General features: G+C 70.4%; 59 protein-coding genes (2 of these 59 cut by a window edge). 29 read left to right on the top strand and 30 right to left on the bottom strand.

Annotated elements, in window-relative coordinates; all coding sequences use genetic code 11:
• Positions 1–86, top strand: partial view of a VpsF family polysaccharide biosynthesis protein gene (locus tag LGR69_RS07570; RefSeq protein WP_230365656.1) — the 3' portion only. Its footprint begins 1,210 nt before the window's first position; 86 of the gene's 1,296 nt are visible here — the last part of the coding sequence; the start codon falls outside the window, past its left edge; the stop codon is at positions 84–86.
• 190 nt (positions 87–276) lie between these two features.
• On the opposite strand, the gene LGR69_RS07565 is transcribed toward LGR69_RS07570, so the two are convergent.
• The gene (locus LGR69_RS07565; protein WP_230365655.1) at positions 277–1,521 is read right to left on the bottom strand and encodes a glycoside hydrolase family 5 protein; all 1,245 of its coding nucleotides are present in this window, start codon (positions 1,519–1,521) and stop codon (positions 277–279) included.
• The gene (locus LGR69_RS07560) at positions 1,518–2,705 is read right to left on the bottom strand and encodes a DUF1972 domain-containing protein (protein WP_230365654.1); all 1,188 of its coding nucleotides are present in this window, start codon (positions 2,703–2,705) and stop codon (positions 1,518–1,520) included. Before LGR69_RS07560 ends, LGR69_RS07565 begins: the two co-directional genes overlap by 4 nt.
• Before the next feature lie 159 nt (positions 2,706–2,864).
• Here LGR69_RS07560 and LGR69_RS07555 point away from each other — a divergent pair, with 159 nt between their 5' ends.
• From LGR69_RS07555 to LGR69_RS07545, 3 genes are all read left to right on the top strand, one after another.
• Complete coding sequence (locus tag LGR69_RS07555) at positions 2,865–4,166, top strand: glycosyltransferase family 4 protein (RefSeq protein WP_230365653.1); 1,302 nt, start codon at positions 2,865–2,867, stop codon at positions 4,164–4,166.
• Positions 4,167–4,432: 266 nt separating this feature from the next.
• Positions 4,433–5,422, top strand: coding sequence for a sterol desaturase family protein (locus tag LGR69_RS07550; protein ID WP_007561969.1), 990 nt, complete (start codon positions 4,433–4,435; stop codon positions 5,420–5,422).
• A gap of 2 nt (positions 5,423–5,424) precedes the next feature.
• The gene (locus tag LGR69_RS07545; protein ID WP_230365652.1) at positions 5,425–6,549 is read left to right on the top strand and encodes a GNAT family N-acetyltransferase; all 1,125 of its coding nucleotides are present in this window, start codon (positions 5,425–5,427) and stop codon (positions 6,547–6,549) included.
• A 77-nt stretch (positions 6,550–6,626) separates the two neighbouring features.
• Here the strand turns inward: LGR69_RS07545 and LGR69_RS07540 are convergent, their stop codons facing one another.
• Positions 6,627–7,928, bottom strand: coding sequence for a polysaccharide biosynthesis protein (locus LGR69_RS07540; protein WP_230365651.1), 1,302 nt, complete (start codon positions 7,926–7,928; stop codon positions 6,627–6,629).
• 150 nt (positions 7,929–8,078) lie between these two features.
• A complete protein-coding gene (locus tag LGR69_RS07535) occupies positions 8,079–9,233 on the bottom strand; it encodes an aminotransferase class V-fold PLP-dependent enzyme (protein ID WP_230365650.1) in 1,155 nt (384 codons plus the stop codon).
• 146 nt (positions 9,234–9,379) lie between these two features.
• Between LGR69_RS07535 and LGR69_RS07530 the strand changes: the two genes are divergently transcribed.
• The 4 genes from LGR69_RS07530 (at position 9,380) to LGR69_RS07515 (ending at position 12,363) form a co-directional block, all read left to right on the top strand.
• Positions 9,380–10,621, top strand: a complete 1,242-nt coding sequence (locus LGR69_RS07530; RefSeq protein ID WP_230365649.1) for a molybdopterin molybdotransferase MoeA — start codon at positions 9,380–9,382, stop codon at positions 10,619–10,621.
• 76 nt (positions 10,622–10,697) lie between these two features.
• Positions 10,698–10,925 (top strand): antitoxin, encoded by a 228-nt coding sequence (locus LGR69_RS07525; RefSeq protein WP_007561964.1) that lies wholly within the window; start codon positions 10,698–10,700, stop codon positions 10,923–10,925.
• On the top strand, positions 10,922–11,362 hold the full coding sequence (locus LGR69_RS07520; protein WP_230365648.1) for a type II toxin-antitoxin system VapC family toxin: 441 nt from the start codon (positions 10,922–10,924) through the stop codon (positions 11,360–11,362). The genes LGR69_RS07525 and LGR69_RS07520 overlap by 4 nt, the downstream gene beginning before the upstream one ends.
• Positions 11,363–11,487: 125 nt before the next feature.
• Positions 11,488–12,363, top strand: a complete 876-nt coding sequence (locus LGR69_RS07515; RefSeq protein WP_230365647.1) for a 4-(cytidine 5'-diphospho)-2-C-methyl-D-erythritol kinase — start codon at positions 11,488–11,490, stop codon at positions 12,361–12,363.
• A 17-nt stretch (positions 12,364–12,380) separates the two neighbouring features.
• On the opposite strand, the gene LGR69_RS07510 is transcribed toward LGR69_RS07515, so the two are convergent.
• Entirely contained in the window at positions 12,381–14,195 is a 1,815-nt protein-coding gene (locus LGR69_RS07510; protein WP_230365646.1) for a chloride channel protein, read from the bottom strand.
• 151 nt (positions 14,196–14,346) lie between these two features.
• Between LGR69_RS07510 and LGR69_RS07505 the strand changes: the two genes are divergently transcribed.
• Both LGR69_RS07505 and LGR69_RS07500 read left to right on the top strand, forming a co-directional pair.
• Positions 14,347–14,775, top strand: a complete 429-nt coding sequence (locus tag LGR69_RS07505) for a MarR family winged helix-turn-helix transcriptional regulator (RefSeq protein WP_230365645.1) — start codon at positions 14,347–14,349, stop codon at positions 14,773–14,775.
• Between the two features lie 43 nt (positions 14,776–14,818).
• The gene (locus LGR69_RS07500; protein ID WP_230365644.1) at positions 14,819–15,697 is read left to right on the top strand and encodes a protein-L-isoaspartate O-methyltransferase family protein; all 879 of its coding nucleotides are present in this window, start codon (positions 14,819–14,821) and stop codon (positions 15,695–15,697) included.
• A gap of 12 nt (positions 15,698–15,709) precedes the next feature.
• On the opposite strand, the gene LGR69_RS07495 is transcribed toward LGR69_RS07500, so the two are convergent.
• A complete protein-coding gene (locus tag LGR69_RS07495) occupies positions 15,710–16,324 on the bottom strand; it encodes a glutathione S-transferase family protein (RefSeq protein ID WP_091863053.1) in 615 nt (204 codons plus the stop codon).
• 104 nt (positions 16,325–16,428) lie between these two features.
• On the opposite strand from LGR69_RS07495, the gene ftrA reads away from it, so the two are divergent.
• Positions 16,429–17,415 (top strand): transcriptional regulator FtrA, encoded by a 987-nt coding sequence (gene ftrA / locus LGR69_RS07490; protein WP_230365643.1) that lies wholly within the window; start codon positions 16,429–16,431, stop codon positions 17,413–17,415.
• Between the two features lie 9 nt (positions 17,416–17,424).
• Here the strand turns inward: ftrA and LGR69_RS07485 are convergent, their stop codons facing one another.
• Entirely contained in the window at positions 17,425–18,444 is a 1,020-nt protein-coding gene (locus LGR69_RS07485; RefSeq protein ID WP_007561947.1) for a polyprenyl synthetase family protein, read from the bottom strand.
• 168 nt (positions 18,445–18,612) lie between these two features.
• Here LGR69_RS07485 and LGR69_RS07480 point away from each other — a divergent pair, with 168 nt between their 5' ends.
• Complete coding sequence (locus LGR69_RS07480; RefSeq protein WP_091863063.1) at positions 18,613–18,837, top strand: putative signal transducing protein; 225 nt, start codon at positions 18,613–18,615, stop codon at positions 18,835–18,837.
• Positions 18,834–19,583, top strand: a complete 750-nt coding sequence (locus tag LGR69_RS07475) for a tRNA1(Val) (adenine(37)-N6)-methyltransferase (RefSeq protein WP_230365642.1) — start codon at positions 18,834–18,836, stop codon at positions 19,581–19,583. Before LGR69_RS07480 ends, LGR69_RS07475 begins: the two co-directional genes overlap by 4 nt.
• Here the strand turns inward: LGR69_RS07475 and LGR69_RS07470 are convergent, their stop codons facing one another.
• Together LGR69_RS07470 and LGR69_RS07465 are read right to left on the bottom strand one after the other, a co-directional pair.
• Positions 19,584–19,895 carry a hypothetical protein gene (locus LGR69_RS07470; RefSeq protein WP_007561941.1) on the bottom strand — a complete coding sequence of 104 codons (312 nt, stop codon included), beginning with the start codon at positions 19,893–19,895 and terminating at the stop codon, positions 19,584–19,586.
• Positions 19,896–19,930: 35 nt separating this feature from the next.
• On the bottom strand, positions 19,931–20,617 hold the full coding sequence (locus tag LGR69_RS07465; protein WP_230365641.1) for a trna delta -isopentenylpyrophosphate transferase: 687 nt from the start codon (positions 20,615–20,617) through the stop codon (positions 19,931–19,933).
• A gap of 932 nt (positions 20,618–21,549) precedes the next feature.
• Here LGR69_RS07465 and LGR69_RS07460 point away from each other — a divergent pair.
• Together LGR69_RS07460 and LGR69_RS07455 are read left to right on the top strand one after the other, a co-directional pair.
• Complete coding sequence (locus tag LGR69_RS07460; protein ID WP_230365640.1) at positions 21,550–22,722, top strand: zinc-dependent alcohol dehydrogenase; 1,173 nt, start codon at positions 21,550–21,552, stop codon at positions 22,720–22,722.
• 71 nt (positions 22,723–22,793) lie between these two features.
• Positions 22,794–23,399, top strand: a complete 606-nt coding sequence (locus tag LGR69_RS07455; RefSeq protein WP_230365639.1) for a cyclase dehydrase — start codon at positions 22,794–22,796, stop codon at positions 23,397–23,399.
• A gap of 219 nt (positions 23,400–23,618) precedes the next feature.
• On the opposite strand, the gene LGR69_RS07450 is transcribed toward LGR69_RS07455, so the two are convergent.
• Entirely contained in the window at positions 23,619–24,011 is a 393-nt protein-coding gene (locus LGR69_RS07450; protein WP_230365638.1) for a winged helix-turn-helix transcriptional regulator, read from the bottom strand.
• Positions 24,012–24,093: 82 nt separating this feature from the next.
• On the opposite strand from LGR69_RS07450, the gene LGR69_RS07445 reads away from it, so the two are divergent.
• A complete protein-coding gene (locus tag LGR69_RS07445; protein ID WP_007561929.1) occupies positions 24,094–24,825 on the top strand; it encodes an SDR family NAD(P)-dependent oxidoreductase in 732 nt (243 codons plus the stop codon).
• Between the two features lie 221 nt (positions 24,826–25,046).
• On the opposite strand, the gene LGR69_RS07440 is transcribed toward LGR69_RS07445, so the two are convergent.
• The 4 genes from LGR69_RS07440 to LGR69_RS07425 form a co-directional block, all read right to left on the bottom strand.
• Positions 25,047–25,859, bottom strand: a complete 813-nt coding sequence (locus tag LGR69_RS07440; RefSeq protein WP_230365637.1) for an alpha/beta hydrolase — start codon at positions 25,857–25,859, stop codon at positions 25,047–25,049.
• A gap of 534 nt (positions 25,860–26,393) precedes the next feature.
• The gene (locus LGR69_RS07435; RefSeq protein ID WP_230365636.1) at positions 26,394–26,882 is read right to left on the bottom strand and encodes a hypothetical protein; all 489 of its coding nucleotides are present in this window, start codon (positions 26,880–26,882) and stop codon (positions 26,394–26,396) included.
• 508 nt (positions 26,883–27,390) lie between these two features.
• Positions 27,391–27,915 (bottom strand): hypothetical protein, encoded by a 525-nt coding sequence (locus tag LGR69_RS07430; RefSeq protein ID WP_230365635.1) that lies wholly within the window; start codon positions 27,913–27,915, stop codon positions 27,391–27,393.
• 321 nt (positions 27,916–28,236) lie between these two features.
• Positions 28,237–29,229, bottom strand: a complete 993-nt coding sequence (locus LGR69_RS07425) for an SDR family NAD(P)-dependent oxidoreductase (protein ID WP_230365634.1) — start codon at positions 29,227–29,229, stop codon at positions 28,237–28,239.
• 117 nt (positions 29,230–29,346) lie between these two features.
• Between LGR69_RS07425 and LGR69_RS07420 the strand changes: the two genes are divergently transcribed.
• From LGR69_RS07420 to LGR69_RS07405, 4 genes are all read left to right on the top strand, one after another.
• Positions 29,347–30,276: an AraC family transcriptional regulator gene (locus LGR69_RS07420; RefSeq protein ID WP_230365633.1), complete on the top strand. Its 930-nt coding sequence runs from the start codon at positions 29,347–29,349 to the stop codon at positions 30,274–30,276.
• Positions 30,277–30,367: 91 nt separating this feature from the next.
• Positions 30,368–31,165, top strand: coding sequence for a heme ABC transporter permease (locus LGR69_RS07415; protein WP_007561919.1), 798 nt, complete (start codon positions 30,368–30,370; stop codon positions 31,163–31,165).
• A 10-nt stretch (positions 31,166–31,175) separates the two neighbouring features.
• Positions 31,176–31,319 carry a heme exporter protein CcmD gene (gene ccmD, locus LGR69_RS07410; RefSeq protein ID WP_230365632.1) on the top strand — a complete coding sequence of 48 codons (144 nt, stop codon included), beginning with the start codon at positions 31,176–31,178 and terminating at the stop codon, positions 31,317–31,319.
• Positions 31,316–31,924, top strand: a complete 609-nt coding sequence (locus LGR69_RS07405) for a DsbE family thiol:disulfide interchange protein (protein WP_007561916.1) — start codon at positions 31,316–31,318, stop codon at positions 31,922–31,924. Before ccmD ends, LGR69_RS07405 begins: the two co-directional genes overlap by 4 nt.
• Positions 31,925–31,927: 3 nt before the next feature.
• Here the strand turns inward: LGR69_RS07405 and LGR69_RS07400 are convergent, their stop codons facing one another.
• Complete coding sequence (locus LGR69_RS07400; RefSeq protein ID WP_050733290.1) at positions 31,928–32,542, bottom strand: septation protein A; 615 nt, start codon at positions 32,540–32,542, stop codon at positions 31,928–31,930.
• Between the two features lie 87 nt (positions 32,543–32,629).
• On the opposite strand from LGR69_RS07400, the gene LGR69_RS07395 reads away from it, so the two are divergent.
• Together LGR69_RS07395 and LGR69_RS07390 are read left to right on the top strand one after the other, a co-directional pair.
• The gene (locus tag LGR69_RS07395; protein WP_230365631.1) at positions 32,630–32,890 is read left to right on the top strand and encodes a type II toxin-antitoxin system VapB family antitoxin; all 261 of its coding nucleotides are present in this window, start codon (positions 32,630–32,632) and stop codon (positions 32,888–32,890) included.
• Positions 32,887–33,276: a type II toxin-antitoxin system VapC family toxin gene (locus LGR69_RS07390; RefSeq protein ID WP_230365630.1), complete on the top strand. Its 390-nt coding sequence runs from the start codon at positions 32,887–32,889 to the stop codon at positions 33,274–33,276. Before LGR69_RS07395 ends, LGR69_RS07390 begins: the two co-directional genes overlap by 4 nt.
• A 48-nt stretch (positions 33,277–33,324) precedes the next feature.
• On the opposite strand, the gene ftsY is transcribed toward LGR69_RS07390, so the two are convergent.
• On the bottom strand, positions 33,325–34,680 hold the full coding sequence (gene ftsY / locus LGR69_RS07385; RefSeq protein ID WP_230365629.1) for a signal recognition particle-docking protein FtsY: 1,356 nt from the start codon (positions 34,678–34,680) through the stop codon (positions 33,325–33,327).
• A gap of 159 nt (positions 34,681–34,839) precedes the next feature.
• Between ftsY and LGR69_RS07380 the strand changes: the two genes are divergently transcribed.
• Positions 34,840–35,514, top strand: coding sequence for an RluA family pseudouridine synthase (locus LGR69_RS07380; protein WP_230365628.1), 675 nt, complete (start codon positions 34,840–34,842; stop codon positions 35,512–35,514).
• Positions 35,515–35,678: 164 nt separating this feature from the next.
• Here the strand turns inward: LGR69_RS07380 and mtaB are convergent, their stop codons facing one another.
• Together mtaB and dapF are read right to left on the bottom strand one after the other, a co-directional pair.
• Complete coding sequence (gene mtaB / locus LGR69_RS07375; protein ID WP_230365627.1) at positions 35,679–36,905, bottom strand: tRNA (N(6)-L-threonylcarbamoyladenosine(37)-C(2))-methylthiotransferase MtaB; 1,227 nt, start codon at positions 36,903–36,905, stop codon at positions 35,679–35,681.
• Complete coding sequence (gene dapF, locus LGR69_RS07370) at positions 36,905–37,792, bottom strand: diaminopimelate epimerase (RefSeq protein WP_230365626.1); 888 nt, start codon at positions 37,790–37,792, stop codon at positions 36,905–36,907. The genes mtaB and dapF overlap by 1 nt, the downstream gene beginning before the upstream one ends.
• Before the next feature lie 198 nt (positions 37,793–37,990).
• Here dapF and LGR69_RS07365 point away from each other — a divergent pair, with 198 nt between their 5' ends.
• The 5 genes from LGR69_RS07365 to tam all read left to right on the top strand — a co-directional run bounded on the left by LGR69_RS07365 (position 37,991) and on the right by tam (position 42,489).
• Positions 37,991–38,734, top strand: coding sequence for a GyrI-like domain-containing protein (locus tag LGR69_RS07365; protein WP_230365625.1), 744 nt, complete (start codon positions 37,991–37,993; stop codon positions 38,732–38,734).
• A 313-nt stretch (positions 38,735–39,047) separates the two neighbouring features.
• Positions 39,048–39,809, top strand: a complete 762-nt coding sequence (locus LGR69_RS07360; RefSeq protein ID WP_230365624.1) for an endonuclease III domain-containing protein — start codon at positions 39,048–39,050, stop codon at positions 39,807–39,809.
• A 93-nt stretch (positions 39,810–39,902) separates the two neighbouring features.
• Positions 39,903–40,967, top strand: coding sequence for a tryptophan--tRNA ligase (gene trpS / locus LGR69_RS07355; protein WP_091863097.1), 1,065 nt, complete (start codon positions 39,903–39,905; stop codon positions 40,965–40,967).
• A complete protein-coding gene (locus LGR69_RS07350; RefSeq protein ID WP_007561894.1) occupies positions 40,964–41,683 on the top strand; it encodes a haloacid dehalogenase type II in 720 nt (239 codons plus the stop codon). The genes trpS and LGR69_RS07350 overlap by 4 nt, the downstream gene beginning before the upstream one ends.
• A gap of 23 nt (positions 41,684–41,706) precedes the next feature.
• The gene (tam, locus tag LGR69_RS07345; protein WP_007561892.1) at positions 41,707–42,489 is read left to right on the top strand and encodes a trans-aconitate 2-methyltransferase; all 783 of its coding nucleotides are present in this window, start codon (positions 41,707–41,709) and stop codon (positions 42,487–42,489) included.
• Positions 42,490–42,598: 109 nt separating this feature from the next.
• On the opposite strand, the gene LGR69_RS07340 is transcribed toward tam, so the two are convergent.
• The 12 genes from LGR69_RS07340 to aroQ form a co-directional block, all read right to left on the bottom strand.
• Positions 42,599–43,252 carry a pyridoxamine 5'-phosphate oxidase family protein gene (locus LGR69_RS07340; protein WP_007561889.1) on the bottom strand — a complete coding sequence of 218 codons (654 nt, stop codon included), beginning with the start codon at positions 43,250–43,252 and terminating at the stop codon, positions 42,599–42,601.
• A gap of 171 nt (positions 43,253–43,423) precedes the next feature.
• Positions 43,424–44,443, bottom strand: coding sequence for a ketol-acid reductoisomerase (ilvC, locus tag LGR69_RS07335; protein ID WP_147854888.1), 1,020 nt, complete (start codon positions 44,441–44,443; stop codon positions 43,424–43,426).
• 35 nt (positions 44,444–44,478) lie between these two features.
• Positions 44,479–45,144: a TetR/AcrR family transcriptional regulator C-terminal domain-containing protein gene (locus LGR69_RS07330; RefSeq protein ID WP_050733278.1), complete on the bottom strand. Its 666-nt coding sequence runs from the start codon at positions 45,142–45,144 to the stop codon at positions 44,479–44,481.
• Positions 45,145–45,222: 78 nt separating this feature from the next.
• Complete coding sequence (locus LGR69_RS07325; RefSeq protein ID WP_230365623.1) at positions 45,223–45,867, bottom strand: glutathione S-transferase family protein; 645 nt, start codon at positions 45,865–45,867, stop codon at positions 45,223–45,225.
• Positions 45,864–46,268 carry a type II toxin-antitoxin system PemK/MazF family toxin gene (locus LGR69_RS07320; protein ID WP_230365622.1) on the bottom strand — a complete coding sequence of 135 codons (405 nt, stop codon included), beginning with the start codon at positions 46,266–46,268 and terminating at the stop codon, positions 45,864–45,866. The genes LGR69_RS07325 and LGR69_RS07320 overlap by 4 nt, the downstream gene beginning before the upstream one ends.
• A complete protein-coding gene (locus LGR69_RS07315) occupies positions 46,246–46,542 on the bottom strand; it encodes an AbrB/MazE/SpoVT family DNA-binding domain-containing protein (RefSeq protein ID WP_230365621.1) in 297 nt (98 codons plus the stop codon). The genes LGR69_RS07320 and LGR69_RS07315 overlap by 23 nt, the downstream gene beginning before the upstream one ends.
• A gap of 53 nt (positions 46,543–46,595) precedes the next feature.
• The gene (gene ilvN, locus LGR69_RS07310; RefSeq protein ID WP_007561879.1) at positions 46,596–47,138 is read right to left on the bottom strand and encodes an acetolactate synthase small subunit; all 543 of its coding nucleotides are present in this window, start codon (positions 47,136–47,138) and stop codon (positions 46,596–46,598) included.
• A gap of 96 nt (positions 47,139–47,234) precedes the next feature.
• The gene (locus LGR69_RS07305; protein WP_230365620.1) at positions 47,235–49,010 is read right to left on the bottom strand and encodes an acetolactate synthase 3 large subunit; all 1,776 of its coding nucleotides are present in this window, start codon (positions 49,008–49,010) and stop codon (positions 47,235–47,237) included.
• 422 nt (positions 49,011–49,432) lie between these two features.
• Positions 49,433–50,878: an amidase gene (locus LGR69_RS07300; protein ID WP_230365619.1), complete on the bottom strand. Its 1,446-nt coding sequence runs from the start codon at positions 50,876–50,878 to the stop codon at positions 49,433–49,435.
• Positions 50,879–51,140: 262 nt separating this feature from the next.
• Positions 51,141–52,223, bottom strand: a complete 1,083-nt coding sequence (pyrC, locus tag LGR69_RS07295; RefSeq protein WP_230365618.1) for a dihydroorotase — start codon at positions 52,221–52,223, stop codon at positions 51,141–51,143.
• 13 nt (positions 52,224–52,236) lie between these two features.
• Positions 52,237–52,938 carry an orotate phosphoribosyltransferase gene (locus tag LGR69_RS07290; protein WP_007561866.1) on the bottom strand — a complete coding sequence of 234 codons (702 nt, stop codon included), beginning with the start codon at positions 52,936–52,938 and terminating at the stop codon, positions 52,237–52,239.
• Between the two features lie 133 nt (positions 52,939–53,071).
• Positions 53,072–53,524 (bottom strand): type II 3-dehydroquinate dehydratase, encoded by a 453-nt coding sequence (gene aroQ, locus LGR69_RS07285; protein ID WP_091863105.1) that lies wholly within the window; start codon positions 53,522–53,524, stop codon positions 53,072–53,074.
• 379 nt (positions 53,525–53,903) lie between these two features.
• On the opposite strand from aroQ, the gene LGR69_RS07280 reads away from it, so the two are divergent.
• A protein-coding gene (locus LGR69_RS07280) for a beta-keto acid cleavage family enzyme (RefSeq protein WP_122161313.1) crosses the window boundary here: on the top strand, positions 53,904–54,242 show its 5' portion. The gene runs 504 nt beyond the window's last position; 339 of the gene's 843 nt are visible here — the first part of the coding sequence; it begins with the start codon at positions 53,904–53,906; the stop codon falls past the right edge of the window.

Below are 54,242 nucleotides of genomic sequence, written 5' to 3'. Positions count from 1 at the left end.
TGGCGGGAAAAACGACCATGCTGGCGAAGTTCGCGATGATGCTGATCGTGCTGTTTCCGCCGGGCGCCCCTCGGGAGCGGGGCTGACATCTCGGTTGGCCCTATCCCCGGCTCCTCCTACTCTCCCCCTCATCCTGAGGCGCGAGCGCAGCGAGCCTCGAAGGAGCCCTCCAGGCATCGCGCGGCAGGCTGGAAGGCTCCTTCGAGGCCTCCGCTGCGCTCCGGCACCTCAGGATGAGGGGGGAGAGTAGGAGGAAACACTTCTGAGCGAACCCGCTTACCGGCGTCTGCCAAGCCCGAGCGCGGCCACCAGGGCCGGATCGATGGCGTGGCCATCGTCCATCAGGCCGAGCCCGTCGAACAGGTTCCAGAACGACCAGGCGAAGCCCGCCCGCTCGGCCGCGCGCCGCACATCGCCGAGATAGGCCGCGCGATCCGCGAGCCTGGATGCCGTGTAGCGGGAATCGGTGCGCAGCGCCCCGAACTCCCCCATCAGCACATGCCGGGCCGGAATCCCGTAGAGGTCGGCCCAGGTCGAGACCGGAGCCATCGCCTGCGCCAGATAGGCCGGGCCCGGATCGGCCGCGCCGTATTCGCGCAGCTTCGCCTCGATCACCGCGAAATCCCGGGCCTTCTCGGCCTGCGGGACGGCATGGTCCGCCGCCATGCGGGCCCGGATTGCCGCGAGCGTCTCGGGCAATCGTGCCGCCGCGCCCGGCCAGGGCACGGCCTTCAGCCACCGGTAGAACGGCTCCTCGGTGAGCCAGGTCGCACCCTGGTGGGAGAACAGATACGGCTCGTAGAAGTGGAAGGTGTAGAGCAGCGGCGCGAACCGGCCGAGCGTCGCGGGGTCGAGGGCCGTCAGCCCGGAAACGAGGCTGCCGCAGGCGCCGGTCGCCACCAGGGTCAGGTCCGGCGCGGCGTCGCGCGCGGCGGTGAGGAGCCCGGCCTGAACCCGGTTCCAGGCGCCCGCTCCGCAGGCCTGCGGCGGCTCGTTCACCGGCTCCAGCGCCACCCGGTCGGGGCCCTTCCGGGCGCAGAGCCGGGCCAGTTCGGCGATCAGGCCGCGATAGGCCGGATAGAGCGGCGCTTGCTCGGAGCCGTAGAAGGCGCCCGGCGTGTAATGGTGGGTGGCGGCGTTCGCCTGGACGTTGAGCAGGACGCGCATCCCGGTCGCCAGCACCGCGTCGATCGCATCCGACAGGGTGCCGAGAAGCTCGGCCCGTCGCGCGCCGGTGAACGCCACGAACGGCCCCGGATCGAGCGGAAGCCGGGCGAAGTCGAAGCCGAGCTCTGCCAGCCGGCGCAGGTCGTCCCGGCTCGGCACGGGGCGGTCGGCCTGGAACGGCGGCCAGGCATAATCGGTCCGCGGCGCCGGAAACTCGGTGGTGAGCGAGAACCACGGCCATAGGGCGATGCCGCGGCGGAGCTGAAGCGGCTCCGGGGCGGCCACGACCGGGAGCGCGCCCGTGCCGGCGACGGCGAGCCCACCGGCCAGCACGGACCGCCGGCTCGCCCTCATCCCTCCGTCCCGGCCGTGGCGCGCTGCGGGCTTGCATGGGCCCTGAGACGGGGATCCGGGGTCGGCAGCCGCGGGTAGCCGCCGACCCGGCGCAGCTCGTCCTCATAGGCGGCCAGGACGTCGTCCCAGCGGAACCGTTCGGCCTGGGCGCGCGCCGCGGCCCGGGCGGCCGCGACCGCCCCATCGTCGGTGAGGACCCGCTCGATGGCGGCGGCGCAGCTGTCGCCGTCGGTGAAGTAGAACTGGCCGTCGCCCGCGGTGCCGCGGTTGAACGGGTTGTCGTGCGCGATCACTGCGTTGCCGGCCCACAGGGCTTCCACCAGCGACGGGTTCGTGCCGCCGACCGTATGGCCGTGGAGATAGGCGCGCGCGTGGACGCGCAGGCTCTGGACCATCTCCGGCTCGTAGATCGCCCCCGGCATCAGCACCTCGAGCCCGGCGGCGTCCTCGACGGCGCGGTGATAGGCGTTGCCGACCTTCAGGGTGCCGAGCACCACCAGCCGCATGCCCCTGGGCTTGCGTGAGAACGCCTCGACCAGAGTCAGGATGTTGTTGTCGGGTTCGATGCGGGCGATCGACACCAGGTAGCGCCCCGGCTCGAGCCCCAGGGGCGGCGGCCGCAGATCCGCCGGCGGCGGATCGCCCCCGTAGGGAATCGTCGCGATGGCGCGACGCGGGCGGCGGCGGGCCAGATGGTCGGCGATGGCTGGATGGTCGGCCACGAGCCGCTGCGACGACCAGGCCGCGATCCATTCGCTCCCGTAGAAGAACGCCCGCACCGGCAGCGGCCATTTCGGGCGGCGCCACTCGATTCCATCCATGTTTGTCAGGATCCGGCCGCCGCGCGCCCGCAGGTAGGGCAGGAACGCCGCGCCGTTATAGCCGAGGACGAGGCAGACGCCGCCCCGCGTCGCCGCGTCCTTCACGCAGAACGCATCGAAGGCCAGCGTCGCGGCCGGACCGCGCAGGGCCACCTCCACGGTGATCAGCGTGATGCCGTTCCAGGTCCGGGTCGAGACCCGGTCCCGCACCCGCTCGACCTCCGCCTGACAATAGACGCCGACCCGCCAGCCGCGACTGGCGAGATGCAGCGCGAGCCTTTCCGCGAAAGTCTCGAAGCCGCCATGGGCGGCCGGAATCCCGCGCGTCCCAAGAATAAGTAGTGTGGGCGCATCGACGGGCACGGCTCTTCCTTTCCTGTTATCGGTTCATATTGTACAGCGGCAGGAATAACGGTCGCCTAAATAGGCGATACAACCCTCGGTTGTTATAGATCGATAAGTTTTCATCTTATGGTAGATAGTTCGATACTGGCTTCATCTTCTAGCCCAGTTGGCGGCGGCGTGGCACCGCGTCCCTCGGCTTTGCGGCCGGATGCGCCCCCCGCCCTGCGGCGCGACACCGCCACCGATTCGGGAGCGCCCGGGACGACCGGCACGTTCGCGTTCGGGCGCCAAGCCGGAAGCGCGCCGGTCACGCGCATCACCTGCGTGCATCAGGGCTTCGAGCTCTACGGATCGGATCGCTGCTTCATCGAGACGGTGCGGACCATCCGGGCCGCCCATCCCACTGCACGGATCGAAATCGTCCTGCCCCGGCGCGGCCCGATCGTGGCGGCGCTCGAGCCCTATGCCGACGCGATCGTGATCGAGCCGCTGTGGATCCTGCGGCGCAAGAACCTCGCCCGCCTCGCCACTTTGGGAATGATGGCCCTGCCCTTCGCGGTGGCCCGGGCGCTCCGGCGGATCCGCGACAGCGATCTCGTCTACATCAACACCACGGTTGTGGCCGATTACCTGCTCGCCGCCCGCCTGCTGCCGGGGCGCAGCATCGTGCACGTGCACGAGATCCCGGAAGGCGCCGTGCTGAAGGTCCTGCGCGGGCTGATCCGCTGGAGCGGCGCCAACGTCGTGTTCAATTCGCGCGCCACCGAGCGCGCCTACGCCCTGCCCGCGGAGGCCACGGCGCGCGTGGTCTATAACGGCATCGCCGGACCGGCGGAGCCGAACGGGCGGGATTACGACGGCACGCGGCCCCTGCGAGTGCTGATGCTCGGCCGAATCAGCCGGATCAAGGGCCAGGACGTGCTGGTCGAGGCGCTGGCCTCCCTGCCGGAGGCCGTCCGCAGCCGGATCGAGTTGAAGATCGTCGGCAGCGCCTTCGAGGACGCCGCGCGCGAGGAAGCGCTGGCCGCGCGGATCGCAGAGACCGGCCTGTCGCAGCAGGTCACCCTCCAGCCCTTCGTGGACGATCCGTCCGCGCTCTACCGCTGGGCCGACGTGGTGACGATGCCCTCGCAGCGTCCGGAATCGCTCGGCCGGGTGGCGATCGAGGCAATGTCCTACGGCGTGCCGCCGCTGGTCACGGATATCGGCGGCCTTCCCGAGGTGGTGGCCGACGGCAAGACCGGCTGGATCGTGCCGCCCGGCGGCCCGGAGCCGATCGCCACGGTGCTCGCCCGCATCGCCACCGACCCCACCAGCTGGCGCGGCTTCGGCCGGGCGGCCCGGGAACGCTACGAGACCCTGTTCTCGGAGGCCTCGGCCGCCGAGGGGATCGACGCCACGGTGCGCGCGACCCTGCGGCGCGCCCGGAGCCCCGAGACGGCGGTGGCCGCGGAACGGACCGCGCGCCCGGCGGCCTGACCAACATGTCTTCGGTCCGCGCCTATACAGGACGGGGACCGGCCTTTGTCCGCGCTCGATCTTCGGTGGACAATCACCGGCACTGTCAAATTCGGTAAGCACCGCGCGACGATAATAGCCGTCGCGCAAGTCGCCGACGATGCCGAGACGCGCGCAGCGCCGCGCCGTCCTGGCGCGACCTGCGCTCCGGCGCGTTGAGCGTCTCAAGCGGATCCGGCGGTTTCCGTCGGCGTGCAGGCCGGGCTGGCGGAGGGAAACGACTCGTCATGGATGTCGTCCAGTTCATCACGCGGATCATCGACAGGGTCTCGGCCGAGAACCTGGTCGCCGCCGGCCTGCTGTTCGCGACGGCGTTCGGCTGCGCGCTGATCGCGTATCTGCGGACCGCGGAACGCTACTCGTTTGCCGAGTTCTTCGAGTTCGCGCTGCCGCACGAGGTGATGACCCACCCCTCCGCCCGGGCGGATTTGCTGTTCTACGTCACCCGCAAGGCGATCATGCCGTTCCTGCTGATCCCGGCGGGCGTGACCTTCGTGGTGGCGGTCGGCTACGCGACCAACCGGGTGCTGGGCACCCTGTTCGGCATCGACCAGCCGATCTTCGGCGAGCCCGGGCCGGTGACCGTGGTGCTGTTCACCCTCACCATGCTGCTCGCCTACGACCTGTCCTATTACCTCTACCACACGGCCCAGCACCGCTACCCGTTCCTCTGGGAGCTCCATAAGGTCCACCACTCGGCCGAGGTGATGGTGGGCATCACCAAGGACCGGGTCCACCCCCTCGACGAGCTGATGAACCGGGCCTGGGACGGGGTGATCCCCGGGATCTGCTTCGGGATCTGGAGCCTGCTGGCCCTGAACCCGGTCGAGCTGACGGTGTTCGGGATAAACGTCTACATCATGCGCAACATCCTGATGATGGACTTCGTGCGCCACACCCATTTCAAGATCTCGTTCGGCCGGCTCAACGCGGTGATCCTCTGCCCGCACTGGCACCAGCTCCACCACTCGACGGCGCCCCAGCATTACGACAAGAATTTCGGGCTGCTGTTCTCGTTCTGGGACCGCCTATTCGGCACCCTCCACGTCCCGGAGCCGAACGAGGATTTCACCTTCGGCTTGGTCGATCGCGATGTCGCCGATTATCAATCCCTCTCGGGTCTCTACGTGCTTCCTCTCAAGAAGATGGGCCGGCGGATCGCCCGGCAGGTCCGCCGCCTGCGCGGGATCCCCGCCCAGCCTCGCTCCGGCGCCTGACCATGTCCCCTGAACGTTTCGAGATCGTCCGCACCGCGGAGCGGCTGGCCGCCGTCGGGCCGGCCTGGACCGCGCTGTGGCGCCGCAGCGGCGCCCTGGTGTTCCAGAGCCATCCCTGGATCTCGGCCTGGTGGGCCAGCGCCCCCGACCGCGAGCGGCGGGCGCTCGCGATCGTGCTCGCCTGGCGCGGCGACACCCTGGTCGGCGTGCTGCCCCTGGCCACCGTGCGGCGGAAGGGCTTCCGCGTGCTCGAATGGGCCGCCAAGGATTGCTCCGATTTCGGCGACGCTTTGCTGGCGGACCGCACGAATGCCGGGCTCGTCCGGCGGATGTGGCAGCAGGCCAGCCGGGCCGGCGGCTTCGACCTCGCCTATCTCAACCGGCTCCTGCCCGACGCCGCCGCGCGGGCGCTGCTCACCCCCATCTCGGGCAGCACGAGGCTGCGCCTCAACCACCGCGACGAGGCGAACTGGCGGGTGCGCGGCCCCTGGCCGACCGGGCAGGCCTGGTTCGACGCGCAGTCCAAGAAGACCCGCCAGAATTACCGGCGCGGCCTGAAATCCCTGGGCGAGCATGGCCCGCTGACCTTCCGGCTGCTCGGCCCGGAGGAACCGCTCGGGCCTGTTCTGGACAAGCTCACCCACTTCAAGCGCGCGTGGCTCGCGACCCACAACCTGCCCTCGACGGCCTTCTACGACGAGGGCTCGCAGGCGCTGCCCGCCATGGTTGAGGTGCTGGCCGGGACCGGGCTCCTGCACGCCTTCGTGCTCGAATGCGGCGGCGCGCTGGTGGCCGTCTCGATCAACTTCGTCCAGGCCGGCACGATGATGGCCTTCGTCACCACCTACGACCCCGCCTTCGAGCGCGGATCGCCCGGCATGGTGCTGATGATGGACTACATCATGTGGTCGATCGACCAGGGCTTGCACACGGTCGACTTCCTGTGCGGCGACGAGGGCTTCAAGGGCCGCTTCGGCACCGAGAGCCTGACCCTCGCCTCGATGATGGGCGGGCGCACCCCGCAGGGCGCGGCGGCCCATCTGGTCGACCGCACCGGGCACGTCCTGAAGCAGCGCTTCGGCAAGGCGGACGACGCGGCGAGTCACGCGGCCGAAGCGGCGGCGTGACTCGCGGGACCGGTGCTGGTTGAGAGGAAAGCGTCCCGTCGGGGCGCTGAGCATCCCGACGATTCTAGGCGGCCGCGCTAGGGCGATCCCGCCGCCGAAACGCCCGCGCCGCGCCCGCCCCGCGACGACGCCCGAAACGCCCCCACCGACCAGATCAGCGTCGCGATCTCGGAGGCGAGAAGCCCGAGAAGGGCCGAGTCCGGCGGCATCAGCAGCAGGAGCGGCACCATGAGGGCGAAGCCCAACGCCGCGCTCGCCACGGCCCCGGCCGTGATCGTCCGGAACGCCGCGGAGGCTTCGAGATAGGCGCGCGGGATGGCGTAGAGCAGCGACGTCGTCACGACGGCCCAGACGCCGAGCCCGATCCAACCCATGGGCTCGGCGGCGAACCGCCCCTTGAACAGCACCTGCTCGATCAGCGGCAGGGTCGCGGCCATGACCAACCCGTAGACCAGGCAGGCACAGCCGATCAGCAGGACGTGGCGCATCACCAGCCGGCGGGCGGCCTGGACCTGCCCGGCGGCCAGCAGGCCGCTGATCTCCGGCAGGACCATGTTCATCAAGGCGCTCGTGGGGATGCGCAACGGCGCGTAGAGCACCAGCGTCGCGGCGATCGGCGCGTAGGCCGCCGGTCCGGCCAAAAGGGCGAACAGGAGCGTCAGGCCCTGGCCCTGCACGGTGAGGCTGGTGACGCCGGCGAGCGACCAGGCCAGGGTCCGCCAGATCGCCCGGTAGCGCGCCCGCGCCCGGGCGTGGAGCGAGATCCGCAGGCGTTGCCGCAGGGCGCCGTAGGCCACCGCGATGGCGATGGCATGGGCCAGCGCGATCGCGAGGAACGCCCGGTCGAGCAGGGCCGCGCCCTCCCCGCTCACCCCGCGCCACACGAAGGCGGCACCGCAGACGGCGTAGACGAGATCGCTCAGACCCGCGATCCGCGGCCGCCCGCGCGCCAGCAGCACGATCCGGAGATAGCTGCGGAAGCCGTACAGGCCCACGAACGCCCCGGCCGCCAGCGCGCCGAGGCCGATCACCGGGATCAGCGCCACGGAGGTGGCGACCGCCATCAGCACGGAGACCAGGGCTGCGCCGGAGCCGAACATCACGTCGTAGCCCAGCGCCGCCGGGCGGCCGAGGCTGCGGGCGAGGTGGAGCGTCGCCGGCACCGCCACGAGGGCCCGGATATAGGTGATGCCGACCGCGCCGACCGTGAACACGATCGCGAACAGCCCGTAATCGTGCGCCCCGAGTTCGCGCACCAGCAGGATGTTCAGCGCGAAGTGGAACAGGCTCTGGATCAGCTCGCCGGAGAGGATCACGGCGAACCGTCCGGAAAGGCCGGCGCGCGCCATCGCGATCAGGTTCAGGCGGCGGGCCGGCATGGAAAGGGTCTCACCGGGTCGCGGCATCGGTCTCGGCATGATGGTGTGGGGCGGCCTTCTTCCGGTGACGACGGCCGCGCTTCGATCCGGTCATCTAGGGGCGGTGTCCGGGACGGCATCCGCATTCGCCCGGGCGCGGCCCGGAAACTCTCAACCCTGCGCGTCCGTTCGGCCTCCGGCGCCGCGGCCGAGCACGCGTGCGAGTGCGCCGACGCAGCGGGCGACATCCTCCGCGTCGGCCCAGACATGCGGGCTCAGACGCAGTGCCCCCGACCGCTCGCTCACGAAAACGTTTGCCTCCTGCAGACGATCCACCAGGTTTCCGGGCAGGCCGCCGGGCAGCCGTGCGCCGAGGACGTGGCCCGCGCGCAAGGGCTCCGGCGCGACGGCCAGGCCCAGCCCCGCGACGCCTTCGGCCAGGCGGTCGGTGAGGTCGCGCAGCCTGGCCGCGACGGCCGGCACGCCCCAAACGGCGATCAGGTCCAGGCCCGCCGCCGCCATGGAGAGCGCCACGGGGTCGTTCAGTTCGCCGCGATCGTAGCGTCGGGCTCCGGCCACCGGCGACCGGTTCCCGGTATGCTCCTCGATCGGCACCCCGTCCTGCCGGCCGGGCGCGGCGTACAGGAAGGCGACGCCGTAGGGGCCGAGCGCCCATTTGTAGGTCGGAAAGGCCAGGAAGTCGGGCCGCCAGCGGGCGACGTCCACCGGCATCGCCCCGACGGCCTGGGTGGCGTCGACCACCAGGGCGGCGCCGGTGTCGCGCACCGCCGGAGCGAGCCGGTCGAGATCGATCAGGCCGCCATCGGTCCAGTGCAGGGGCGTCAGGGTGGCGACGGCGAGGGGCTTCGCCGCCGGGCGCCGGATGGCCTCCAGCAGAGCCGCCGTCCAGTCGCCGTCCGCCGGCCGGGCGACCTCCTCCACGACGAGATCATGGGCTTCCGCCAGCCGGTCGAAGGCGTAGCGCAGGGAGGGGAACTCATCGGCCACCCGCAGCAGCCGGCCGCCCGGCGCGGGGGCGAGGTTGCGCGCGGCCGTGGCCATGGCGTGGCTCACGGACCCGACGATCGCGACGTCGTCGATGCCCGCACCGATCAGCCGCGCCGCCGCCATGCGGGTCCGCTCGGCGAGAGCCGGGATCGCCGTCCGGGGAAAGGTCCAGGGCTGGCTCTTCACCAGGATCCCGGCCTCCCCCGCCGCCCGCACGGCCCGCGGCAGCGGTGACCACGCGGCCGCATCCAGGTAGGCGACATCCGCGGGCACCTCGAAGAGGTGGCGCTGGCTGGGAATCGGTTCGACGCGCGGCATGATGGCCGGGACCGTAGGAGATCGCGCGGGAAGCCGCCATGGTCCGGACTTGATCGCTCAGCCCCGATGCCGCAAGCCGGCAGGCCACAGCCCCGCGAGGCAACCGTGCCGACCCGCTCCCTGCCCAAGACCGATATCGCGTCACGATGGGACGCCTGAGCCGCGACTGCTTCGATGCCGGGCCCGCGCCGATGCGGGTCGCCGAGGCGGTGGCGCTGCTGCGCGCGCGGCTGCCGATCCTGTCGGGGATCGAGTCGGTCTCCGTCGAGCGCGCCGACGGGCGTGTGCTGGCGGAGGATCTGATCGCCCCGATCGATCTCCCCCCGTTCGATAATGCCGCGGTCGACGGCTACGCGGTGCGGGCCGGCGACCTTGCGCCGGCGGGCGAGACCCGGCTGCCGCTCGGCGGCCGCGTCCCGGCCGGTCACGCGCCGGCCGATCCCGGGCCGGGCTTCGCGGTGCGGATCTTCACCGGGGCGCCGATGCCGCCGGGCACCGATACGGTGGCGATGCAGGAGGATGTCCGGCTCGACGGCGACGCCGTGATCCTGCCGGCCGGCCTCGCTCCGGGCTCCAATCGCCGCCGGGCCGGGGAGGATGTGGCCCGCGGCAGCCGCGCGATCCCGGCCGGGACGCGGCTGGGGCCGCGCCACCTCGCGCTCGCCGCCGCGCTCGGCCTGCCCGCGCTGCGCCTGCGGGTGCCGCTCAAGGTGGCCCTGTTCTCCACGGGCGACGAGCTGACCCCGCCCGGCCACGCGCTGCCGCCCGCCGGGATCCACGACGCCAACCGGCCGATGCTCGCCGCCCTGCTGCGGCGGCTCGGCGCCGACCCGGTCGATCTCGGCATCCTGCGCGACGCGCCCGGCCCGCTGCGCCAGCGCCTCGCAGCGGCCGCCGCCGCGCACGACCTGATCCTCACCACCGGCGGCGTCTCGGTGGGCGAGGAGGATCACGTCCGCGCAGCCGTCGAGGCCTCGGGCGGCCTGACCTTCTGGCGACTGGCGATCAAGCCCGGCCGTCCCGTGGCCCTGGGCCAGGTGGCGGGAACCCCCTTCGCCGGACTCCCGGGCAACCCGGCCGCCGCATACGTCACCGCCCTCGCTGTGCTCCGCCCCCTGGTCCTGCATCTCTCGGGCGCGCACGACGCGGCGCCGACGCTGACCGTCCGCAGCGGTTTCGACCGGGAGAAGCGGCCGGGCCGGCGGGAATACCTGCGCGTCTGCCTTCGCGCCGGAGCGGACGGCGTGCCCGAGGCGGTGCCGGCGCCCGGCGGCGCCCTGTCCGGCCTGGCGGCCAGCGACGGGCTGGTGGAGCTGGCCGAGGATCTGAGCGCCGTGCGTGTCGGCGATGCCCTGCCGTATCGACCGCATGGCGATTGGGGGATGTGACGGCGGGATTGGCGCCCTTGCCATCGACATGACGCCACGAACGTATATACTTTTAGGTATATACACGGAGGCCTGCATGACGAGGACCCGCGTCTTCCAATCGGGGAACAGCCAGGCCGTCCGGTTACCGGCCGGGTTTCGCCTCCGGGGTCCCGAAGTCGAGATCCTGAAACGGGGCGATGAAATCGTGTTGCGGGAGATTCGGCCGCACGATCTCTCTGCTGCCTTCCTCCTTCTGACTGAGCTTCCGATCGATGAGGTCGTCCGTGAGGACACGCCGCCTCAGGAGCGCGAAGGCCTATGAAGCCGCGCTACATGCTGGATACCAACATCTGCATCTATATCCGCCGCGCCCGGCCTCCTCAGGTGCTCGAACGGTTCCGTGACCTGACGCCGGGCGACGTGGTCATGTCGCCCGTCACACAAGGCGAACTGCTGTTCGGCCTGGAAAAAATCCGGACGACGACCGGCTTCGACGCGGCGCTGCGCGGTTTCACCAAGCTGGTCGAATTGATCCCGGTCGTGGCCTTGGGCGAGACCGTTTCCGCGCATTACGCGGCGTTTCGCGCCAAGCTGCAGACAGCCGGGTTGATCATCGGGAACAACGACCTTTGGATCGCTGCGCACGCGAAAGCGCTCGATGTCACCCTGGTCACGAACAACACCCGGGAGTTCGACCGGCTCAGGCCCGCCCTTTCGGTCGAAAACTGGGCCGACGAGGCGGCCGGATTTGCCCCGTAGGCGCGCGCCCGCGATCGAGCTTCCATGACCTTTCGGCGGTGAATTGGACCAGACATCCTGCGGGACACCGCGGCCCTGAGCCTGTAGAGCGTCAGGCCCGATCACGCCGCCCTGTTCGAGACACCGTGTCCCTGCTCGCCGACCGCGCCCCCGCCAAAGTCAACCTGACGCTCCACGTCCTCGGGCGGCGCGCCGGCGACGGCTATCACGAGCTGGAGAGCCTGGTGGCCTTCGCGGGCAGTGCCGACCGCCTGACCCTCGACCCCGACGCACCGCTCGGCCTCACCGTCAGCGGCCCGACCGCCGGCCCCGCCGGCCCGACGGAGGACAACCTCGTCCTGCGCGCCGCCCGCGGGCTCGCCGCGAAGGTGCCGTCGCTGCGGATGGGAGCGTTCCATCTGGTCAAGCGCCTGCCGGTCGCGGCCGGGATCGGCGGGGGCTCCTCCGATGCCGCCGCCGGCCTGCGGCTGCTCGCCTGCCTCAACGGCCTGGCGCTCGACCACTCGGCCGTCATCGCGGCCGCGCGCGAGACCGGGGCCGACGTCCCGGTCTGCCTCGATCCCCGGGCGCGGATGATGCGCGGCGCCGGTGAGGCGATCGGCCCGGCCCTCGGTCTCGCGCCGCTGCCGGCGGTGCTGATCAATCCCGGCGTGCCGGTGCCGACCGCCCCGGTCTTCAAGGCTCTGGGCCTCGCGGTCGGCCAGAGGCTCGACGGCGCACCGCATCCCGCGATCGCCGAGGGGCTCGGCGCCGACGCCCTCGTGGCGGCGCTCGCCCCGGCCCGGAACGATCTGGAAGCGCCGGCGCTCACGGTCGCCCCGGTGATCGGCGAGGCCCTGGCGGCCCTGCGCGACCAGGGCGGATGCCGCCTGGCGCGGATGTCGGGCTCGGGCGCGACGGTGTTCGCGCTGTTCACCGACCGGCGCGCCGCCGTGCGGGCGGCGGCCACTCTGCGGGCCGCCCGTCCGGGCTGGTGGGTGGCGCCGACCTTCCTGCGCTGAGCGACGGACGGCTCCCGTCAGCCTCCGGCCGTACCGGCGCGCGCCCGGCCGCGGCGGAAATAGGCCCGGCGCTCGGCCTCGGCCCGGACCGTCGTGGCGCGCACCTGCAAGAGATCCTTGCGGGTGAGAAGCCCGACCAGCGCGCCGCTCTCCGGATCGGTCACGGGCAGGCGCCCCTGCCCGGCCGAGAGCATCACGTCGAGGGCGTGCGAGACCACGTCGCCCGGATGCACGACCGCAAGGTCGGCATCCGAGACGCGCTCGGCGAGGGTGCCGTCAGGCCCGTCGCCCTCCCCCGTCTCGACCGTCCAGCGCAGGGCGTCGTTGCGCGTGACCAGCCCTACCGGCCGCCCGGCGCTGTCGATCACCGGATAGGCGTGATGCTCGCCGGCACTGATCGCCGCCAGGGCCTCGGCGAGCGCGAGTTCTCCGTCGAGGGTCTCGACCGTGCGGGTCATGACCGCCTCGACCCGGGCGAGATCGTAGGGATCGATGCCGTATTCCCGGGTCACGTGCTGGCCCCGCCGGGCGATCTTCTCGGTGAGGATCGAGCGCTTGAGCAGCAGCACGGTCACCGCATAGGCCGCCATCGTGGCCGCGAGCAGCGGCGCCAGGGCGGCAACGTCGCCGGTCACCTCGACGGCGAACACGACTCCGGTGAGCGGCGCCGGCAGGGTCCCGCCGAGCATCGCCGCCATGCCGAGCAGCGCCCAGAAGCCGTGCGCCCCCGGCAGAACGAGCCCGATCAGCCAGCCGATGGCGCCGCCCAGGATCAGCAGCGGCGCCAGCACGCCACCGGATGTGCCCGACGACAGGGCCGCGAGCCAGATCACCGCCTTCACCACCAGGATCGTCAGCACGGCCCCGGCCAGCAGATGCCCGGCGAGGAGGTCGCGGATCACGTCGTAGCCGACGCCGAGCGCCCGGGGCTCCACGAGGCCGCCGAGCCCGACCACGAGGGCGCCGAGGGCCGGCCACCACATCCAGTGGATCGGCAGCCGACCGAACCCGTCCTCCAGCGCGTAGAGCGCCCGGGTGAGCACGCCCGAGATCAGTCCGCAGGCGACGCCGAGCAGGGCGCAGGCGGGCAGGCCCCACCATGGCAGGGCCGGATTGTCGGTGAAGGGGAAGAGCGGGCCGGCCTCGAACAGGGCGGGGCGCCAGCAGGCTGCCGTCACCGCCCCGACCGTCACCGGCACGAGGCTGCGCGGCCGCCATTCGAACAGCAGCACCTCGACGGCGAGCAGCACGGCCGCCACCGGCGTCCCGAAGATCGCCGTCATGCCGGCGGCGGCGCCGGCCACCAGCAGGGTCTTCCGCTCGGCCGCGCTGAGATGGAAGAACTGCGCGAACAGCGAGCCCACCGCGCCGCCCGTGACGATGATCGGTCCCTCGGCGCCGAACGGGCCGCCGGTGCCGATCGCCACCGCCGAGGAGAGCGGCTTGAGCACCGCCACCTTCGGCGACATCCGGCTGCCGCCGATCAGGATCGCCTCCATGGCCTCCGGGATGCCGTGGCCGCGGATCTTCTCCGAGCCGTAGCGCGCCATGACGCCGACGATCAGCGCGCCGATCACCGGGATCGCGATCATCCACGGCCCGGGCGTGGCGCCGGCCAGGGAGGTGAGTGCGGTGTCGAGCCGGCCGTACCAGACGGCGTTGGTCACGAGACCGATCAGGGTCAGCAGGATCCAGGCCGTGCCGGAGGCCGCCGTGCCGGTGATCACCGCCAGCCCGGCCAATGCGAGCACGCGGCGATCCGCGCTGAAATCGCCGAGCGCCCGCCGCAAGGGCCTTTCGGTCGACCGCTCGATCCCTGGTTCGCCGTCCATCCGATCCTCCATCCGCCCGCGGCTAATTACATCGTGATACGATATATTCAATGACCGCGGGTCTGCGTGACGGTGCGACGGGGACGGCGAGCGCCTATGGATCGGCACGCCGGTGCGCTGGGCGCCGCGCGGGAGCGGCCGGGAGACCAACATGGACGCCGACGATCCTGAGACCGGGCCGCTCTCCCAGGAGCAGTACGCCGCGCTGGCCGAGTTCCGGTATCGGCTTCGGCGCTTCCTGGCCTTCAGCGAGGCGGCGGCAGCCCGGGCCGGCATCCCGCCCCAGCAGCACCAGGCCCTCCTGGCCCTGGCCGGCCATGCCGGTCGCGCGCCGCCGACGGTCGGATTGCTGGCCGAGCAGCTCTTGATCGCACCGCACAGCGCGGCCGAGCTGGTCGCCCGGATGGTCGAGGGCGGCCTGTTGACCAAGGCGCGGTCGACCGAGGATCGCCGGCGCAGCGAGCTCGCGCTGACGCCCCGGGCCGAAGCGTTGCTGCGGGCCCTGACCGCCGCGCATCTGGAGGAGTTGCGCGGCTTGGCGCCGGCTCTGGCCGATGCGCTGACACCCGCGGCATCTTGACGCGAAATGGGACCGCGGGTTTCCTCCCCCATGGGGTGAGCGGATGGCGGATCGAGCCGGTTCGGACGCGCGCAGCGTCAAACTTCGCGGCTTCTACGCGTCCCTCGTGGCGGGCCAGAGCGCGGCGGCCGACGGGCGCATCGAGGAGGCCTTCGCGGCGGTCCCGCGCGAGCCGTTCGCCGGGCCGGGTCCCTGGTCGATCCTGGCCGCCAATGTCTGGCGGTCGCGGGACCGCGGGTCGCCCTACGTGACCACCCCGGACGACGATCCGGCCTTTCTCTACCAGGATGTGCTGGTCGCTCTCGACGCCGCCCGCTCCATCAATATCGGCCAACCGAGCCTGCACGCCCTGTGCCTCGACGCGCTGGCGCCCCAGCCCGGTGAGACCGCGATCCAGGTCGGCACCGGCAGCGGCTATTACACGGCGCTGCTCGCCCATCTGGTCGGACCGGAGGGCCAGGTCCACGGATTCGAGATCGATCCCGGCCTCGCCGAGCGGACGGCGCGCAACCTTGCGCCCTGGCCCTGGGCCCGGGTCGAGGCGCGCTCCGGCGCGTCGGACGGGCTGCCGCAAGCCGACGCGATCTACGTCAATGCCGGCGCACCGCGCCCGGCGCGCGCCTGGCTCGATGCCCTGCGGCCGGACGGGCGGCTGCTGTTCCCGCTCCAGCCTCGCTACGGCCGGGGCGGCATGCTGCTGATCCGCAAGGTCGCCGGTGCCGCCGCATGGCCGGCCCGGTTCGTCTCGCCCTCGGTCTTCATCCCCCTGCAGGGGCTGCCGGAGGCTGACACGGAGGGGTTGTCGGAGGCCTTCGCCCGGGGGCCCCTGATGGCCGTCCGCGCGATCCGCTTCGGCGAGAAGCCCGATGCGAGTTGCTGGTACGATGGCGGCGATTGGTGGTTGTCCACCCGCGCGCCGTGAGGCCGCCGGCGGCTACCGGAACGGGCACGCCGTGAAGGCCGGCAGCGTCTCGGCGCGGGCGCAGAGGGCGGTGAGGTTCGGATGCGCGTCCTCCGAGAGCGCATCGCCCTGGACGCTCCGGGTAAAGCGGCAGACCACCGCGGCGGTGATGTCCGGCTGAAGCGGCTCGGGCCCGAACAGCCAGGGCTGCCGCGCACCGACCTCCCGCTCCAGCTCCGCATAGGCGGCCGCGAGCTGCGCTCGGACGCGCTCGAGCCACGGCGCGTGATGCTTCTCCTCGGGGCGCAGGTTGCGCTCGTAGACCAGCTGCACCGTCTTGTCCGCGGCCGCCAGGGCGAGGCCGAGGATGCGGCAGGCCCGGGCATGGGCATCCGGCGTCGCGGGCATGAGGCGGGCGCGTTCGGGATGCAATTCGGCCAGGTGGGCCAGGATCAGCGTCGAATCCATCAGCACGATCCCGGCCTCGGTGATCAGGGTCGGCGCCTTGATCACCGGGTTGAGGGCGCGGAAGGCGTCGATGTTGCGCAACACCGACAGCGGCTCGAGGGTGAACGGGATGTCGGCCAGCCGCATCGTGATCGCGACGCGTCGGACATAGGGCGAATCGAGCATACCGATCAGGCGCATGGCGACATCCTCAGACTGACCGCATCCCTCTGTGCGGACAGGCGAAATGTCCCCGGTGCGCGCCTCCGTTGCCAGTGGCACGATCGGCCATTACCAGCGGGATCATGCCAAAATCGCGCCGTCCCACCGTCGTCATCCTGGCCTATGACGGGCTCTGCACCTTCGAGTACGGCTGCGCCGTCGAGGTCTTCGCGTTGCCCCGGCCGGAATTCGGCGCGCACTGGTATCGCTGCGCCATCGCGGCCGTCGAACCGGGGCCGCTGCGCGGCAGCGGCGGGGTCGTGATCCAGGCCGATGGCGGCCTCGAACTGCTCGACGGCGCCGGCACGATCGTGATCCCGGGCTGGCGCGGCCCCACCGGCGCGATCCCGCCCGCCCTGCTCGACGCGTTGCGGCGCGCGCATGCGCGCGGGGCTCGCCTCGTCTCGATCTGCGCCGGGGCCTTCGTGCTGGCCGAGGCGGGGCTCCTGGCGGGGCGCCGCGCCACGACCCATTGGCATTTCACCGACCGGCTCGCGGCCTATCCGGGCGTGCAGGTCGCTGCCGACGTTCTGTATGTCGATGCGGGCGCGATCCTGACATCGGCCGGGAGCGCGGCCGGGCTCGACCTGTGCCTCCATGTGGTGCGGACGGATTTCGGCGCGCAGATCGCCAACCGGGTCGCCCGCCGCATGGTGGTCCATGCCCATCGGGACGGCGGCCAGGCGCAGTTCGTCCAGCGGCCCGTGCCGAAGCGGGCCGGCGCCAAGCTCGGGCTCCTGTTCGATCGCGTCCGTGAGACGCTCGGCGAGACCTGGACGGTCGAGCGCATGGCGGCCGAGGCCGGGCTCAGCCTGCGCAGCCTCCACCGCCACGTGCGCGACGCCACCGGCCAGGCGCCGGGGACCTGGCTCATTGCCGAGCGGCTGGCAGAGGCGCGGACGATGCTCGAGGAGACGACCCGCTCGGTGGACGAGATCGCCCGGCTGGTCGGGTTCGGCTCGGCGCCGGCCCTGCGCAGCCATTTCCGCAGCCTCCTGGGCGTGACGCCCACCGCCTACCGACGCAGCTTCACCACCGGGCCTGCAAGGGCTCTGCAGGACGCAGCCTGAGCCGCCGCTTCAGCGCGCGCGGGCGACGCAGAACTCCACGGCGCCGTTGAGCGCGGCCTTCACGGGCCCGTCCGGGAAGATGTCGAGGGCGGCGCGGGCCTGGGCGCCGTACTGGTGGGCGCGGGCCACCGTCTCCTCCAGGGCGCCGTGGCGCTGGAGCAGGTCCAGGGCGGTGCCGAGGTCGTCCTCGCCGATCTCGCCCTGCTGGAGAGTCCGCCGCCAGAAGCCGCGCTCCCCCTCGCTCGCCCGGCGGTGGGCCAAGACGATCGGCAGCGTGATCTTGCCCTCGCGGAAATCGTCGCCGACATTCTTGCCGAGCTCGGCCGAGGTGCCGCCGTAATCGAGCACGTCGTCGATGAGCTGGAAGGCGATGCCGAGATTCATCCCGTAGGCTCGGGCGGCGTCCTGCTCGGCCTTCGGCCGGCCGGCCAGAACCGGCCCAACCTCGCAGGCGGCGGCGAACAGCTCAGCGGTCTTGCCGCGGATCACTGCGAGATAGGCGGCCTCGTCGGTCTCGAGGTTCTTGGCGTTGGTGAGCTGCATCACCTCGCCCTCGGCGATCACCGTGGCGGCGGCGGACAGGATGTCGAGCGCCCGCAGGGAGCCGACCTCGACCATCATCCGGAAGGCCTGGCCGAGCAGGAAGTCGCCGACCAGCACCGAGGCCTCGTTGCCCCACTTGATCCGGGCGGCGACGCGGCCGCGGCGCATGTCGCTCTCGTCGACCACGTCGTCGTGCAGCAGGGTCGCGGTGTGCATGAACTCGACGCTGGCGGCGAGCTTCACGTCGCCGTCGGCGTCGCCGGCATAGCCGCAGAGCTTGGCGCAGGCCAGCGTCAGGATTGGGCGCAGGCGCTTGCCGCCGGACGCGATCAGGTGGTTGGCCACCTCCGGGATCATCGCCACGTCGGAGCCGGTCCGCGACAGGATCGTGGTGTTGACCCGGGCCATGCCGTCCGCCACCAGCGCGACGAGGTCGTTCAGCCCCGCCTCGGCCTCGGGCTTCGGATTCTCGATGGAGAGGGCCATACCCAAGATCCGCGACCTCCAGTCCGGTTCCCCCGCAGGGAGCGGGCGATCCCTTCGCACGCGCCTCGCGGCGCCGCAACATCGGCGCCACCGGGATATGGTGCGACGAGCCTGCGCAGCGAACGCGACGAATGCGCCGGAAGCCCAGCCTCCCGCCGAAGAATTGCGATGATCGTGCTGATTTCCGCGAATGACCCGGTCCTGATCGGCTTCGCCCGCTCGGTGCTCGAAGCAGCCGAGATCCCGGTCCTGGTGGCCGACACGCATATGAGCGTGATGGAAGGCTCGATCGGGGCGTTCGGCCAGCGGCTGATGGTGCCGGGGGATTGGGCACCCCAGGCCCGCCGATTGCTGAAGGATGCCGGGCTCGCCCACGAGTTGCGCGACCCGTGAGCGACGCGCCGGACGCGTTCTTGGGCGGGATCCTGCGCCTGCACCAGCCGCAACGGGGGGCGCACCGGGCGGGGACCGACGCGGTGCTGCTCGCCCGATGGCTGGCGCCGGCGGCGGGGGAGCGGTTCTGCGATGTCGGCGCGGGGACCGGCGCGGTGGGCCTGGCCTGCGCGGCGCTCAACCCCGGCAGCCGCCCGACCCTGGTGGAGCGCGATCCGGACCTGGCCGGGTTGGCCCGGGCGAACGCCGCCCTCAACGGGCTCGACGCGACCGTGATCAAGGCCGACATGCTCGCCCCCGCGGCCGAGCGCCGCGCCGCCGGGCTGGAACCGGACAGCTTCGACCTCGTCCTGACCAACCCGCCGTTCTTCACGGAAGGCCGCCACCGCCCCTCCCCGCATCCCGGCAAGGCCACGGCGCACACATTCCCCGAGGGCAGCCTGGACCTCTGGATCCGCGCCTGCACGACGATCCTGCGGCCGGGGGGGCGGTTCGGGCTGATCCACCGGGCCGATGCCCTCCCGGCCTGCCTGGAGGCGCTCAAGGGCCGCTACGGCGGGATCGCGATCCGCCCGGTCCATGCCAGAGCCGAGGCCCCGGCGATCCGGGTGCTGATCGCCGCGACACGGGGCAGCCGGGCGGCGCCAAGCCTATTGCCGCCCCTGGTGCTGCACGGTGACGATCCCCGGACCTTCACCCCGGAGGCCGAGGCGCTCCACCGGGGCGCCCCCTGGCCGCCGGCCTGATCAGGCCGCCAAAGCGGTCGGCGCCACGTCGCCGATGCCGAGGAACCGCTCGACGGCGGGCAGGTCCGAGAACCCCAGAAATTCCGGGCGCAGGGGCTCGGGCAGCCCGTCGAAATTGAGCCCCGGGAACGTGTCGGGATGCGGGTAGAGCTGCCACTCGGCCCCCGGCTCCACCGGCGGGAACAGGATCGCGACCTTCTCCTCGCCCAGGCGCACGATCCGGGTCGGGCTGTAGGACAGGGTCTCGATGCTCCAGTTCCGGTGATGGTCCCGGCGGGCCTTCAGGGTACGGCGGCTCGGCGCGCGATGCATGGCGGTCTCCTGCGGTTGGGGGATGGTATGGGGGTTCAGGCGGCGCTGCGGCGGCCGGTGCGCTTCGGCCAGCCCAAAGACACGAGGCGCGCCTTGGCGTAGTCGCGGACCTCGTCGCGGGTGCCGGGCGGCATCGCCGCCAGGATCGCCTGGGTCGCGCCGTCGAGCATCAGGTCGGTCACCGCGTTGATCGTCTCGGCCTCGTCGATCCGGCGCTTGAGGTCGCCCTCGGCCTCGGTGACCTCGTCGAAGGGCTGGGCCTCCTCGAAATCCTCGTCCACCGCCCGGACAGTCGGCAGCTGGGCGCGGAACTCGTCGGCCTCCTCCTCCGAGTAGACCAGGCCGTGGAGCTCGATCAGCTTGAGGATGACGCGGTCCTTCCCGCGCTTCTCGGCCATGGCGTAGACGTAGGCCGCCTGCTTGCCCGAGACGCGGTAATTCACGTTGACCAAAGCCTCGCCCATCGACCACTCGATCCGGTCGGCGGTCTGTTTCGCGCCGGCCTTGGCCCCGGGCAGGCGCCCGGTCACAAGCAGCACGGCCTCGTCGCGCTCGGCCCGGATGATGGTCGGCGGATCGAACACGATCCCGGCCTGCGCGGCGATGCGCTCCAGGGTCTTGTGATAGATCACGGCCGTGCCCTGCACGCGCCAGACGTTGCCCCCGAAGGGCTCCCCGTAGCGCACTAGGATGTCGGCGATCTGCTTGTCGGCGGTTCGCATGCGGGGCTCGTTCCGGTGTGAGAGAGCTGCGTCATCCACAGCTTTCTACGGCGACGCTCTTTGTTCCTGTTTTGTTTCACCGTATATGCGTGATCGCGGGGGCGTGCGCAAGGGCTGCGGCGCGCTCGCCCTGTCGATTGGGTAGGGCTGCGTCAGTGCGCGCGGGCGTGCCGGAGGCAGGCGGGGAGGGTTCGGTTTCGGGGATCGGCTTGAGGCGGGGCGGTGATGCGCGGGCGTCCGGTTTTCGCTTCCCAGCACGCGACGCGGCGTCGTCCGGGCCCGATCGCCGCGACTCTTTATCTCGGTCCTGTCTGGCGACCGACGATCGCGGGACCTCGACGAAGTCCTCCGGAAAACGCGGGGCTAGCGGAACGCCGGCTTCGAAGCCCTCTCCGGCACTTCGGGATCGGGGAGCGGTTCGGAAAACCGGCAGGTTCGCCGCTGCCCCACCCTCATTGCGAGCGCAGGGACGGATCCTGGGGACCGAAACGGGTCCGCATGAGGGGTGCTGCCATCGACCGATATGGGCCGCGCGGACAGCCCTTGGGGCTTCGGGCATGAGGCGGTCCTAACCCGCGTCCGGTCCTATGGCGTGCACGGAGGCGTCCCAGCATGTCAGGCGTCGAGGACGCGGACGTCGTTGAGCGCTGCGCCGTTCCGCCAGGGCGGGCCCCATGCCCGGCCTCGGATCCGCGCAGCTGGTGTGGAACGCCGCCTCTTCCGAGCGCCGCCAAGTCTTCGCGTCAATGGCCGCCTATCGTCCAGCTTTCGCGGCCAATATCTACAATGGTCAAGGTAAGAACGGGGTGTCATTTTATTACAATTGGTTTTTATAGTGTAGACCCGGGAAACATTCCGGCGCGAATACATTCTATGCAGGAGCACCCTTGAGCAGAGTCGAGAATCCTTCCTCCTGATTGGGGAGACGGTCCATGAGAGCACTGGTTTGGCACGGCACTCAGGATATCCGCTGCGATACGGTCCCGGACCCCAAGATCGAGGATGATCGCGACGCAATCATCAGGGTCACCGCCTGCGCGATCTGCGGCTCGGATCTGCACCTCTACGACCACTTCATGCCCGGCATGGAGAAGGGCGACGTCATGGGCCACGAGTTCATGGGCGAAGTCGTCGAGACCGGCAAAGGCGTCAAAGGCGCTCTCAAGAAAGGGGAGCGCATCGTCGTGCCGTTCACGATCATCTGTGGTGAGTGCGATCAGTGCAAACGCGGCTATTTCTCCGTCTGCGAACGCTCGAACCGCAACAAGGATATCGCCGACAAAGCCTTCGGGCACACCACAGCGGGCCTGTTCGGCTACACACACCTCACCGGCGGCTATCAGGGCGGGCAAGCCGAGTATGTCCGGGTGCCGTTTGCCGACAAGACGCACATCAAGGTGCCGGAAAACCTGAGCGACGAGCAGGTCCTGTTCCTCGGCGACATCTTCCCCACCGGCTGGCAGGCGGCCGTACAGGCCGACATCCAGCCGACCGATACGGTCGCGATCTGGGGCGCCGGCCCCGTCGGCCAGATGACGCTACGATCCGCGCTCCTGCTCGGGGCCAAGCAGGTGGTCTGCATCGACAGCGTGCCCGAGCGCCTGGAAATGGCGCGCGCGGGCGGTGCGACGACGATCGACAACAGTCAGGAAAGCACGGTCGAGCGCTTGAACGACCTCACGGGCGGCAAGGGCCCGGAGAAGTGCATCGATGCCGTCGGCATGGAGGCGCATTCGCCGCGCGCGCTCGAACATGCTTACGACCGACTGAAGCAGTCGGTGATGCTCGAGAGCGACCGGGCCTCGGTGCTGCGCGAGATGATTTACGTCTGTCGCCCCGCCGGCATCCTTTCGATCCCGGGCGTTTATGGTGGGCTTGTCGACAAGATGCCGATGGGAGCCCTGATGAACAAGGGTCTCACCATCCGCACGGGTCAGACCCACGTGAACCGGTGGACGGACGACCTCGTCAAGCGCATCGACGACGGGCAGATCGATCCGTCCTTCGTCATCACCCATCGGGCCAAGCTCGATCAAGGGCCCGAGATGTATAAGACCTTCCGCGACAAGAAGGACAACTGCATCAAGGTCGTGCTCAGACCCTAAGTGGTTCCGCAGCCCGTCGCGCTGCGGCGGGCTGGCCACTTCGCCCCCATCGCGGCAGCGAGGAAGTCAGCATGTCCGACGGTACATCTCAACGCGATCCGGGGCGTGCGCCTGTGCGCTCTTCGCTGCCGAGCTATCTCACTGCGGACCCGCGCCGAAGACCAGATCCCGCGACCAGGGAGCTCGCTCAAGGCTTAGGTTGGTTCTCGATCGGCCTCGGGCTGACCGAGGTGGCGTGTGGCGGTGCCATCGCGCGCTGGCTTGGAATGCCGCGCGCAGCCCCTGTCATCCGAGCCTATGGCGTGCGGGAACTCCTACAGGGGGTCGGGATCTTGGGCTCGCGTGATCCGACCCCCTGGGTCTCAGCGCGTGTCGCGGGCGACGCCCTCGACATCGCTACGGTCCTGCCCGGGCTTGAGGGCGATAATCCGCGCAAGGACAATGTGCTGATCACCCTCGTGGCGTTGCTTGGCGTGACCGCCGTCGACGTGATCTGTGCACAGAACCTCGCGGAGGCACCCCTTGCCCCGTCTGAGACGGTCCGACGCGATTACCGCCGCCGCAGCGGCTTCCGCCGCCGTGCCGAGGCGATGCGGGGCGCGGCACGCACCTTCAAACCGCCACCCGACGTCATTGGCCCGGAGGCGATGCGACCTTGGACGCTGACCAACGTCTAAGGCTGGAAGGATGGCCGGCCGGTTGCGGCCTGTTCTCGGAGAGGCGGCGGGACGGGTCTTGTTGCGGACCGGTCCGCCCATCTCACACGGCCTCGGTCGTGAGCAGTCCCTGCGGCTGTGTCCGTTCTAAGATAGTCACTGTCATAGGCGGACGGGCAGAAAACGACCGCGATAAGACATACCGGCTCAAGATCGGGCGAACCGTAAGCGGCCGCGCTCTCACGGCTTCGTTTTGATGCGGTCATGCACGTGGTTGGCCGCCTCAATCGCTGCGCCGTGATCAAGTGCCCACGCGCAGAGCGCCTCGAAGGGCTGACGTAGCGAATGGCCCAGCGGGGTGATCGCATACTCGACGCCGATGGGTGCGGTCGGCAGCACGGTCCGGGTCACCAGACCGTTGCGCTCCAGCCGCTTCAGGGCGTCCGCCAGCGCCTTGTGCGTGATGCCATCGAGCCGCCGCTTGATCGCATTGAACCGTGCCGGCCGCGGGCAGAGCACCGTAAGGATCAGGATCGTCCACTTATCGGCGATCTTGTCCAGCACCGGGCGGACCCGCGCCATGTTGGCGAGCGCGCTCGCGGACAGGGCATCCAGGTCGGTATCATCGGCCATATCTAGGCTAACCTAAGTGCGTTCTTGATAGCAGATATACGATCTGTATCTCATGCGCCGTCGCAGATGAAGGGATGCCGCGATGGCGCGTATGGTGGACAAGGTTGCTCTCGTGGTTGGCGGCGCGAAGGGCATCGGCCTGGCGATCGCCGAGCGGCTGGCGATCGAGGGCGCGTCGGTCGTCTTCACCGGGCGGCGTGCCGACGAGGTCGCGGCAGCTGCCGCGAGGATCGGGCGCGGTGCGCGGGGTCTCGTCGCAGACGCAGCCTCACAGACGGATTTGCACCGTGTCGTGGCGACGGTGCGGGAGACGCAGGGCCGGATCGACGCGCTGGTCCTCAACGCGGGCATCTCGGAACCGGCGACCCTGCGCGACGGGACGGTCGAGCATTTCGACCGGCACTTTGCGGTCAACGTCCGTGGCGCTGTCTTCGGGTTGCAGGCGGCGCTGAGCGCGATGGGGCGGGGCGGAGCGGTCGTATTGGTGGGCTCCATCGCAGACGTGATGGGGGTGACGCCCTACGGAACTTACGCCGCCACGAAAGCGGCCCTGCGTTCCTACGCGCGCACATGGACCGCGGAACTGGCCCCCCAGGGCATCCGCGTGAACGTGGTGGCCCCCGGCCCGACCGACACCGCCATGATGGCGAGCGTGCCGGAGGCGGGGCGGGCGGCGCTGATCTCACCGATCCCGCTCGGCCGCATGGCGCGCCCTGAGGAAGTGGCTGCGGCCACACTGTTCCTCCTGAGCGACGAGGCGAGCTTCGTCGCTGGAGCCGAACTGTGCGTCGATGGCGGGATGCAACAGGTCTAGCGTCTCGATCACGGTTTCCGCGCATCCGCTTCGGCCGGTTTGCACCCCCGAAGCGGGCCGTCTCGAATCCACCCAACCTAGACCTCGGGTTGGTCGGTGCGTCCTGTCGAAACCCGACGTTCCCGCAGCCCTCAGCGCGCGCGGCTCGACCGCGCGTCGTGGTCGCGTCCACGACGCGCGGGACCGGTCCACGTGGCAGCGGCCCGTACATGTGCCGGCGGTCAGCCGCCGTGCGTTCGGAGCCACCCGGCGATCCCCTCCACCACCTGCTGCTCAAGGCCGTAGTAACCGTGGGGCGAGAGCGAGCCGCAGGCCCTGTCCGACCGCTGCAAACCGCCGGCGACGGCGAGGACGCGAACGTCTGGCGCGTGCGTCAGGGCCGCGGCGATGCGGGGGGCCATCTCGGGCGGAGCCACGTCGCAGGCGTCGTCGCGGTTGGCCACGACCAGCACCGGAACGCGCACGCCCTGCGGATCCGCGTCGAAGACCGTCTCGGTGCTCCGTCGCCCGGGCACGGACACGGACTCGGTCAACACCAGGCCCGCAATCAAGCCCGGCCGGGCGTGGGAGGCCCCGTTCATCGCCGCTATCGTCCCCTGGCTGGTGCCGACCAGGAAGACGGGCACAGGGGCTTGATCCCGCGCGTAGGCTGCCAGGCCGTCCACCAGCCGGCCGTAGGCCGGGGAGCTTCGCACGCCCCGCAGGTTTGCCTGATCGACGGTGTCGGGGATCAGCACGGCGTAGCCCCTTGCCACCCAGTCCGCCCGGGTGCGGATCACGAAGTTGTCCGCGTGGCGCAGGTCGCCGTCGCGCCGAACGCCGATGTCACCGGAGCCGCCCGGCAGCATGACCAGCGTCGCCCTTGGGTGAGGCGGTGCGTCGTAGAGGACGCGCTGGCCCAGACCGTCGCCGAGCGGCAGATCCACCACCCGCTCTCCCGCAACCAGGGCCTGCCTCACCGATCCGGTCTGAGCGATAGCCGGGGCGCCGAGCAAGCTGAGGGCGACGAGCGAGAGGGCGAATTGACCCGGCATCACAGCTCTCCCTGAACCGACCGACAGGAATGACCTGTTCGATGTCTGCAGACTGCGCTGACATTCCTGCAAGCCGGCTGAACGGCTTGGCCGAGGACATCAATTGACAGTCTCGATACAGACTGCAACGCTCCTTGTTCGAGAAACGAGCCGCGTTGCGTTGAGCCGAACGGTCTCGGGCCGACGCACGCACCCTCCGGTTTCGCCCTCTCGCTCACCCGCAGGACGTAGCGGGTCGCCGAACCACCGACGCGCAGACAGTTCGAAGGCCCGGGATCGCCGCAGATGGGCGCGACGGCGGCGTCGGCGTCCTGCGTTTCGCGCTCAGAAGCGGACCGGCGGAAATCCACTGACCGCGCTCGTTCAAACGCTGGGACCGCATGTCCGGACCTGGGCATCGCAGGTGACAGCGCGGAACCACGGAGGCTGGCCGCTGGGGCTGCGATGAGCCGGCCCCCTCCGTTCGTGAACGCGCCGAACACGCTCACGAAGGCTGAAGACGCCGATGGCGGATCAGCCCGCGTCCGCATGAACTCAGTGTTTGCTGTGCGCGGCAGCGTAATTGCCAGGTGTCGCGGCCTCCTCCGGCTCGGAAAGCGAAAGGGCGGACTCGACGTCCGGCGCGTCATCGGAAACCCGAAGACCGTCAGCCGACCGGGTGAACGTCACATGCATCGCCGGTTGGCCAGAAGCGCGGGGCGCAGAGAGCGTGACGGATTGTTCCGGCGTTCCGAGAAGCGTCTCAAATCGCGTGGCCGCCCCACCCTCCGCGGCCGTCGTGACGACGAGCAGCAATCCGTCTCTCTGATCCATGAAATAGGCGATGCCGTGAGTCAGGCCCAAACCGATGGAATAGGCCTCCATCGATTTCATATGCCTGTCCATGGCAGACGCGGTATCCGACAGATAAAATGGCGCGCAGATCGCGGCAATCGAGGACAGGCAGACGCGATAGCCGATTTTGGACCGGGACTTAGTCATATCCAATTCCATTTCACAGTCAGACCGTCGCATCACCGCCACCGGGTGATCCCGTATCGACTTCGATTGTGCGCGACGCTGGACTTTATTTCGCCGATTGACGCCGAAGAGGCATGTCGATTTGCCGCCGCCGGGATTGCATCGCCATGACAAGTTCACGGAACCGCGCTTCAGATGAAATATTCGGCATCCGCGCGCGGGCTATCGCGGCTGCGCCCGGCTCGGTCGCGTGCGTTCCGACGAGCATCCCGGCGCAACAGGGGCGCGCACGACCCGCGCATTCAGGGAGCCGCGAAGCCGCCCCGGTGGCGCATGGCCGAGCCGTTATGAAGCGCTACACGAGCCGACCGCGTCGCGCTCGTCGTCCTGCACCGCGTAGCGATCGGAATCCGGAGGTCCGCTTCGGCGATCCCGCGCGGGCGGCTTGCGCGGCCGCGCAACCGTCGATTCCGGTTGTCCGAGTTGGTGTTTCGAAACCGAGCCCGGTCGTGGCGTCGATCGCCGCTCCTCACGACGACCGGCGGTTCGCGCAAGACGGGGATCGCGCCGGCTATCGCAGATGCTCGACCAGGCGCCAGCAGCCCTGCCTGTGCTCGAAGACATAGGCCTCGGGCGGGCCGAACGTCCGGATGAGGTTGCCCTCAGGGGAGAACTTGGCCCGGACGAGACCCAGGCGCATCCGGTCGCCGTCGAGCGTGAAGCTCAATTCGACCCGCGCCAGCTTGCCCGGGTCGCGGCCGGGCTCGTCGTAGGACCACATGTAATCGATCAGGGTCAGCCGGAACGGCTCGATGGGGCGCGCGACCGGCCTGGCCGGGTCGTTCAGGTCGCGCTCGGCGATCTGGGGAGCGCTGTAGGCTGCACGCAAAGCCGGATCGGTCACGATCGCGTTCAGGAACGCGGTGAAACCGTCCTCCGTCTTGTCGCAGGCCCCCGACGGCAAATCGGCGCGGGTCGCAGCCGGTCTTACCAGGCCTGGAGCCGCCATGGCGGTCGGTGCGGGGGCTGCGGCGGCCGGCTTGCCGCCCGGCAGGAGCAGGACCAGCAGCGCGGTCGTGAGCCGGCGTTGCCTCATGACAACCTTCCTTCTTTCCGGCACGCCGCGGCCAGCGGGACACGGCGTAGGGGACTCGAGACGCGCACCGCCATCCTCGGCCCGGCCGGCCCTGTCCAGGGGACTAGCTCATCGCAGAGACGCTGACGGACGCGCCTGCGTTTCGCCAAGGCATCGAGGTGTGCGGCGTCGCCTCCCCGAACCGGTGCGCCCCGCGACGCCGGATCTCCGGCAGGCGGCTGACCATGCGCGCCGCCCTGAGGTCATCGAGGGACCGGAATACCCGCCTCGCTGTGACTAGGCGCCGCGAGCGGGAGATCGAAATCCCCCTCGCGGACGGCGTCACGCCTCACGCGATCCGGAAGCGGCACAATTGGAAAGCCCGAAAAACCCGGTTCCGGTCAGTTCAACGGACAGCGCCCAGAGCCGCTCAGCTTCTTCGGGATCCACGGCATAGGCCTTGACGCCCACGAACGGCTCACCGGCCGCCTCCGCCCGCACGGCCACGTCGCAATCCTCGCAATAGAGGCCGCCCAGCCCGTCGAGCAGCGGCGCGGTCGCGGCCCAGATCTGGGTGGCGGCGCCCTGGGCCGGCGTCTTGAAGGTCGGGTCCGCCAGCGCGCCGGACGCGTCGAGCCAGCCCTCCGCGATCATCTCGGCCCGGGTCATGTGGCGCTGGAGCGGCGTGAGGATTTTCCCCGGATGCAGCGAGAAGGCGCGGATGCCCCGGTCCCGGCCGAGCCGGTCGAGATGGACCGCGAACAGGGCGTTGGCGGTCTTCGCCTGGCCGTAGGCGCGCCACTTGTCGTAGCCGGACGCGAAGTGGGGATCGTCCCAGCGGATCGGCGAGAGGTGGTGCCCGGCGGAGGAGACCGCGATCACCCGGGCACCGGGCCGGAGCAGCGGCAGGAGGCGGTTGGTCAGGGCGAAATGGCCGAGATGGTTGGTCGCGAATTGCGCCTCCCAGCCCGGCCCAACCCGCATCTCCGGGCAGGCCATGAGGCCCGCATTGTTGATCAGCCAGTCGATCGGCCGGCCGGCGGCCAGGACGCCCTCGGCGAAACGCCGGACGCTGGCGAGGTCCGCCAGGTCGAGGGTCCCGACCGTGACTCCGGGAATCGCCTGGGTCGCGATCCGGGCGGCGTCCGGATCGCGGGCGCCGACCAGGATCGTCGCGCCCGCTTCCGCGAGCGCCCGGGTGGTCTCCAGGCCGAGGCCCGAATGGCCCCCGGTGACGAGGGCGTGCCGCCCCGTCAGGTCCCGCCCGGCCAGGACGTCGGCGGCGGTGCTGCGGGGGCCGAAGCCCGATCCGAGGGGATTCTGGTGATCGATCATGGTCCTGCTCCGCGGCGGCGAAGCGATGCCGCCGTATCCCCGGGATGATCGACCCGCGGTGCCGGACGCTCCATGCTGCGCCGTCCGCGAATCCGACGCGGGCGTCCGGTCGTCGCCATGGATCCGCTCTCCGACGTGCTGTCCCTGCTCAAGCCCCGGAGCGTGCTGAGCGCCGGGCTCGATGCCGGCGGCGCCTGGGCGATCCGCTTCCCCGCCCATGACGGGATCAAGTTCAACGCGGTGATGCGCGGCGCCTGCTGGGTGTCGGTGGAGGGCGAGGCCGAGCCGGTCCGGATCGCGGCCGGCGACTGTTTCCTGCTGACCCGCGGGCGGCCGTTCCGCCTCGCCACCGATCCCGGACTGCCGGCGATCGACGCGGCCACGATCTACGACCGCGCGGCCGACACTATCGCGACCTGCAACGGCGGCGGCGCCTTCTTCCTGATCGGCGGGCGGTTCTTCTTCGAGGGCGCTCCGGCCGGCCTTCTGTTCGACGCGCTGCCGGCCATCGTCCATGTCCGGGACGCCACCAACCAGGCCGCGATCCTGCGCTGGGCTCTGGAGCAGCTGGCGGCCGAGCTGCGGCTGAGCGCGCCCGGCGGCACCCTGATGGCCGACCATCTCGCGCAGATCATGCTGCTCCAGGTGCTGCGGCTCTGGCTTGCCTCCGGGCGGCCGGCCGGCTGGCTCGGGGCGATCGCCGATCCGCGGCTGACGCGGGCGCTCTCGGCCCTGCATGCCGAGCCGGCGCGGCGCTGGACGCTCGCGGAGCTGGCCGGCCGCGCCGGCATGTCGCGCACGACGTTCGCAGAACGGTTCAGGGCGGTGGTCGGGCAGCCGCCGCTGGCCTATCTCGCCGGCTGGCGGATGCAGCTCGCGGCCGACCGGCTGCGCAGCTCGGATGCGCGCGTCGCATCCATCGCGTATGCCGTCGGCTACGACTCCGAGACCGCGTTCCGCACCGCCTTTCGCCGGCAGATGCTGTGCACGCCGATGCAGTATCGGCGGAGAATGGCCGCATTGTTGCTGCACCGCACCCTGCGCTAAAGCTCGTCCGGAAAAGGTGGAGGCCGGCTTTTCGGGCGCGATGACGCGACCGAGACCGGACCGCCGGGACGCTGTCCGAGACCGAGCCGCGATGACGCCTTCCCTCTGGACCCGCCTGTCGAACCCCAGCCACTTCATGCGCTGGTCCGGCGCCCTGGTGCCGTGGCTCGCCGCCCTGTCGGCGGCCCTCGTCGGCCTGGGGCTGTACCTGACCTTCTTCGTCGTGCCGCCCGACTACCAGCAGGGCGAGACCGTGCGGATCATGTACATCCATGTCCCGGCGGCCTGGCTCGGGGTGTTCTTCTACGGCGCCATGAGCCTGTCGGCGATCGGCACCCTGGTCTGGCGCCATCCCCTGGCCGACGTCGCCCAGCGCGCCGCTGCGCCGATCGGGGCCGCCTTCACGCTGATCTGCCTGGTCACCGGCTCGCTCTGGGGCAAGCCGATGTGGGGCACCTACTGGGTCTGGGACGCGCGCCTGACCTCGATGCTGATCCTGCTGCTGATCTATTGCGGCATCATCGCCCTGTGGCGCACCCTGGAGGAGCCGAACCGGGCGGCTCGGGCCGTGGCGATCCTGACGCTCGTCGGCGCGGTGAACCTGCCGATCATCAAGTTCTCGGTGAACTGGTGGTCGACCCTGCACCAGCCGGCCTCGATCCTGCGCATGGGCGGCTCGACCATCGACCCGTCGATGCTCTACCCGCTGCTGATCATGATCGGCGCCGCGACGCTCGGCGGCACGACGCTCCACCTCTACGCGATGCGCACCGAGATCATGCGCCGCCGGGTGCGGACGCTGACGATCCGGGAGGCCGAGCGCCTGGACCGCACGCAGCCGCGCCTCACGCCGAAGCCCGCCGGGATGCCGGTCGGGCAGCCGGTCTAGGATATTCCCGATGGATCTCGGCTCCCACGGCGGCTTCATCGTCGCCGCCTACGCGTTCACGGCCCTGGTCATGGCCGGCCTGATCGGCAACGCGATCCGCGACCGGCGGGCGCAGCTGCGCGCCCTCAGGGGTTTCGGGGAGGATCGGCGGTGACCGGCGACGACCTTACCGACCGGCCGCCCCCCGTCCGACGGTCGCTGCTGCTGGTCGTGCCGGTGCTGGCGTTTGCCGCGCTGGCCGCGGTGCTGTTCCTGCGCCTGCGCTCGGGCGCCGACCCGGCCGCCCTGCCCTCCGCGATGATCGGCAAGCCGGTGCCGAGCTTCAGCCTGCCGGCGGTGCCGGGGCTCAAGGTCGGGGACGCCCCGGTGCCAGGCCTGTCCAGCGCCGACCTGAAGGGCCAGATCACGGTGATCAACGTGTTCGCCTCGTGGTGCGCGCCCTGCCAGGTCGAGCACCCGATGCTGATGCGGCTCGCCCGGGAGCCCGGCATCCGGCTGGTCGGCATCGACTACAAGGAGCCGAACCCGGCCGCCGGCCAGCGCTTCCTGGCCCGGCACGGGGTGCCGTTCAGCGCCGTCGGGGCCGATGCCGACGGGCGCGCGGCGATCGATTTCGGCGTCTACGGGGTCCCTGAGACCTTCGTGGTCGGGCCGGACGGGGTGATCCGCGACAAGCTCGTCGGCATCCTCACGCCGGACAATTACGCCAGCGTGCTCACGCGGATTCGGGCGGCCGGAAAGGTCGCGCAGGCGCGCTGACTCTCACTCGCCCGGCTGCGGCTCCTTGCGCTCGTAGCGGCTGAGCAGCGGCGTCTGGGCCAGGGCGAACAGCACGGTGATCGGCATGATGCCGAACACCTTGAAATTGACCCAGAAATCCTCGGTCTGGGTCCGCCACACGATCTCGTTCAGGGCCGCCAGGACGAAGAAGAACAGTCCCCAGCGGAAGGTGAGCTTGCGCCAGCCCTCCTCGGTGAGGCTGAACATCGAATCGAGCACCACCGACAGAAGCGAGCGCCCGAAGGCGAGGCCTCCGAGCAGCACGGTGCCGAATAGCGCGTTCACGATGGTCGGCTTGACCATGATGAAGGTCTTGTCCTGCAAGGCCAGCGTCAGGCCGCCGAACACCACCACGACCACGCCGGAGACGAGCGGCATGATCGGCAGGCGCCGCACCAGCACGAAGTGCACCGCCAGCGCCACCACGGTCGCCGCGATGAACACCCCGGTGGCCACGAACAGCTTCTGGTCGGGCGCGACGCCGAGGCGTTCCGAATAGGCATTGCCCAGGAAGAAGATGACGAGGGGCCCGAGCTCCAGCGCCAGCTTCACGAGCGGCGGCAGATGGCGGCGGGGGGGAACGGATTCGATCTGCATGCGCGTCAGTTGGCTCGGATGCGGCCCTCGCGTTAGGCTGGAGGCCGGGCTGGCGGTTTCGGGGCTGTGTGGAACGGGGGGCTCACGATGTCCATCACGATCGACAATGCCGAGGTCGAGGCGCTCCTCGCCGACCTCACGGCCACCACCCACCGCGCCGCGTCGGATCTGTTGCTCGAGCTGCTCCGGCGGGAGCGGGCGCGGGTGGCGGAGGATCGGGAGCGCCGCATCGCCGAGGGCTTGGCCGCCGATGAGACGATGCGGCATCGCTTCGAAGCGAGCCGGATCGTGGATCCACGACCGATCGAGGAGATCCTCGCCTACGACGCGAGCGGTCTTCCGGCGTGATCGTCGTCGATTCGTCAGCCTTCATCGCGATCCAGCGTCGAGAACCCGAGGCGGAAGCCTTTTCACGTGTGCTGGCGCTGGCCGAAAGCCCCGCGATGGCGGCGGCAACGTATCTCGAATGCGCCATCGTCGCCTCGCGCGCGGCCGACGGGCGCGCGGTGCTCGACGAATGGATTCGGGCACGCCGCATCGCCGTCGTCCCGGTCGACCACGCCCTCGCCCAGATCGCCGCCGACGCCTTCGCCCGCTACGGCAAGGGCCGGCACCCGGCCGGATTGAACTTCGGCGATTGCTTCGCCTACGCGCTGGCCCGGTCGCTGAACGCGCCGCTCCTGTTCAAGGGCGACGACTTCGCCCGGACCGACGTGCTGCGCGTCGGCCCCTGAAGCACCGTCTTGATCCGAAAGCCGGCAACCACCTTTCGGGACGATGCACTAATCCTTCTCCAGCCCGGCGATCGCCCGGGCGAAGTCCCGGGCCGCGAACGGCTCCAGATCCTCCACGCCCTCCCCGACGCCGATGAAGTGCACCGGCAGGCCGAACTTGGCCGCCAGCGCCACCAGGATGCCGCCGCGGGCCGTGCCGTCGAGCTTGGTCATCACCAGGCCCGAGACCGGCGCCGCCTGGGAGAACAGCTCCACCTGCGAGATCGCGTTCTGGCCGACGGTGGCGTCGAGGACGAGGATCGTGGCGTGCGGCGCCTCCGGGTCCTGCTTGCGCAGCACGCGGACGATCTTCTCCAGCTCCGCCATCAGCCCGGCCTTGTTCTGGAGCCGTCCGGCGGTGTCGATCAGGAGCACATCGGTCCCGGCGGCCCCCGCCTGCTTCAGCGCGTCGAAGGCGAGGCCGGCCGCGTCGGCCCCCTCCCCGCCGCTCACCACCGGGGTGCCGGTGCGCGCGCCCCAGACCTTGAGCTGCTCCACCGCCGCCGCCCGGAACGTGTCGCCGGCCGCGAGCATCACGGTCCGGCCCTCCGCGCGCAGCTTCGAGGCGAGCTTGCCCAGAGTCGTGGTCTTGCCGGCGCCGTTGACGCCGACGGTCAGGATCACGAACGGCTTCTTCGTGCTGTCGATGACGAGCGGCACCGCCACGGGATCCAGCGCCCGCTCCACCTCCGTGGCCAGGATCGCCCGGACCTCGTCGGGCGAGATGCCCTTCTCGTAGCGGCCCTTGCCGACCGCGTCGGAGATCCGCGTCGCGGTCTCGAGGCCGAAATCGGCCTGGATCAGGGCGTCCTCCAGATCCTCCAGGGTGTTGGCGTCGAGCTTGCGCTTTGTGAACAGGCCGGTCACCCGGTCGGTCAGGGCCGACGAGGTCCGCTTCATCCCGGAGGTGAGCCGGGTCCACCAGCCCTTGGCCTCGGGCTCCCGGTCCGGCCCGGCGCCGGCATCGTGGGCGAGCGCGGCGGCGGAATCCACCGGCTGGATGTCGGGCATCGGCGCGACCACCGGCTCCCGGTTCACGTCCCCGGTATCGACCGGGTCGGCACCGTGCGCGGGATCGTCCCCGGCCGTGCCGGCGGGCGGCCGCTCGGGCTCGCCTTCGATCGGGAGCAGGTCCGCCCCCTCGACCGCGTCGGCGACGGGGGCCTCCGTCTCCTCGGGCGGCAGCGGGATATGGGCGACGTCCTCGGCCCCGGTGGCGTAGTCGGGCTGGCCCTCGGAGGGCGAGGCCGGCGCATCCGCAGGCAGCTCCGTCTCCGCCTTGTGCGCGTCCGTGCCGTCGCCCGTGCTCTGGCCCTTGCGCCCGAACAGGCGCCCGAACCAGCCGGGCTTGTCCTCGCTCGCCATGAAACCTCGTCCTCGCCCCAGCTTGCCGACCCGATGCCGAACCCCTAGAGCCGTTGCCGACCGCGTTGCAAACGGCAACGGCTCCAAGTCCTTGGTTTGACGCGCTCGCCTGCGCCGAACCGGCCGCCGCTTCGGCGGCGCGCGCCCTGGCCCGACCGGATGTCCCTCACCTTCGACATAGGTGCCCGCCTCCTCTACCGCGATGCCCTGCTGCTCGTCATCGACAAGCCGCCGGGCCTGCCGGTCCATCCAGGCCCGCGCGGCGGCGAGACCCTGACCGACCATCTCGACGGCCTGCGCTTCGGCCTGCCCCGCCGCCCCGAGGCCGCGCACCGGCTCGACCGCGACACCTCCGGCTGCCTGGCGCTCGGCCGCCACGCCAAGGCGCTCGCGCGGCTCGGCAAGCTGTTTGCCGGCAGCGCCGTGGACAAGACCTACTGGGCCGTGGTCGAGGGCGGCCCCGACGCGGAAACCGGCCGGATCGACCTGCCGCTGGCCCGCCGCTCCGACGATCCGCGCTCCTGGTGGATGAAGGCCGACCCGGCGGGCGACCCGGCCCTGACCCATTGGCGCGTCCTGGGCCGCGCCGGCGGCCGGACCTGGCTGGAGCTGAAGCCGGTCACCGGCCGCACACACCAGCTCCGGGTCCATTGCGCCGCCTCCGGCTGGCCGATCCTCGGGGATCCGATCTACGGCAGCGGCCCCCGAGGCGGCAGCCTGCACCTGCACGCGCGGACGCTGACGATCCCGCTCTACCCGAAGCGGGAGGCGATCAGCATTGAGGCGCCGCCGCCAGGGCATATCGCGGACGCCGTGGCGGAGATGGGCGGCTAGACCGGCATTCGGTTTCTGGTGACGGTTTCGCGGCGCCAGCCGTCATGGCGAGCGTAGCGAAGCGAGCTAGGGATACGCCTCGTTCGGAAACCGTGCGGTGCACTTGGTTGCTTCGCTGCGCTCGCAATGACGGTGCGGATAAGAATGCTGCGGTTTGAGGGGCTTCACGCAGCGATCAGCCGCGCCCCGTCATGCCCCGCGATCGTGACCGCGTGGAACGTCCCCGCCTCCGCCTCTCCGGCCAGCCGCACCGGCGTGAAATCCGCGCTCCGACCGGTGCCGCCGCGCTCGGCCAGGACCGTCAGCGTGCGCCCGACCTGGCCGTTGAGGTGCCGGCGCAGGGCGGCGGCGCCGGCCGCGCGCAGGCGGGCGGCGCGGTCGCGGATCGCGTCCGGCGCCACCGGGGGCATGCGGGCGGCCGGCGTCCCGGGGCGGGGGGAATAGGGGAAGACGTGCAGATGCGTCAGCCCGCACTCGGCCACGAGGTCGAGGGAGCGGGCGAACTGGTCCTCGGTCTCGGTGGGGAAGCCCGCGATCAGGTCGGCGCCGAACACCACGTCGGGGCGCAGGGCGCGGACCGTCGCGCAGAAACGGATCGCGTCGGCGCGGCTGTGGCGGCGCTTCATCCGCTTCAGGATCAGGTCGTCGCCGGCCTGAAGGGACAGGTGCAGGTGCGGCATCAGCCGCTCCTCCTCGACGAGCGCGGCGAGCAGCGCGTCGTCGACTTCCACCGAGTCGATCGAGGAGATGCGCAGGCGCGCGAGCTCCGGCACCGCCCGCAGGATCGCCCGCACGAGGCCCCCGAGGGAGAGCGACGGTTCGGGCAGGTCGCGGCCATAGGCGGTGAGGTCGACGCCGGTGAGCACGACCTCGCGGCCGCCATGGGCCACGATGGTCTCGACCTGCGCGACGACCTCGGCCACCGGCACCGAGCGGGAGGTGCCGCGGCCGAATGGGATGACGCAGAAGGTGCAGCGATGGTCGCAGCCGTTCTGCACCGGCACGAAGGCCCGCGTATGGCCGGCGATCGCGTCGATCCGGGTCGGCGCCACGGTGCGGGCCGCCATCACGGCGCCCGGGCCGGTGGCGGCGGGCGACCAGCCCGCGGGGCTCAGCTTCTCGGCATTGCCGACGAGGCGCGCGACTTCCGGCATGGCCGCGTAGGCCTCGGTCTCGACCTCGGCGCCGCAGCCGGTGACCACGATCTCGGTGCCGGGCCGCACCCGGGCGATCCGGCGGATCGCCTTGCGGGCCTGGCGGCCGGCCTCCTGGGTCACCGCGCAGGTGTTGACCACCACACGGTCGCGCCCGTCGGCGGCCGCATGGACGCGCAGGGCCTCCGATTCCACGGTGTTGAGCCGGCACCCGAAGGTCAGGGTCTCGACGCCCATCAGGTGGCGCCGGAAAACAGCTCCGGCGCCAGATTGCCCTCGGCGACGAGCGCGACCGGGCCGGTCATCAGGACATGGTCGTCGGCGCGCCATTCCACGAACAATTCGCCCCCGGGGAGCCGGACATGGGCCTGCCGGCCGATCATCCGCAGGCGCGAGGCCGCCACCACGGTGGCGCAGGCGGCGGTGCCGCAGGCGAGCGTCAGCCCGGCGCCGCGCTCCCAGACCCGCAGGGTGATCGCCTCGCGCTCGGTCACCTGCGCGATTGAGATGTTGGCGCGCTCCGGGAAGAGCGGGTGGTTCTCCAGCATCGGCCCGATCCGGGCGAGGTCGTAGGAGGCGGGATCCCGGTCCACGAAGAACACCGCGTGCGGGTTGCCCATGTTGACGGCGGCCGGCGAGTGCAGGATCGGCTCGTCGATCGGGCCGATCTGCAATTCGATCCGCCGCGTGTCGGGGAACGGCTCGGACAGGGGGATCTCGTCCCAGGCGAGCTTCGGACGGCCCATATCCACCGTGAAGGCGCGCTCCGAGATCCGGCGCACGCCGACCCGCCCGGCCGCCGTCTCCAGGACCAGCCTGCCGCCCTCGGCGGGGCGGGCCATGGCCGGGTCGTCGAGCATCGCGTAGGCGACGCAGCGCGTGCCGTTGCCGCAGGCGCCGGCTTCCGAGCCGTCGGTGTTGTAGATCCGCATGAACGCGTCGGTGCCGGGGCTCACGGGATCGTGCAGCACCATGAGCTGGTCGAAGCTCGAGCCGGGATCCTGCGCGATCGCCCGCGCCTCCTCGGGCCGGACTTTGACGGTCGAGCCGCGCAGGTCCAGCACCACGATCGCGTTGCCGGCGCCGTGCATCTTCAGGAAGCGTCTATGGGCGAGTGCGCTCATGCGGCCAGAAGCTTTGAGGGGATCGAGCGGCTATATGGCAAACCCGCTCGCCCGACGCGAGGGGGGCCGGCAGCGTGGCAGATGCGCCGCACCCGCCGCTCTCGTGCCCCGCGCCCTCGCGGGCGGGCCGGATCGCCACTAGGTTAGCCGGCGGGAGCCCACGCGACGATCCGCCGGGACCCGACCGGAGCGCCACCCGTGATCCGCCTTCGTTCTCTCGTCGCTCTCTCGACCGCCCTGCTGCTCGCAGCCGGCGGTCCCCTGGCCGCGCAGCAGCAGCCGGCACCGCCACCCTCCACGGCGCCGGCGCCCGCCCAGACCAGTCCGCTGCCGACCACCACGGCCCCCAACCCGGTCGCCGACCCGAACAAGAGCGCCGCCCCGGCGCCGCAGCAGGCGGTGGCCCCGCCCCCCGCCGGCCAGGCCGCCGTGGGGACACCCGGGCGGCCGACGCTGATCGAGAAACCCGGCGAGCCCGGCGACGTCGACGAAGTCACCCTGCCGGCCAAGCCCGCCGCGATCGTCTCGGGCAAGACCAAGTGGGAGGAGGCTATCGTCAACCTGACCAAGGCCTTCACGCGGATCGAGGCGGATCTCGCCAAGCTCGGCATCACTCCGGCGGGCCGGCCGCTGGCGGTGTTCACCCGCACCGACGATGACGGTTTCGAGTTCGAGGCGATGATCCCGGTGGCCGCAGCCCCGAACCCGGCCCCCGCCGAGGCGGACGGAATGCGCTTCGGCACGACGCCGTCCGGCAAGGCCCTGCGCTTCCCCCACCGGGGCTCCTACGAGTCGATCGACGGCACCTACGAGACGCTGACGGCCTATCTCGACGCCAAGGACATCGTGGTCCAGGACCGCTTCGTCGAGGAATACGCCACCGACCTCAAGGACGGCACCGACGACAACCTCGACGTGAATATCTTCGCGCTGGTGAAGTAGGCTGCTGGAACACGGCCACAGAAAGAATTCTTGTTCTCTTCGGCAGACGAAAGGTCGCCGGAGGGTAATCGTCCGCCCTGTCATCCCGGGGCCGCGAGGCGGAGCCCGGGAATGACCGTGTGACTCATCCGGCCGTCGGTCCATCTTCGATCATAGAACGACATTCGGCAGCGCCTTGATCTGCCGAATAGCCGTTCCCTCGCGCGACGATCCAATAATCCCATGCGCACGTCGCGTGGCCTCGGCCGATGGACAGATCGCCGCTGGTTTCGGCGCCCCGGAACAGCGGCGGCGGCTTGCGGATTCCCCGTGCATGCCGACGTCCCTGTTCCCCACCCCCTCCGCACCGCCGTCGCGCCGTAGGGCCGCGCCGTCGCCGGCCGACCCGGCGGTCGCCGACAAGGCGCTCGCGATCCATGCCCGGCTCTGCCCGGTCTATGGCTGCCCGATCCCGTATTTCCACAGTCTCGATCCGGTCAGCGAGCTGGTCTCGTCGCTGCTCTCGCACCGGACCCGCAACGCCGAATCCGGTCGGGCCTTCAAGGCCCTGCGCGCCCGTTTCCCGGATTGGGAGTCGGTGATCGACGCGGAGGTGCCGGAGATCCAGGCGGCCATCGCCGGCGTGACCTGGCCGGAGCTGAAGGCGCCGCGGATCCGCGAGGTGCTCATCGCCGTGCGCGAGCGCTGCGGCAGCCTCGACCTCGCCTTCCTGGGCGACATGGATGTCGCGGCGGCCCGGGCCTGGCTGGAGGCGATCCCCGGGATCGGCCCCAAGACCAGCGCGGCGGTGCTGTCGTTCTCGACCCTGCGGATGCCGGCCCTTCCGGTGGACAGCCACCACCACCGGGTCGCCCAGCGCCTCGGCTTGATCGGGCCCCGGGTCGATGTCGGGCCCTCGCACGCGATCCTGCGGGCGCAGCTGCCGTCCGACTGGAGCGCGCAGGCGCTCTACGACAATCACGAGATCCTGATGCTGCATGGCCAGCAGGTCTGCCACCATCGCCGCCCCGCCTGCGGGCGCTGCGTGCTGGTCGATCTCTGCCCGAGCGCGGCCCTCGGCGCGCGGGAGCCGTGACGGCATCCTTGACCGGTCCGGGCCGCGGGTGCGAGTAACCCCGCGCCCGGCAGGCGCGGAGCCCCGGCGTCTTCGTTTTCAGGATCGGCGCCGATGGCCGCGTTCACCGAATTGGTCTTCTCGGGCGTCCAGCCCACCGGCAACCTGCATCTGGGCAATTACCTCGGGGCGGTGAAGCGCTTCGTGGAGATGCAGGGGCGCGAGGCGCAGTGCCTGTACTGCGTGGTCGACCTGCACGCGATCACCGTCTGGCAGGACCCGGAGGCCCTGCGCGGCCAGATCCGCGAGGTCACGGCCGCGTTCCTGGCCGCCGGCATCGATCCGAAGCGCTCGATCGTGTTCAACCAGAGCCAGGTGCCCCAGCACGCCGAGCTCGCCTGGGTGTTCAACTGCGTCGCGCGGCTGGGCTGGCTGAACCGCATGACCCAGTTCAAGGAGAAGGCCGGCAAGGACCGGGAGAACGCCTCGATCGGGCTCTACGATTACCCGGTGCTGATGGCGGCCGACATCCTGGCCTACCGGGCCACCCACGTCCCCGTGGGCGAGGACCAGAAGCAGCATCTGGAGCTGACCCGGGACATCGCCCAGAAGTTCAACACCGATTTCGCGAAGTCGATCGCGGCCCACGGCCACGGCGAGGGGTTCTTCCCGATCACCGAGCCGCTGATCGGCGGGCCGGCGGCGCGTGTCATGTCGCTTCGGGATGGGTCCAAAAAAATGTCGAAGTCGGACCCGTCCGACAACGCGCGCATCAACCTCACCGACGAGGCCGACACGATCGCCCAGAAGATCCGGCGGGCAAAGACCGACTCCGAGCCCCTGCCCTCCGAGATCGCGGGTCTCAAGGAGCGGCCGGAGGCCGACAACCTCGTGGGGATCTACGCCGCGCTCGCCGGCATCACCCGCGAGGCGGTGCTGCGCGATTTCGGCGGGGCGCAATTCTCGACCTTCAAGCCGGCTTTGGCCGACCTCGCGGTGACGAACCTCGCGCCGATCGCCGGGGAGATGCGCCGGCTGACCGCCGATCCCGGTCATATCGACGCCGTGCTGGCCGACGGCGCCGGGCGAGCCGAGACGATCGCGGCCCAGACCCTCGACGCGGTCAAGGACATCGTCGGCTTCGTCCGCCGGAGCCCGAACCTCCAGGCGGTCCGGTGACGGTCCGGGCGCTCGTCTTCGACGTCTTCGGGACGCTCGTCGACTGGCGCTCCGGGGTCGCCCGGGAGGCTGCGCGCCTGCTCGCCCCCTACGCCCCCGCGCTCGATGCCGGCGCCTTCGCCGATGCCGATTCTTTCGCCGATACTTGGCGCGCCCGCTACAACCCCTCGATGGAGACCGTGCGCTCCGGCGCCCGGCCCTTCGTCGACCTCGACACCCTGCAGGCGGAATCCCTGCCCGACGTGCTGGCGCAGTTCGGCATCGCGGGCGTGCCCGAGGACGTGCGGCGGGAGCTGGTCCAGGCCTGGCACCGGCTCGACGCCTGGCCCGAGGTGCCCGACGCCATGCGCCGGCTGCGGGAGCGGCACCTCCTGGCGCCGAACTCCAACGGCCATGTCCGGCTGATGGCCGACCTCGCCCGGCGCAACGGCTTCGTCTTCGACGCGATCCTGGGCGCCGGGTATTCCCGCGACTACAAGCCCAAACCCGCGCTCTACCGCGACGCGGTGGCGGCCTTCGGCTTCGCGCCGGCGGAGACCCTGATGGTCGCCGCCCATTCGAACGACCTCGCGGCGGCGGCGAGCCACGGCCTGTCCACCGCACACATCGCCCGGCCGCACGAGCACGGGCCCGGCGGTGGCGAAACCGCGCCCAGCGTCCCGGTGACTTACGCCGCCCGGGACCTCGCGGACCTGGCCGACCAGCTCGGCTGCTGACGAGAGACGAAAGGGGGAGCACGATGGCCGATTGGAACCCCGCCCTCTACACCCGCTTCGAGGACGAGCGCACCCGCCCGGCGGCCGAGCTCCTGGCCCGGGTGCCCCTCGACGCCCCGCGCCTCGCCTACGATCTCGGCTGCGGCCCCGGCAATTCGACGGCCCTGATCACGGCGTGCTTCCCCGAGGCCGAGGTGATCGGCCTCGACACCTCGCCCGCCATGCTCGAGAGCGCGCGGACCCGGTTGCCGGGCCTCGCCTTCGCGCTGGCCGACGCCGCGACCTGGACACCGGAGCGGGCGCCGGACCTGATCTACGCCAACGCCGTGCTGCAATGGCTGCCCGACCATCCGGTGCTGCTGCCCCGATTGTTCGGGCTTCTGGCGCCCGGCGGCGTGCTGGCGGTGCAGATGCCAGACAATCTCGCTGAGCCCTCGCACCGGCTGATGCGCGAGACCGCCGCGTCCGGTCCCTGGGCTGAAGCGATCGGCGATCCGGCCGTGGCCGGGCGTGTCGGTCGGATGTTGGATCCGGCCGGCTATTACGACCTGCTGGCGCCGTTGGCCGCCGACCTGGATGTCTGGCGCACCGCCTATCATCACCCGATGGCGGATGCCGCCGCCATCGTCTCCTGGGTCCGGGCCACCGGGCTGCGCCCGTTCCTCGACCCGCTGGACCCGGACCAGACGGCCGGGTTCCTCGCCGCCTACGAAACCGCCATCGACGCCGGCTACCCGCCGCGCAGCGACGGCCGGCGGCTGCTGGCCTTCCCGCGGGTGTTCATCGTCGCCCGCAAGGGCGGGTAGCGGCCCCGGTTTCTGCGAGCCCGGTTGACATCGCGCGCTTCGTCGGACCGCCCCGCAGCCTCGCTTCGCGCACGCTCACACGGACGGTGAGCGTGCGTGGGCCGTCCGTTCAGGCCTCGCCGCGGGCGACCAGCGCCTCGTACTCGGCCACCTCGAGCTTGCCCTCCTGGGCGACCCGGGCCTTGTCCGCGTCGCTGATCACGTCGCCGGCGAGGTCGAGGCGCTTCCAGGAGGCGAGCGGGGTCTCGCGGCCGGGGGTCGGGACGTACTTGTTCTGCTCGAGCTTCTGGTACTTGTGGATGTAGCGCGGGCAGTTGACCCAGATCTTCTTCACCGCGACCTTCACCAGGTACTTGGCCTCGGTGTACTCGGCCATCAGGGCGTCGTCGCGCAGCAGCGTCGCGTGGCCCTGGACGCGGATCCGGTGCGGCGTCTCGAAATCGATGAACAGCAGGCCGACCTTGGCCTGACCCTCGATGTTGCCCATCGAGTAGAACATGCCGTTGCCGTCGAAGCCCGGGAACACGAGGGTGTTCTCGTCGAGCACCTTCACGAAGCCCTGGGGTCCGCCCTTGTACGAGACGGTCGGCATGCCGTCGGGATCGACGGTGGACAGGAAGAACATGTCCCGGGAGCCGATGAAGGCGCCCTCGTCCGGCCGGATGCTCTCGTGGACCCAGTCCTCGTCCAGGCGCACGGCGAGCTTGGTGGTGCCGAACTCGGTCTGCAGCGCCCGGTGGACGTCCGAATAGAGCGATGCCATGGCGTGTCCTCTCCAACCCTCTCCGGTCCTCATGCAGGCGGGACCGCTGGGGCGTTTATCGCCGGGAATGGCCGCGCTCGGCAACCGGCAATAGAAAAGGCCGGCCTCGCTTTCGCGTGACCGGCCCGCGCAGGCGCGGCCGGGCAGAGCCCGGCCGCGCGATCCGAACGATCAGTTGCGGGTCTTGTCGACCAGCGCCTTCTCGGAGATCCACGGCATCATGGCGCGGAGCTTGGTGCCGACCTCCTCGATCGGGTGGGTGGCGAGCTTGGCGCGGGTCGCCTTGAACGAGGTCTGGTTGACCTTGTTCTCCAGCATCCAGTTGCGGGTGAAGGTGCCCGACTGGATGTCGTTGAGCACGCGCTTCATCTCGGCCTTGGTCTCGGGCGTGACGATGCGCGGGCCGGTGACGTACTCGCCGTACTCGGCCGTGTTGGAGATCGAGTAGTTCATGTTGGCGATGCCGCCCTCGTAGATGAGGTCGACGATCAGCTTCACCTCGTGCAGGCACTCGAAATAGGCCATCTCGGGGGCGTAGCCCGCCTCGACCAGGGTCTCGAAGCCGGCCTTGATCAGCTCGACCAGGCCGCCGCAGAGCACGGCCTGCTCACCGAACAGGTCGGTCTCGCACTCTTCCTTGAAGGTGGTCTCGATGATGCCGGCGCGGCCGCCGCCATTGGCCGAGGCGTAGGACAGGCCGAGATCGTGGGCGTTGCCGGAGGCGTCCTGGGCGATGGCGATCAGGGTCGGCACGCCGCCGCCGCGCAGGTACTCGGAGCGCACGGTGTGGCCGGGGCCCTTCGGGGCGACCATCAGGACGTCGAGGTCCTTGCGCGGCTCGATCAGGTTGAAGTGGACGTTGAGGCCGTGGGCGAACAGGAGGGCAGCGCCCTGCTTCATGTTGCCCTCGAGGGACTCGCGGTAGATGTCGCCCTGCAGCTCGTCCGGGGTGAGCATCATCACCACGTCGGCCCACTTGGCGGCCTCGGCCACCGACAGGACCTTGAAGCCCTCATGCTCCGCCTTCTTGGCGGTGGCGGAGCCCTCGCGCAGGGCGATGACGATGTCCTTCACGCCGGAATCGCGCAGGTTGAGCGCGTGGGCGTGGCCCTGGCTGCCGTAGCCGACGATGGCGACCTTCTTGCCCTTGATCAGGTTCAGGTCGGCGTCGCGATCGTAATAAACCCGCATGTCGGTTTCCTCTTCGGTGTTGGTTTCGGGTTGGGTTAGGCCTTCGCCCGGCCGTACAGGGCCAGGAACTGCTCCACGGCGCGGTCCGCGTCGCGCCGGATCTCATCCTCGCCGAGGTCGAGCGCCTCGCCGAGCAGTAATCGGATCTGAATATCGCGGCCGACGAGGCCGAAGAAGGTCCGGAACGCCGCCTCGCTGTCCGCGAAGGCGAGCAGCCCGGCATCGCGCCCGGCCTCCAGCACCGGCTTCACCCGCTCGCCGATGGCGAAGCGGCCGTTCGCCAGCACGATGCCGCCGAGATTGCTCTTGCGCGAGCCGGCATGGGCCACGGCGATCCGGTTCAGCGCCACCGACGTGCGGCTGGTGATCACCGTCAGCCACGAGACCGCGAAGTCCTGAAGATGCTCCCGCAGGGTCGCCCCGTCGAGGGCCTGCACGGCCGCCCCTCCGGCATGGACCCGGGATGCCTGCCACCGCACCGTCGCGGTGAGCAGCCCGTCGCGGTCGCCGAACCACTTGTACAAGGTCTCCTTGGAGCAGCTCGCCCGGCGCGCCACGGCGTCCATGGTGAGCTGGTCCCCGTCCTCGACCATGAGGGCGAGCACGGCGTCGAGCACCGCCTGCTGGCGCACGGACGGCGTGGCCGGCGCCTCGGCGCCCGCCTCCACCGTCTCCTGCCGCTCTGCGAGGCTCGACCGCATCGTTTCCAGTACCGTACCGTACGGTACGCTCGATAGAGCGATTCGCCGGGCGCTGCAAGGGGCCCGGCTGGGCTGGATTCAGGCCGGCAGGGCCAGCCCTTCGCGGGCGAACACCGCCCGCACCGCCGGCCGCTCGGCGACCCTGCGGGCATGGGCGTGCCAGGCCGGGAAGCGCGCGGGCATGTCGAACCGGAGCGACGCGCCGGAAGCCCAGACCCAGAAGACCATCAGGTAGGCGTCGACCACGCCGTACCGGTCCCCCACGGCCCAGCCGCCGTTCGAGAGGTGGACCTCGGTCATGGTGCAGAGATCGCCGTAGGTATCGGCGGCCTTGTCGCGGATGCCGGGAAACGCGTCCTCGTCGGCGGTGTAGCGCTCCGGCCGGCGGACATGCGCGTAGGCGACATGGTGGTTGGCGGCGAGCCAGCCGAGCCACTCGTCGGCCCGGGCCTGCTCGCGCAGGTCGGTGGGCCAAAAGCCCTTCTCGGGTACGGAGCGGGCGACGTGACGCAGGATCGCGGCGCATTCGGTCAGCACCCAGCCGTCCTCGACCAGGGCCGGCACCCGGCCGCGCTCGTTGATCGCGAGGTATTCCGGGGCGCGCTGGTCCCCGGCCGCGAGGTTCAGCTTGACGCCCTCGAACGGCAGCCCGGATTCCTCCAGGATGATGTGAGCGGCCAGCGAGCAGGCGCCAGGGGCGTAGTAGAGGGTGCGGGTTGTCATTCGGATTTTACCGTCAATGCTGAAGAAAGATCATCTGACCTAACGAAGGTCAGCCCGAGAAGCGTCCGCAGCTTGCCGCGCACTTCGGCGACGACTTCGTCCGGTGCCGACCCGAGGCTCCTCAGGATCCGGGCAGCCCGGTCGATCGATCGGACTTGGTCGACCAGCACGGCTCCCTTTACAGCGAGGCCAGCAGGCAGGAACACCTTCGTCGGCCACGGGTGCGGATTGCGCGTGATCGGGCAGATGATGACCCGGCGCGTCGGATGATTCATGTCCGGATCCGAGACGACGAGTGCCGGCCGTATGCCGTTCTGCTCCGTGCCGCGGACCGGTTCCAGATCGATCAGAAGCAATTCGCCCGGATGCGGTTGCCAATCAGTACGGGTCGTTGGCGTCATCGATGATCTCGGAACCGCGGTCGGGGCCCCAATCGACAGTCTCGGGCTCCGCCTCAGGTCCCAAGCGCCGTGCCTCGGCGATCATCTCTTCCATCGTATAGACAGGCAGGCCGTCGACATACCGGCGACCGTGCCATTGCCGAGGCTCCGCCGGTGGCGGGGTCTTCGACACAATCTCGACGGTCTCGCCCTCGCGGATGCCGAGTTCCTCGGCTTCCGCGCTGCTCAGCCGCACGACGAGATCTTCACCCCAGCGTATGACCTTGGCTTCCATCGCTCCGCCCCCCGCGAGGACGACGGAACATAGCAGATCCGAGCCGGCACTTCCTACAGCGGCTCCGATCCACGCCCCATGGCGCTGATGCCGGTGCGGCAGATCTCGACCAGGCCGATCACGCTCATCAGGCGCACGAACCGGTCGATCTCCTCGGTGGCGCCGGTGAGCTCGAACACGAAGGAGTTGAGCGTGGCGTCCAGCGTCTTGGCGCCGAAGGCGGCCGCGAGCCGCAGCGCCTCGCTGCGGTGCTCGCCCTCGCCCTTGACCTTCACGAGGCAGATCTCGCGCTCCAGCGCGTTGCCCTGGAGGGTCAAGTCCACGACCCGGTGGACCGGCACGAGCCGGTCGAGCTGCGCCTTGATCTGCTCGATCACGGCGTTGGTGCCGGCGGTCACGATGGTGATCCGCGAGATGTGGCGCGCCTCCTCGGTCTCGGAGACGGTCAGGCTCTCGATGTTGTAGCCGCGGCCGGAGAACATGCCGGAGATGCGGGCGAGCACGCCGGGCTCGTTGTCGACGATCACGGCGAGCGTGTGCCGGTTCACCGGCTCGACGCGCACGGCGTCGGGATAGTGGGTGTTCATCGCGTTCATGCCGGCTTCGTCCTCGTCGTCCAGTCCGTGCTCATCGGCGTCCGCACGCCGCCCATACGGCAGGCGGCGACCCCGAAAGGGCCGCCGCCAAACCCGTCACACCAGCATCTTGCCTTCCTCGGAGATCACGTCGCCGAGTTCGACGCCGGTCTCGCCGAGGTAATCGGACAGGAGCATCTCGTTATGCGCCTTGCCCGAGGGGATCATCGGGAAGCAGTTCTCGGTCTTGTCGACGATGCAGTCGAACAGGACCGGCCCGTCATAGGCCAGCATCTCCGCGATGGCCCCGTCGAGGTCGCCCGGCTTCTCGCAGCGCATGCCCTTGGCGCCGTAGGCCTCCGCCAGCTTGACGAAGTCCGGCAGGCTCTCGGAATAGCTCTGGGAGTAGCGCGAGCCGTGCAGCAGCTCCTGCCACTGCCGGACCATGCCCATGTACTCGTTGTTCAGGATGAACACCTTGACCGGCAGCCGGTACTGAACCGCCGTCGAGAGCTCCTGCATGTTCATCAGGATCGACGCCTCGCCGGCGATGTCGATCACCAGCCCCTTCGGGTGGGCGAGCTGGGTGCCGATCGCCGCCGGCAGGCCGTAGCCCATCGTGCCGAGGCCGCCCGACGTCATCCAGCGGTTCGGCTCGTCGTACTTGAAGTACTGCGCCGCCCACATCTGATGCTGGCCGACCTCCGTGGTGATGTAGGTCTCGCGGTCCTTGCAGGCCTCGTAGAGACGCTGCACGGCGTATTGCGGCTTGATGATCGTCCCCGACGGCCAGTAGGCGAGGCAGTCGCGGGCCTTCCAGGCGCCGATCTTCTGGAACCACGGATCGAGGTTGGATGTCTCCGGCCGCGACGGCAGGGCACGCCAGGCCTCCAGCATGTCGGCCAGCACCGAGGCGCAGTCGCCCACGATCCCGACATCGACCTTGACCACCTTGTTGATCGAGGAGGCGTCGACGTCGATGTGGATCTTCTTCGAGAACGGCGAGAACGCGTCGAGCCGGCCGGTGATCCGGTCGTCGAACCGGGCGCCGACGCAGATCATCACGTCGCACTCGTGCATCGCGAGGTTGGCCTCGTAGGTCCCGTGCATGCCGAGCATGCCCAGGAACTTCGGGTCCGTGCCCGGATATGCGCCGAGCCCCATCAGGGTCGAGGTGACCGGGAAGCCGGTCTCGGCGACGAGCTCACGCAGGAGCCGGGAGGCCTCCGGGCCGGAATTGATCACGCCGCCGCCGGTATAGAAGACCGGACGACGCGCGGTCGCCATCAGCTCGACCGCCGCGCGGATCCGGTCGCTGTCGCCCTTGACCGCCGGGCGGTAGGTCTTGTGGCTCGAGATCTCCGGGCGCTCGTAGAGGCCGGAGGCGAACTGGATGTCCTTGGGCAGGTCGACCACGACCGGGCCGGGCCGGCCATTGGCGGCGACGTAGAACGCCTCGTGCAGGATCCGCGGCAGGTCCTCGATCGATTTGACCAGGTAATTGTGCTTCGTGCAGTGGCGCGTGATGCCGACCGTGTCGCATTCCTGGAACGCGTCGGTGCCGATGAGATGCGTCGGAACCTGCCCGGTGATGCAGACGAGCGGGATCGAGTCGAGCAGCGCGTCGGTCAGGCCGGTGACGATGTTGGTGGCGCCGGGGCCGGACGTGACCAGCACGCAGCCGACCTTGCCGGACGAGCGCGCATAGCCCTCGGCCGCGTGGACGGCGCCCTGCTCATGCCGGACCAGCACGTGCTTCACCGCGTCCTGGTGGAACAGAGCGTCGTAGATCGGAAGTACGGCACCGCCCGGATAACCGAACAGCGTGTCCACGCCCTGATCCCGGAATGCCCGGATGACCATCTCGGCCCCGGTCATGACCTCGCCGCCCATGCTCTCCTCCTCCGCTCCCCGGATCGTCGGCGGCGGTCGTGCGCCGCCGGACGGACCGGTTCCTTTCGTCCTGCACCTTCGTCACGCGAGGCGGCATCCGCCTCGCCCGAAAGCACTGTGTTCGTCGGTATCTCGAACGCCTGGATCTCGTTGGCCGTGATGCGTCACCGGGCAGCGGGCAATAAAAAAGGGCCCCGAGGGACCCTGCATGCGCCACCGCTCGGATTGCAGCCCTGAATTAGGGCCGCCCCGTCGGTGACGCTTCCGCTACAATAAGAACCGCGTTCATCGGATATCCGAGCCTGCCTCGCGGCGATCGACAAATCCAGGATCGGATTCAGTCCAGTCGCACGTGAAGTGTTGGGCCTCATACCGGAGACCCGGGAACCGGTCAACGCGAAAGCCGAGGATCGGACGCGCGCTCAGTGCAGGGGCGGCGGGCAGCGGCGGACCCAGTTGCTCGCAGCGTCGTAGGCCGCGCCGAGCTGCAGGCAGGCGAGTTCGCCGTGATTGCGGGCGACGATCTGAATACCGGTCGGCAGCCCGGCCTCGCCGAAGCCCGCCGGGATATCGAGGGCCGGCAGGCCGGACATGGTCACCGGGACCACGGTCTGCATCCACCGGTGGTAGGTGTCCATCGGCCGGCCGCCGACCTCGCGGGGCCAGCGCAGGTTCTTGTCGAACGGGAAGACCTGCGCGCTCGGCATGACCAGGAAATCGTAGCGCTCCATGAACCGGCGCACGGTCTCGTACCAGCGGGTGCGCCCCTCCAGGGCGGCGGTGAGCCGGTCGATCGTGAGTTCGAGACCGCGTTCGGCCTCCCAGATCGCCTCGGGCTTCATCTGCGCCCGGTGGGCGGGCACGTCGTAGAGCGGCCGGAGCACCGGGGCGACCATCAAGGCCCGCAGGGTGATGAAGTCACGCCAGAGCTGCTCCATGTCGAACCGGGGCGCGGCCTCCTCGACCACGCAGCCGATCTCCGAGAAGGTCGCCAGCGCGGCGCGGCCGAGGTCGAGCACGCCGGGATCGAACGGGATCTGCCCGTCGAAATCCCCGAGCCAGGCGATCCGCGTCCCGCGGAAATCCCGGGCCAGCGGGCTCGCGAAGGCCGAGGGGTCCTGGCGGATCGTGTTCGGGCAGCGCGGATCGTAGCCCGCCTGCACCGACAGCATCAGGCCGATATCGGCCGGGCTGCGCCCGACGGCGCCGAGCACGGACATGCCGGGGGTGAACACGTCCTTGGTCTCGACCGGGATCCGGCCCCAGCTCGGGCGCAGGCCGTAGCAATTGTTGAAGGCCGGCGGGTTGCGCAGGGAACCGCCGAAATCGCTGCCATCGGCCACCGGCTGCAGCTTCAGGGCGACCGCCACCGCGGCGCCGCCGCTCGACCCGCCCGCACTTTTCTCCGGATCGTAGGCGTTGCCGGTGGCGCCGTAGACCGGATTGAAGCTGTGCGAGCCGAGCCCGAATTCGGGGATGTTGGTCTTGCCGATGAAGATCGCCCCGGCCGCACGCAGCCGGGCGACCATGATCGTGTCATTTTGCGCGATCCGGTCGGCGAAGATCGGCGACCCTTGCGTGAACGGCAGCCCGCGCACCGCATCGAGATCCTTCACGGCGAGCGGAAACCCGTGCAGCGGCCCTACGGCCTCGCCGCGGGCGAGCGCGGCATCCCGCGCCTCCGCCTCCTGCAGGAGCGCCGCATCGTCCTGCAGCCCGACGATGGCGTTGACCTGCGGATTGAGCCGGTGGATCCGCTCCAGATAGGCGCGCATGACATCCACGCAGGAAACGACCCGGCCGCGGATGGCGGCCGCGAGATCGACCGCGCCGAGCGCCGTGATGCCGTCCTGTCGCTCATCCTGCATGGTCGGGCTCCGATCGAGGTCTGCGGATTGGCATGACCAGTCACACGCCTGCGCGCGCGAAGGTCTAGTACTGGTGATCGTCGGAGAGGCAAGAGATGTGCTGGAATTCGGCCCACCATCCCGTCGCAGGCCCCCGCAACGTCATTGCGAGCGCAGCGAAGCAACCCAGGGAGCCCCGACGACCTGAAATCGCCCGCTGCCCTAGGTTGCTTCGCTGCGCTCGCAATGACGGAGAGGGCCGATGCCCCCTATCGGAGTGGTGTCAGACCACCGCCCAGGGCAGCGTCTCATCCCCCCGGAACACCACCACGGCGGTGTCTTCGACGGTCACCGCCTCGATCACGCGGCTCTCGCGGCGCTCGAGGGTGACGGTCGCCGCGTTGGGCTCGAGCCCGTGGAAGCGCGCGCCGTTCAGCGACGCGAAGGCCTCGAACCGGTCGAGCGCGCCTTCCTCGTCGAAGACCTGCACGTAGGTCTGCAGGGCGGTCGGGCCGCAGAACACGCCGGCGCAGCCGCAGGACGCCTCCTTGGCGCCGCGGACATGCGGGGCGGTGTCGGTGCCGAGGAAGAAGCAGGCCTCGCCCGAGGTCGCGGCCGCACGCAGGGCCAGGCGGTGACGCTCGCGCTTGGCCACCGGCAGGCAGTAGAGATGCGGGCGCAGGCCGCCCTGGAAGATGTGGGTGCGGTTGATGACGAGGTGGTGGGGCGTGATCGTCGCCGCCACCCGGCTCCGGTTGGCCCGCACCACGTCGAGGATCTCGGCGGTGGTGGCGTGCTCGACGGTGACCTTCAGGCCCTGGTGCCGGGCGAGCAGCGGGATCAGGCTGCCCTCCATGAAGGCGGCCTCGCGGTCGAAGATGTCGATCTCCGGGTCGGTGGCCTCGCCGTGGATCAGGAGCGGCATGCCGATCCGCTCCATCCGCTCCAGGACGGGTGCGAGCCCGATCAGGTCGGTGACGCCCGCATGCGAGTTCGTCGTCGCGCCGGCCGGGTAGAGCTTGGCGGCGATCCAGACCTTCTCGGTAAAGCCGCGTTCGATCTCGTCCGGGTCGGTGTCGTCCCGCAGGTAGCAGGTCATCAGCGGGGTGAAGTCGAGCCCCTCGGGCAGGGCCGCCAGGATCCGCTCGCGATAGGCGCGCGCGGCCGCCACCGTGGTCACCGGCGGGACCAGGTTCGGCATGATGATGCCCCGGGCGAACTGCGCGGCCGTGTAGGGCAGCACCGCCTTCAGCATCGCGCCGTCGCGCAGGTGGATGTGCCAGTCGTCCGGCCGGCGGATGGTGATCCGGTCGGCCGCGGTAGAGGCGGGGGGCTGCGCGGCGGGGAACAGGTCGGCGACGCTCATCGCTTGCGGCTCCTCAGCCCTGACCGAAGGAGGAGATGCCGCCATGGGCCGCCGACCATTCCGCCGGCCCGTTGAGGAAGCTCTCGACCTCGGCCAGCGTCTTCGGATCGAAGGTGCCCATCTCCTTGGCGACCGCCAGCACGTCCCACCAGGTCGTGAGGTAGTGCAGCTTGATCCCGGTCTCCTGCATCAGCGCGGCGCTGCCGGGGAAGATGTCGTAGTAGAACAGCACGAAGCAGTGATCGACCTGGGCGCCGGCATCGCGCAGGGCCTGGCAGAAATTGACCTTGCTGCGCCCGTCGGTGGCGAGATCCTCGACCAGCAGGGTCCGGGCGCCCTCGACCACCTCGCCCTCGATCTGGGCGTTGCGGCCGAAACCCTTCGGCTTCTTGCGCACATACTGCATCGGCAGCATCAGCCGGTCGGCGATCCAGGCGGCGAACGGGATGCCGGCGGTCTCGCCGCCCGCGATATGGGTGAGCGACTCGTAGCCGATCTCGCGCACGATCGTGGCGGTCGCGAAATCCATCAGCGTCGCGCGCAGGCGCGGGAACGAGATGATCTTGCGGCAATCGATATAGACCGGGCTGGCCCAGCCCGAGGTGAACTTGAACGGCTCGTCCTTGTAGAAATGGACGGCCTGGATCTCCAGGAACATCTTGGCCGCCTCGCGGGCGATCAGCGTCCGGTCGATGGGCAGGAAGGACGTGGTCATGCGGCGTGCGCGCTCCGCTGGGGGCACTCTCCGCCGGGGACCGGTTGAAGAGCGCGAGGATAGGGAAGGCCTGACCGGTCTCCTCCGCCCTGTCTCTGCCAGCGTCAACCCTGAAGCGGCCGCTATCCGCCGCTCAAGCCGCGCCGGCCCTGGCTCGCAGCTGCGCCAGATGCCGGATCGCGAGCGCGTAGCCGTGCGTCCCGAAGCCCGCCAGCACCGCGGTCGCGGCGAGGGAGATGTAGGAATGGTGCCGGAAGGCCTCGCGCCGGTGGACGTTCGAGATGTGGCACTCGATCACCGGCACCTCGCAGGTGTTGAGCGCGTCGAGGATCGCCACCGAAGTGTGGGTATAGGCCCCGGCATTGATCACGATGCCGGCGGACCCGACCCGGAAATCGTGGATCGCGTCGATCAGCGCGTGCTCGGCATTGCTCTGGCGGAAATCCACATCGAGGCCGAAGCCGGCGGCGGTCTCGCGGCACAGGGCCTCGACATCGGCCAGGGTCTCACGCCCGTAGATCTCCGGCTGCCGCTTGCCGAGCAGGTTCAGGTTCGGTCCGTTGAGGACCAGGATCGTGTCGTTCATCGCGTTCCCCGTCGCCCCGTGCGGCCGGCCTCGAGCCTCGATGCGCCGAGACCTTCGCTCGCCTGCTCCCACCCAAACCCTCATCCCGAGGTGCTCGCGAAGCGAGCCTCGAAGGAGCCCTCCAGGGATCGCGCGGCTGGCTGGAGGCCTCCTTCGAGGCCTCCGCTACGCTGCGGCACCTCAGGATGAGGGCGCGGGTTGGTTCGCCCCGTTGTGGCCGTGCGTTGGGTGAGCGTCAAACACACCTCTGCATTCGCCCTGTCACCGGCCCCGAGATGTCCCGCGCCGAAGGCGGCCCGGCTCGCCGGAGCGGTTCAGTTTCCCCGCGGGCGGGGCTATCCCGCACGCGAACCAGACGAACGATCAGGGAGAAGACGCGATGGCAGGATCCCCGAGCGACGCGCCCGTGGTGATCGCGGTGGCGATCACCGGCTCGGTGCCGCGCAAAAAGGACAACCCGGCCGTGCCGGTCACCGTGGCCGAGCAGATCGAGGCGACCCGGCAGGCCTTCGAGGCCGGCGCGACGCTGGCCCATATCCACGTGCGCAACGACGACGAGTCGCCCTCCTCCGACCCCGACAAGTTCGCCGCCGTGCAGGAGGGGCTGCGCAAGCACTGCCCCGGGATGATCGTGCAATTCTCCACCGGCGGCCGCGGGCGCGATCCGGCCGCCCGGGGCCTCTCGCTCAAGCACCGGCCGGACATGGCCTCGCTGTCC

The organism is Methylobacterium brachiatum (assembly GCF_020523825.1).
Taxonomy (GTDB): domain Bacteria; phylum Pseudomonadota; class Alphaproteobacteria; order Rhizobiales; family Beijerinckiaceae; genus Methylobacterium; species Methylobacterium brachiatum.
The sequence above is the reverse complement of the archived record's forward strand: the minus strand, read 5'-3'. Positions and strand labels throughout refer to the sequence as shown.

Coding starts and splice junctions, on each gene's coding strand:
- LGR69_RS07380 (WP_230365628.1), top strand. CDS start 34,840: ATGTCCCTCACCTTCGACATAGGTGCCCGCCTCCTCTACCGCGATGCC.
- LGR69_RS07320 (WP_230365622.1), bottom strand. CDS start 46,268: ATGACGCCAACGACCCGTACTGATTGGCAACCGCATCCGGGCGAATTG.
- dapF (WP_230365626.1), bottom strand. CDS start 37,792: ATGAGCGCACTCGCCCATAGACGCTTCCTGAAGATGCACGGCGCCGGC.
- LGR69_RS07540 (WP_230365651.1), bottom strand. CDS start 7,928: ATGCCGGCCCGCCGCCTGAACCTGATCGCGATGGCGCGCGCCGGCCTT.
- LGR69_RS07495 (WP_091863053.1), bottom strand. CDS start 16,324: ATGCGCCTGATCGGTATGCTCGATTCGCCCTATGTCCGACGCGTCGCG.
- LGR69_RS07455 (WP_230365639.1), top strand. CDS start 22,794: ATGTCCGACGGTACATCTCAACGCGATCCGGGGCGTGCGCCTGTGCGC.
- LGR69_RS07460 (WP_230365640.1), top strand. CDS start 21,550: ATGAGAGCACTGGTTTGGCACGGCACTCAGGATATCCGCTGCGATACG.
- LGR69_RS07510 (WP_230365646.1), bottom strand. CDS start 14,195: ATGGACGGCGAACCAGGGATCGAGCGGTCGACCGAAAGGCCCTTGCGG.
- LGR69_RS07315 (WP_230365621.1), bottom strand. CDS start 46,542: ATGGAAGCCAAGGTCATACGCTGGGGTGAAGATCTCGTCGTGCGGCTG.
- LGR69_RS07425 (WP_230365634.1), bottom strand. CDS start 29,229: ATGATCGATCACCAGAATCCCCTCGGATCGGGCTTCGGCCCCCGCAGC.
- LGR69_RS07340 (WP_007561889.1), bottom strand. CDS start 43,252: ATGGCATCGCTCTATTCGGACGTCCACCGGGCGCTGCAGACCGAGTTC.
- LGR69_RS07500 (WP_230365644.1), top strand. CDS start 14,819: ATGGCGGATCGAGCCGGTTCGGACGCGCGCAGCGTCAAACTTCGCGGC.
- LGR69_RS07465 (WP_230365641.1), bottom strand. CDS start 20,617: ATGCGAACCGCCGACAAGCAGATCGCCGACATCCTAGTGCGCTACGGG.
- LGR69_RS07430 (WP_230365635.1), bottom strand. CDS start 27,915: ATGAGGCAACGCCGGCTCACGACCGCGCTGCTGGTCCTGCTCCTGCCG.
- LGR69_RS07470 (WP_007561941.1), bottom strand. CDS start 19,895: ATGCATCGCGCGCCGAGCCGCCGTACCCTGAAGGCCCGCCGGGACCAT.
- LGR69_RS07520 (WP_230365648.1), top strand. CDS start 10,922: ATGAAGCCGCGCTACATGCTGGATACCAACATCTGCATCTATATCCGC.
- LGR69_RS07565 (WP_230365655.1), bottom strand. CDS start 1,521: ATGAGGGCGAGCCGGCGGTCCGTGCTGGCCGGTGGGCTCGCCGTCGCC.
- ilvN (WP_007561879.1), bottom strand. CDS start 47,138: ATGAACGCGATGAACACCCACTATCCCGACGCCGTGCGCGTCGAGCCG.
- ilvC (WP_147854888.1), bottom strand. CDS start 44,443: ATGCGGGTTTATTACGATCGCGACGCCGACCTGAACCTGATCAAGGGC.
- LGR69_RS07450 (WP_230365638.1), bottom strand. CDS start 24,011: ATGGCCGATGATACCGACCTGGATGCCCTGTCCGCGAGCGCGCTCGCC.
- aroQ (WP_091863105.1), bottom strand. CDS start 53,524: ATGAACGACACGATCCTGGTCCTCAACGGACCGAACCTGAACCTGCTC.
- LGR69_RS07535 (WP_230365650.1), bottom strand. CDS start 9,233: ATGCCGCGCGTCGAACCGATTCCCAGCCAGCGCCACCTCTTCGAGGTG.
- LGR69_RS07550 (WP_007561969.1), top strand. CDS start 4,433: ATGGATGTCGTCCAGTTCATCACGCGGATCATCGACAGGGTCTCGGCC.
- trpS (WP_091863097.1), top strand. CDS start 39,903: ATGGCCGCGTTCACCGAATTGGTCTTCTCGGGCGTCCAGCCCACCGGC.
- LGR69_RS07290 (WP_007561866.1), bottom strand. CDS start 52,938: ATGACCACGTCCTTCCTGCCCATCGACCGGACGCTGATCGCCCGCGAG.
- LGR69_RS07445 (WP_007561929.1), top strand. CDS start 24,094: ATGGCGCGTATGGTGGACAAGGTTGCTCTCGTGGTTGGCGGCGCGAAG.
- LGR69_RS07420 (WP_230365633.1), top strand. CDS start 29,347: ATGGATCCGCTCTCCGACGTGCTGTCCCTGCTCAAGCCCCGGAGCGTG.
- mtaB (WP_230365627.1), bottom strand. CDS start 36,905: ATGGGCGTCGAGACCCTGACCTTCGGGTGCCGGCTCAACACCGTGGAA.
- LGR69_RS07525 (WP_007561964.1), top strand. CDS start 10,698: ATGACGAGGACCCGCGTCTTCCAATCGGGGAACAGCCAGGCCGTCCGG.
- LGR69_RS07505 (WP_230365645.1), top strand. CDS start 14,347: ATGGACGCCGACGATCCTGAGACCGGGCCGCTCTCCCAGGAGCAGTAC.
- LGR69_RS07545 (WP_230365652.1), top strand. CDS start 5,425: ATGTCCCCTGAACGTTTCGAGATCGTCCGCACCGCGGAGCGGCTGGCC.
- LGR69_RS07360 (WP_230365624.1), top strand. CDS start 39,048: ATGCCGACGTCCCTGTTCCCCACCCCCTCCGCACCGCCGTCGCGCCGT.
- tam (WP_007561892.1), top strand. CDS start 41,707: ATGGCCGATTGGAACCCCGCCCTCTACACCCGCTTCGAGGACGAGCGC.
- LGR69_RS07485 (WP_007561947.1), bottom strand. CDS start 18,444: ATGGCCCTCTCCATCGAGAATCCGAAGCCCGAGGCCGAGGCGGGGCTG.
- LGR69_RS07395 (WP_230365631.1), top strand. CDS start 32,630: ATGTCCATCACGATCGACAATGCCGAGGTCGAGGCGCTCCTCGCCGAC.
- LGR69_RS07400 (WP_050733290.1), bottom strand. CDS start 32,542: ATGCAGATCGAATCCGTTCCCCCCCGCCGCCATCTGCCGCCGCTCGTG.
- LGR69_RS07440 (WP_230365637.1), bottom strand. CDS start 25,859: ATGCCGGGTCAATTCGCCCTCTCGCTCGTCGCCCTCAGCTTGCTCGGC.
- LGR69_RS07325 (WP_230365623.1), bottom strand. CDS start 45,867: ATGACAACCCGCACCCTCTACTACGCCCCTGGCGCCTGCTCGCTGGCC.
- LGR69_RS07530 (WP_230365649.1), top strand. CDS start 9,380: ATGGGACGCCTGAGCCGCGACTGCTTCGATGCCGGGCCCGCGCCGATG.
- LGR69_RS07415 (WP_007561919.1), top strand. CDS start 30,368: ATGACGCCTTCCCTCTGGACCCGCCTGTCGAACCCCAGCCACTTCATG.
- LGR69_RS07300 (WP_230365619.1), bottom strand. CDS start 50,878: ATGCAGGATGAGCGACAGGACGGCATCACGGCGCTCGGCGCGGTCGAT.
- LGR69_RS07305 (WP_230365620.1), bottom strand. CDS start 49,010: ATGGGCGGCGAGGTCATGACCGGGGCCGAGATGGTCATCCGGGCATTC.
- ftrA (WP_230365643.1), top strand. CDS start 16,429: ATGCCAAAATCGCGCCGTCCCACCGTCGTCATCCTGGCCTATGACGGG.
- LGR69_RS07330 (WP_050733278.1), bottom strand. CDS start 45,144: ATGCGGTCGAGCCTCGCAGAGCGGCAGGAGACGGTGGAGGCGGGCGCC.
- LGR69_RS07480 (WP_091863063.1), top strand. CDS start 18,613: ATGATCGTGCTGATTTCCGCGAATGACCCGGTCCTGATCGGCTTCGCC.
- ftsY (WP_230365629.1), bottom strand. CDS start 34,680: ATGGCGAGCGAGGACAAGCCCGGCTGGTTCGGGCGCCTGTTCGGGCGC.
- ccmD (WP_230365632.1), top strand. CDS start 31,176: ATGGATCTCGGCTCCCACGGCGGCTTCATCGTCGCCGCCTACGCGTTC.
- pyrC (WP_230365618.1), bottom strand. CDS start 52,223: ATGAGCGTCGCCGACCTGTTCCCCGCCGCGCAGCCCCCCGCCTCTACC.